The organism is Paenibacillus shunpengii (assembly GCF_042684905.1).
Lineage (GTDB): Bacteria > Bacillota > Bacilli > Paenibacillales > Paenibacillaceae > Paenibacillus > Paenibacillus shunpengii.
In genome coordinates this window covers 57,672-109,051 of the sequence record NZ_JBHUMJ010000009.1, presented here as the reverse complement: position 1 = coordinate 109,051, position 51,380 = coordinate 57,672, and the positions used below count along the sequence as shown (strand labels likewise).

Here is a 51,380-nt window from a genome sequence, read left to right as displayed (position 1 = left end):
AATATTCCCCAAACTTCCTCACAAATAACTTGGCATAATCATCACCTACAACCTAATGGAACAGAAGAGTTTGCCCACCTAGAGATGATTGCCACTATGGTTTACAAGCTAACGAAGGATGCGACACCAGAACAGATGAAGGCGGCTGGACTTGGAGATCACTTCGTGAATCACGATCATGCCTTGTTCTACCAGAATGCCTCCGGCGTGCCGTGGACGGCTACCTATATTCAGGCCAAGGGTGATCCGATTGCTGATCTGTATGAGGATATTGCTGCTGAGGAGAAGGCGCGGGCGACCTATCAGTGGCTCATTGACATGACCGATGATGTGGACCTGCAGGACGGTCTCAAGTACCTCAGAGAGCGGGAGGTCGTACATTCCCAGCGCTTCCGTGAAGCCGTTGAGATCATTAAGGATGATCGGAGTCATCAGAAGTACTTTTAGCATTAAGATATCGAGAGATTCCTAGTAGATGTACTTCACTCAGTCAAAAAGACAATCAATTATAAGCAAAATTAAAACAACCTGAGTCCGTATTTCATTTGGACTTAGGTTGTTTAGTTTCGAACTCGAACAGTAAAAAATTTGATCTAGTGATTTTCAGAATAGAAAATCATTTATGGTTTGTATACTACATCCCCATACTCCTCTTTCCAGTCTTCTCCATCGACAATAGCATTCAGAATATCTTCAAGAACGCCAGGAGTATACGTTGCATTTCTCGTTTATTTTTTCAGATCTTCTTCTGTAGCAATACGGACATAATCTTCTTCTGCAGTAACTAGTTCGGAATCATCAAGGCCCTCTCGTATATAATACTCAGGTAAAGCTAAATCAACAGGTAGTTCAGCATTTCCCAATATAGTCCAATACCCATCCTCAATAAATACCAAATTGGATTACAAATACATCCCCGATATTAACTTTCTTCTTTCGCATAATTCAATCACTCCACTAACTCGTTTAAATATCGCCTTGGTAAATAAACAACATAATAAAGACTATTAATTGAGAATAGTATATCGCAAGTTTTTTTAGCTTGCAGACGGCAAAAAGGACCCTGCGCATTCAAATGCGCAGAGTCCTCGAGCTTACTCTATATTTTATTCAACTTATCATTATTTTTCTTCGGAAGCCGCTACCTCTTCGTCAGCGCTAGATTCAGCTGCCTCGCCTGTATCCGTATCCGCTGCACGCAATACCCCTACAGAAGCAACGAGTGTATCTTCAGGTGTAACGAGCGACACGCCCTTCGGCAACCCAATTTCGGATGCAGCCAGCTTGTCCCCTACCTCCAGCTTGGAGATATCCACTTCAATGACAGCTGGAAGATCATTTGGCAATCCTTCGACTTCGAGCTCTGTCAACAGCGTCTGGAATACGCCGCCTGCCTTGGAGCCCACCGCTGTACCTTGGAAATCGATTGAGATCGAGACCTGAATTGGTTTATTTTTGGCAATTTTTATAAAGTCAACATGAAGCAGTCGATCGTTTTGTTTCTGCATATCCTTGATCAGCACCGGCACCGTTTTGCCGTCCAATTTCAGCTCGAACAGCTCGGAGCGTCCCGTATGGGATACGCGGGAGAATTCCTTCGCATCCACATGAATCGGAATGCTGTCAAATTGCTGTCCGTATACAACAGCCGGAACGCGCCCGCTCTGTCTTAGATTTCGTAAACCTGAACCTTTTTTCTGTGTCCTTTGCTCGGCAATTAGTTGGACCGTTTCTCCGTTGGATTTCATATCTAAACATCCTCCTTACAAGTCCATGGTTCGAATTTGCCCCCAATAACAAATAACAAATAGAATCAGGGCCATATGTATAACTACCCCCTATGAACGGGATTGAATCTCGATTTGCTCATAAAAAGAAATAAAAATAGCTGCCGAGTCTCTCTCGACAGCCTGAACTTCACGTGTCATTACATAAACGCCACTATTTTTCCCACAATAACGACTTATTAAATCCAGCATTTCTATTCCCATCATCATGCACTGCTAAGTCCATGCAAGCGTATCTTCTGACCACCGACGGCAACGACCACTTCTCTTGTCCCGCTGTGTACATGAACCTTGATTCGTTCGTTCGCAGGAGAAGGCGGGATATCTATGAAGTAATCGCGATCCCCTTCGCGCTTCTCCCACTCATTCAACCGAATGATATACCCGATCCGTTTAATGCCGGGTGCCACTCTGATCCTTGCCTTCACAGAATGACCACCCTCAGCATGTAAAGGGATTTTGCCGTCGTGGATACCCGTGCCCCATACCCAGACGTTCCAGCCTTCGTAATGTCCATCTGGCCGGGAATATTCTATTTCCACCGTGCGCACATAATACGGCTGAACTTGAAAATGATGCTCTGCCCTGACCTCACCTGCAGTTGCAGCCACCACTGCTGTGCCGGGTCGTATGGCTTTGACTTTGCCATTATCCAGCGCAATCACTCGGGGTGTCGTTGTCTCCAGCGTATAAGGAGCACCTGCCATCACTTCTTCATATTGGTTCCAGACCGTTACATGAGGACGATACGTCTGAGTGGCATAGATGGATTTGTCGACAGCGATTTCAATGCGGGCAGGATATAGATCATCGACCCACATCTGAACCGTACCGGATATTTCTCCATGAGCTGCAGTGATGAAGCATTGTCCATTCATGAGACTGCTCGCTTTGCCCGTCTGTCTTACCCGGATTACTCGTTCATCCGAGGAGCGCCAGAGCGCTGTAATTCCGTCCATTCGCTTGCCGTGCTGATCTCGATAAACCGCTTCGAATTGAAAATGTTCTCCTGCTGCCACCGCTCTTCTATTGGTCATAATTTCAATGGAAGACAGCACAGGCACTTCGATCCCGCTCATTCGATCATAGAGCACCATCATGGACAGCCTTGGGACGACAACCTGCGAAGTCACTTGCGCCAGCACCTTCTCACCGGCTGCACGATCACTGACAACGATGTTCCAGGAAGTATCCTGTGGTACGGCTATAATTTCGTCCTGCTCTTTCCCATTATAGATAACAATGATCCGGTTCCATGCATCGCCTGCTCGATAGCCTTCCAGCATATAGGCCAGAACCCCATTACCGCACTCAAGCACTTTCAAATACTGCTCGACCTGATCCCGATGCTCCAAACGAAAGGCAGCATGCTTTTTCCGAAGCGCAATGAGCCCCTTATAATAATCAAATACGGGACGGAACCTCGCCTTATTACTCCACCTCAGCGCATTCACTGCATCTCCGCTCCGATAACTGTTATGGTCTCCAAATTTGGAGCGGAGCAGTTCATCCCCTGCATGAATAAAAGGAATCCCTTGTGAAGTGAGAATTACACCATTCGCAAGCAGGGAACGTCTTACCGTATCGTTGTCTAACAAGTTCATTGGATCTACATGACGATAAGGATCCGCATGCTTGACGGCCTCTGCAGCACTGATTCCGCTCGTTGGACGGCCATCCCTCCATTCAGGAAAGGCTAGCAGATCTCTGATGCCTTGGGATGTGACAATTTTGTCCCAGAGATTCAGGTTATCGTGAGCTGTCACATAATTGATCGTCTCCGCCGGTGAATACGCAAAGTCATGTATCGCTCCCTGCACTCCAGCCAGCACCGCACCTTCCACTCCCCACCAGCCTGTCGCAAATCCGCTTCCAGCACCATCGCTGTCACCCTTGACCGCCGCACGATAATGGTCGTTAAATACCGCAAAGCCTTTGCCTCGCTGTACTCCCTTAAGCGTCTTGTCCGGAAGCGGTGAATCGCCGCCAGTCCAAGGCTCGCCGTATACCAGGATCGAAGAATCCAGCTCCTGTCTGAGCATTGCCGTAACTTCCGTCATCGTCTGTGTATCGATAAGCCCCATGAGATCAAAGCGGAAGCCGTCAATGTGATACTCCTCCGTCCAATATCGAACAGAGTCCTTAATATATTTTCGAACCATCGGTCTTTCTGTTGCCAGCTCATTTCCTACACCTGAACCATTGGACAGAAATCCGTGACCATTTCTACGGTAATAATACCCCGGTACAATGCCGTCAAAAGGTCCATCGTCCACGCCATAGGTGTGGTTGTATACGACGTCCATAATGACCCGAATGCCGCAGCGATGCAGGGCACGAATCATTTCCTTGAACTCTCGAATTCTTGTATATGGATTGGAAGGATCACTCGAATAGGAGCCCTCGGGTACATTGAAGTTCTGCGGATCATAGCCCCAGTTGTATTTGTTATCTGCTGCCTCTGCATCATGCACGGTTAATTCATTAACCGTCTTGAAGTCAAACACCGGAAGCAGGTGGACATGGGTTACCCCAAGCTCCTTCAAATGGTCTATTCCAATACGATGTCCCTCTCGATCGGTTAAGCCCTCTTCCGAAAAAGCACTGTAAAGCCCTTTCTTCTGAAAAGGTGATTCCTCGTCCATCGAGAAATCCCGGACATGAAGCTCATAAATGATGGAATCCGTTGACTTGATCAGCGGGGGACGCACATCATCCTCCCAATCGTCCGGATCGGTCTTGCTCATATCAATGATTGCTGTGCGCGCGCCTCCAGCAGCAACTGCTTTTGCATAAGGGTCTACTGCATAATGTACCTGTCCGTCTGAGAAACTGACCTTGTACATATAGAATTTCCCTTCCCAATCTCCCTGAAGTGTAAGCCCCCATGTACCTGCCTGCATCTGATTCATGACATAAGCCATTCCACCCTCATGATTCATAACCAAGCCGTTAGCATCATACTGACCCGCATCTTCATAGAGAACCACTTCAACCTTGCACGCTGTAGGAGCCCAAATCTTAAAAGCGCTGCTCTCACGTGTATAAATCAACCCGAGATCATGTTTGTCATAATAAACGTTATTCAAATCCTGCATCAAGCTCACCGCCCGTGATTGTAATAATGTACGGACCCTGCAGTCTTACCCGTTTGTGCGTTATGACTCTTAGACTCGCCTGCTTCTCCCTGCACACGGTGATCGATTCAAAGTTGTTGAGGATTTAATAAACCAAATCCTCAAATATATAAACTACAGAGTAATGACTCTATCGTCATTACTATCATTTATGCCACTTTCATAGAGAAACTATAACCGCCCAAACGAGAAAGAAATGAGCAGAGCTGATATTGTAAAATCAGAAAACGCTTACACAATAGTATATGACACCATCCTACAAAGGTTGTCGGCTAATGATACCTGCTCCACAAAAAAAGGCTTATACACATCACAAAAAAAGACGTCCCAGCCAATATGCAATAGGACGCCGCTTGCCATAGTATCGAAGTTCTAGTAGACCTGTAAATAGGAGGGAGCGAAGGAGAATTCGGTCTTCACGGGAGGGGTATGAGCAATAACTCTGCCTTGGCGAATAACATACAGCGGCTTCGGACGAAGCCGAATGGCATCCGCGGCCTGCTGGGCGGGAAGAACAACCAGATTAGCCGGATGTCCAGGAGCGATTCCGTAATGGTCCTCCAGACCGAGAACGCCGGCTCCATGCTTCGTGACCATATCTAGCAGCAAGCCAGCATCATCTCTTCCGGTCATATGCTCCAAATGGGCCGCCATATGAACCGCCTGCAGCAGATTGCCGTCTCCGTAGGGATAGAAAGGTGTCAGCATGTCATCGTGGGCAATGGCAACCGGAATGCCGGCTCTCGACATATCCCGGATCCGCGCGATCCCCCTGCCTCTTGGATACGCATCGAATCGTCCCTGCATCGAGCTGTTAATCAGCGGGCAGGCAATAATATGGATGCGCGAGGCTTTGACAAGTCCCAGCAGCTTCTGGAAATACGGCTCATTATAATAAGCGGTAGCACTGCAATGACTGGCAGTTACTTTCCCGTACAGCTCATGCTTAATGGCAAGCGCTGCTGTGCACTCCAGGAAGCGGGACTGCTCGTCATCTGTTTCATCACAGAAGACGTGAACGAATGCACTGTACTTCTTCGCAAGCTCGAAGCAAATCTCAAGTGACTCTACCCCATCCTCCCGGGTCCGTTCTCCATGCGGGATCGCCCCTACACCATCAGCACCGAGCCGCAGCGCCTCCTCCATGCGCTCTGCATTCCCAGGACAGGCAACGATGCCGTCCTGAGGAAAAGCGATCACCTGAAGCTGAACAACAGATGCCCACTCCTCCTTCAATGCAAGAAGTGTCTTTAGCGCTGTCATCCGGGGATCGGAAATATCTGCGTGCGTCCGAATATAGAGTACTCCATGTCCGACCAGAAGACGTATGACTTCGTTCGCCCGCTGCCGCACATCTTCCGGGGTGAGCCGCTTCTTGCGTTCACCCCACAGCTGAATCCCTTCCAGCAAGGTGCCGCTTCTGTTCCAGTCCGGATCGCCTGCCGTGAGCACGGTATCCAAATGAATATGAGATTCTACAAACGCTGGGAGCAGGAGTCCCCCTTGCCCATCAATGGTATGTTCTACTTCCTGATCGTCTTTCCAAGCCTTACTGCTGTCAGATGGCTCAATGGAATGAATGTGCCCTGATGCAAGGAATACATCCACATGACGGCCTTCCTGTGTCATTACATTTTTTAATGTCGTCACTTCCATACCGCTGTCCCCCCGATTCCTTCTGTTTCTAACACGGACGCCTCCCACAACCTTTGAATTCGTTCATCCCCATATTGGCTTGCTGCCCTTGTCACACTGACCCATGCTCCGGATTTGGCGACCCAGCGGCCGGCCGGCAGGCGTGTGAACACTTCCTCCGGATTCCTCGCATCCACAATAACGAAGTCGGCTGCTCCCCCCCTGCGAATACCGTAATTCTCCAAGCCGGCGATGATGGCAGGCTTCACCGTTACCATATCGAGAAGCTGCACCATGTCCTCGGGACTTCCATAATGGGCAGCATAGCCTGTAAGCTGCGCAATTTGCAGCAGATCTCCTCTCCCGAAGGGATGGAATGGATCGTGGATATTGTCTGATGCCGCGGCGAGAGCAACTCCCCCATCCATCAGCTCACGGACCCGGGTCACTCCGCGTCTTACAGGACCCAGGTCTGCTCTGCCTTGAAGATACAGATTGGCCGCCGGAAGAGTAACCGCATGAACTCCAGCGAGTGACATCATCGCGATCAGCTCTTCAGCCTCAGCTGGGGGCATGGAAGACAGAGAGCATAAATGTCCGGCAGTGACCTTTCCATGATAATCATATTTCAGTGATTCCTGAGCTACTTTAAGTACTGTCTTCATCTCGGGATTGTCCGTCTCATCGCAGTGCAGATCAATAGGCACTCCAAGACGTACCGCCAGCTCAAATATACCCTCAATATCTGCATCGGGGTGATGGGATAAATGCGGCGCACCACCAATGCCGTCAAGTCCCATTCTGAGCGACTCCTCAATCAGCTCCATGCCCCTTCTTCCAAGATCGCGATAAGGAACCATGGGATACAGCTCCAGATCCACCACACCGCTCAGTAACGCTCTAGCTTCCAGTGCAGCTTCCACTGTACGAATTGCAACATCTTCCCCTGCATTCACATTAAAATCAAGGTGGGATCTCAGCCTGGTCGATCCATAAGATACCGCCTGCAGAGCAGTCCTTACGATCCGTGCACGAATTGTTTCCTTCGAGAAGGATGACGCTGCACGGCTGTAATTTTGAATGGCTTCAAGCAGTGTCCCCGTTTGATTACCTACCTGGGGCAGGCTGAAGGCTTTATCCAGATGCATATGTATATCCACTAAGCCAGGAAGCATCATTCGTCCCTTGAGATCAAACACCTTCTGCTCATTGCTCATATCCCTCCTCATGGGAAGCGCAAATGACGCAATGTCCGCAGCCTGAACCCTTTCCTCGCCTGAGGTCTGCTCCTGAACAGATTCAAATTTCCCATCACGAATCCGAATATCATAGAGCTTGCCCCGGCTCTTAAGTTCGTGCAGTGAGGCATTGATAAAACGCAGTGTTCCTGTCATGCTTCGCTCCTCCTATCTAAGGACAGACCTAATCGTGCATATCACTCTCATTAAAAAAACCCCCTGCAGCTTATGCGTCAGCTGCCCAATAGGCCGGCGTCCGATAAGCCAGGAGGCTGCAGCTCTTAATAAGCTGTCAATCCATTATTCGCTGGGACCGGGAAGATATTCGGTCGTGAAGACATTTCCTATATCCTCTTTGGATTTCAGTAATCCAAGACTGTACATATCCTCCTGAAGCTTCGTCCAACGTTCTTCTGTCATGCTGAGCAGCCCGTTCGATTCCGTCTCGTCTGTAAAAATCAGCTCAAATTCCTGCTCCGCTCCATACTTCATCCCTTCCAGCGTGAGATCCGGATTTCTTTCCTTCAGAAACTCGTTCATCTCTTCGTAATTGTCCTTGTAATAATTCCAGCCTTTGATAGAGGCGGCAAGGAACGATTTTACAACCTCAGGATTCTTCTCAAGGAACTCTTCTGTAGTAAACAGCACATTGGAATAAGGCTGAAATCCTGCATCATAAGTCAGTAAATAACGGGTCTCAATCCCTTGCTGCTCGAGTGTATAGGGCTCTGATGTGACATAGGACTGTGTGACCGCATCCTTATCCTCAATGAAGTTAACGAATTGCCCTGTATAGGTTTGGTCCTTCACTTCTGTCAGATCATATTTCTTCTTAATAAAATCCCAATAGCCAGACCCTGGTGCAATATATACGTTACGTCCGTCTAAATCCTCAAAATCCTGAATATCCGCATCTGCATGGAACAGCATCGCCTGCGGGCTCTTTTGGAAGATGGCTGCAATGGCTACAACCGGAATTCCGTTGTCTCTGGCAGTGAGCACTTCATCCGCTTGCCCCATACCGAACTGGGCTTTGCCGGAAGCTACGATCTGCATAGAGGATACCTGAGGTCCACCAGGCTCGATGGTCATATCGATACCGGCTTCCTCGTAGTAGCCTTGCGCTAGAGCGGTATACTGCCCTCCATGCTCAGGCTGTGCAAACCAGTTCGTCACCTGGGTGATTTTTACCGGCTCCTTGTCGCCTTCTTCACTAGCGCTGGCGCTTCCTTCGGTTGTACTGCCGCCAGAGCCTGAGCTGCTGCATGCTGAAAATATAAGGGCGAGTGCCATCGTTACTGTGAGACCTGACATTTTCTTCTTCCATGAATTGTTCATTCTCTTGAATCCCCCTTATATTTTGATTTCAGAATATTTTGATTTCAGAAATCTTATCTTAGTTCTCGGATTTCATTTCAGACTCATGCCAAGAGCTGAGCGCCCACTTGGAGAAGGCACTTACGAGCAGATAGAAGGTAATCCCCAGAATGGAAGCGCACAGTCCGCAGGCGAACAAATAAGGTGTCTGGAGTCTTGAAGAAGCAACTGTAATGGCATAACCAAGACCACCTTCTCCGCCGCCAATGCCAGCAATGTATTCACCGACAATAGCCCCTACGACAGACAGGGTACAGGATATTTTCAGTCCTGCAATAATATAAGGCATTGCGGCAGGCAGACGCAGTCTCCACATGATCTGCCAGCGTGAAGCATTGTAGAGCTTGAACAGGTTCTGCATGTTGCCATCGGTAGAATTAAGACCAATCAAGGTGTTGGATATCATCGGGAAGAAGCCAATCAGGAAGGCAATGATGACAATCGAATTCACGCCGGCACCAAACCAGATGACGATAATCGGGGCGATCGCGACAACCGGAATCGTTTGCAGCACGATAGCATAGGGATAGACTGCTTTTTCGATGATTTTGGAACTGGCAAGCAGTATGGCGCCGGATACCCCGATAACGATGCTGAGCAAGAATCCAAACACCGATTCATATACCGTCGTCATGACCGATGTCATCAGGTTGCTCCAATTCTCTACGGCCGATAATACGATGTCCGATGGCTTAGGAAGCAAATAGGGAGCGTATCCGAGCAATCTCGTTACGATCTCCCATAGGCCGACTACAACGATGAAGGCGATGGCGGGAGGAAGAAATTTTTGCATGAAATTATTGTTCTTCGCAGCTTTCGGGGTTTGGACAGCTGAGGCAGAAGGCGTATTACTGTCCTCTTTCTGACCCTTTTTTTCATAAGCAAGCTTCGGCTGATTCATTGCCATTGTTTAAGCACGTCCTTTCTTTCAAGAGAGCTTCTTCTAATCGATCTTGCCAGGGTTAAGCAGCCTTAACGGATCATTCTCCTGTTTCTTCTGTTTCATAAGCGGCAATATTCCTCGTCCACCGGAGTCCAGTGAATACGTATGCGGGTTTGCCACATGAATTCCGTTAGTGTTAAAGAAGTCAATGATTTCGTTCAAGCGCTCCTCGGTCGTATAACGCACGACGGGCAGTGAAGACGGAGTGACTGTGCCACGGCTTCTCATCCATTCAAAATGAAGCAGCACTTCATCTCCAAATGTTTCTTTAACAAGCTTCACTTGTTCTCTGAAATGTGCTAAGGAGAATCCGGCCTGCAAATAGGTAATATTGTTCTCGCATTTAAGCGCCCATAATGTGGTGTGATTCCAGCCAAAGTCAGACAAGCCAATGCCTGATCGGTACTTCTCAGCCGGAATGTAATGGCCAACTGTTCCGCCATGCAGCTCCGCAAGACGTGCAAGGGCAGGCTGGCTTCCCTCCTCTGTCTCTAGCAGAACCGCCGCTTTCTCGGGGAGGACCACCTTTTTCAATGGTCTAAAATAGGAAGGTATGGGCCATTCGTGGGGAGAGATTAGTCTCTTGCGAATGGAATCATCATGAGACAGGTCATGGGAGAATTCCATAGCCTGCATAAAATCATCAAAGAATACGATAGACTGCTCCCATTCGGTCTTGGGTGCAAGTGGAATCACAAGCTCGGTCAGAATTCCGGTTGTGCCATAGTTATGAATATAGGCCGGAAGATCTTCGCCGGACACGACCAGTCTTCTCGGCTCCTCTTCCATGGTATAGACGACGACCTCCGATACATTGCCGTCCCACAGGTCCCCCCAGGTGATGGAACCAATCCCTCCTGAACCACCGCATACATAACCTCCGACGGTCGCCTTCATGAACGTGCTCGGATAAATTCGCAGTTCAAGCTCTCGTTCCCGGGCTGCCCGTTCCAGAGCTCCAAGTCTGACTCCACATTGCACGCGAACTGAATTCTCTCCCCATTCAAGGATTTGATCCAGCTTGCTTAGATCGAGTACAATGCCGCCTTCGAGCGGGATCGCCTGACCGTAGTTTCCAGTGCCTGCCCCTCTAACCGTAACAGGAACTTTATGGTGATACGCAATCTTAAGCAATGTCTCGACCTCAGCATCCGACTCGGGTCGAACAATGCTGTCCGCAATCTTATCCTTCAGCCGTTTTTCAAGGACAGGAGAATACCAGTAGTAATCTTTCGAGAGCTTCTCCCTCGAATCAAGATCAAGCAGCACCTTATCTATTCCAAGCCCGTCAATACACACCTTCTCGATCTCAACAGCCATCATCTTCATCCTCCTTGAACACGGATTTTTTTCACTTATGCTAGTGATGCAGCACCTCTGACACTTGACCGACCAGCTTGCTGAACTCCGGCGCGGTGCGGAACGTTTCATCTCTCGGGAACGGTACAGGTACCGGGATCGTACTCGCGATTTTACCAGGTCTTGCTGTCATGACAACGATGGAAGTCGAGAGGTATACCGCTTCAAAAACGTTATGTGTAACGAATAAGACCGTCATTTTCTTATCCTTCTGCCATATGCCGAGCAGCTCATCCTGAAGCGTCTGTCTGGTCATTTCATCGAGCGCTCCAAAAGGCTCATCCATGAGAAGCAGCTTCGGATCGGATGCCAGTGCTCTCGCGATCGATACCCGCATCTTCATCCCGCCTGAGAGCTGGCGCGGAAGGGCGTTCGCATAATCCTGCAGACCAACCATCTCAAGCACATGCATTGCCTTCTCCACTCTTTCCTTCTTCGGGATCTTTCGCAGCTCCATCGGCAGCGTTACGTTGTCAATCACTTTGCACCATGGAAGCAGTGTTGCATCCTGAAATACGAAGGAAATGTCACTCTGTTTTCTCGCTTCGGCAGGCTCCATACCCATCAGCCGCATTCTGCCGGCTGTCGGGTCTCCAAGTCCAGCGATCATACGGAATATCGTAGATTTACCGCAGCCGGATGGACCTACAAAGCTGACAAACTCTCCTTCCGGTATGCTGAGATTGACGTCCTGCAGCGCGATAGTGCCGGTCTGATAGATCTTGCTGATGCCTTCCATCTCCACTAGCGGTGTCATTCCTGGGTTAAGATTTGCCTTATTTCCCTGTGCTGTAATCAAGCTGCTCATCGTTTCATCTCTCCCTTTAAACGGATTCCATTTTTACTTTCTTGTCGAACTGGAACTCAAGCATCAGTCTAAACAGCTCCGCTGCATTCCTGCCTGCTGATGACAATAGTGTGCGGCCCTTCTCCGCTGTAGCCAGCTGTGCATTTCCACAAACACCGGATTCCGATAAATCCTTCATTACCCATGCAAACCGTTTGTTGCTGAATTGAAGCTTCATTTCTGGAGTAACAGGCGGGTATTCATTGGGAAGCAAATCGCGATGCACCCAATCGTTATGGAGATGCATGATCATCGATGTTTCCGAATCACCTGCGTGAATTCCGTACATGCGTTCTTCAGGTGTGAGGAGCTCCTTATCGTTATCGAGCCCGCCTCCATCAAGCCTGAATACCATCATCCCTGTCTTCTCTCTAATATCTCTGGCAGCCAGGTTAAGCAGATCCGCATTTCCGCCGTGTGTATTAAATAATACGAGCCTGTCAAAGCCGGATCTGGCAAGGCTCTCTGCAATATCCATCAGCACAGCTAGCAGAGTCGTCGCTGATAATGTCACCGTGCCGCTCCACCCCGCATGCTCATTACTTTTTCCATAAGGGAGATGCGGCAATAGCCATATATTATCCTCTGGAGTCAGATGCTTGAATGCCTCCGTTAACAACCCTTCTCCAATCAGCGTGTCGGTATAAACAGGAAGATGCGGCCCGTGCTGTTCCATTGCACCGATTGGCAGGATCAGCATAGCTCCCGTCTTGGCGAGTTCACCGATCTCCGGCCCGGACAGTCTGGGGAGGAACAACTCGTTGTAAGCCATTCCTTGATAACGTGCGGTCATTCATATCCACCCCTCAGTTATGTATTGTTGTTAGAATCAAATGTAATGGGAGGAGGAGATGATGTAAACAAAATTTACGTCGTTTTGGTTTTTTATATAAAATGGCAACTTTATTTTGTGCCTCAAGCACTTAATCATGTTATCTTAATGTTAGGTTCAAGGGTCTATATACGAAAAATCAGAAGAAAAAACTTAATATTGTTCGTTATTAAGGAGGGATTGGCAATAAAAGAGGTTTGAATTTGTTATGTAAAGTATGAATGTAATACAACCTTCGTTTTCATGCTTTATAAATAAAAAAGAGAAGGATGACTGTTTCATGTCAGCTATCCTTCTCTTTTTTTCACATTGTTAAGCTTTAAAGTTATGTTGAAGCTGTCTCACACGGCCTGCAATATCCTCTGCATAGCTGATCGCGGAAATGACGGCTATCCCATCTGCTCCTGCAGCAAACACGTCTTTGGCATTGTCTACTGTAATTCCTCCGATGCCAACGATGGGAAGTGTAACATTCGCGTTCCGCATAACCTTAATGATCTCTGGACCTTGCACAGCCTGTGCATCATCCTTTGATTTTGTTGGATAAATGGGGCCTACTCCGATATAATCGGCCCCTTGCGCATAAGCTCTCGCCGCTTCTTGAATAGTATGAGCCGATATGCCGAGGATTCGATCTCCAATTCTTTGTCTCACCAAGCCCGCTTCCTCATCCTCCTGACCGACATGGACACCGTCCGCATCCACTTCCAGTGCCAAGTCAACATCATCGTTCACAATAAAAGGTACTTTATGCTCTCTGCACAGCTTCTGCAAACGCCGGGCGAGTTCGATCCGCTCAGCGCCTTCAAGGCAGCCGGGACCTTTCTCTCTGAACTGGAATAATGTCACCCCGCCGGTGAGTGCAGCCTCCAGTGTATCCTCCGGTGCTTGAACACAATTTCTACTACCCATTACAAAATAGACCCGAAGCAGCTCCTTCATACGGACACTCGAAATCCGGCTCATACGCTCACTCCTTTTTGCCTGCGATAAGCCCAGTGATTCGTCGGACCCTGTCCTCCTCCGATGCCCAGTGCATCGGTAAGTGCAGCTTGGACAAAATCTCTGGCCGTCCTCGCCGCTGACAGGACGTCCTTTCCTTTTGCCAATTCTGCGGTAAGCGCCGCGGAGAAGGTACAGCCTGTTCCATGGGAATGAACCGTGTCTACTCTTGGCCCTGCAAGCTCCGTAAATCCTCTCCCATCGTATACCAGGTCCGTAACCGTATCGCTGCCTGCATCATGGCCACCTTTTACAATGACGTAGGCAGGACCATAATCATGTATTCGTTTAGCCGCCTCCTTGCGGTCTGCCAGCGAATGAATAGGGCAGCCTGTCATCACCTCCGCCTCGGGAATGTTCGGTGTAACGACAAGTGCAAGCGGAAGAAGCTGCTGAACTAGCGCCGTCACTGCTTCCGACTGAAGCAAGGACGCACCGCCTTTTGCAATCATCACTGGATCGATAACCAGCTTATCTATTCGATGCCGTGCAGCCTGCCTTGCAACCTCTGCAATAATTTCACTGCTGAATAACATCCCTGTCTTCACGGCATCTGGTCTCAGATCCGCAAAGACGGACTCGATCTGCTGAGCTACAAAGGGAACCGGCAAAGAATGCACGCCTTGTACGCCAAGGGTATTTTGGGCAGTAACTGAGGTGAGTGCCGACATACCGTAGACATCCAGCTCCTGAAAGGTTTTGATATCGGCTTGAATTCCAGCACCGCCTCCGCTGTCTGAGCCTGCAATGGTAAGCGCCTTAGGTATATTCATCGACTATGCCTCCTCCTGAATAAACAGCTCGTTCATGTCGGTAAGTTCAACATACTTCTCAAATACAGACGGCTCAAGCTTGGACAGCTCATCCAAGAATGCAATCTGGAAGCTGCCGGCCCCCTTCTGCTCGGTCTTCTGCCCCGCGAGGCTTGCCGCCGCTCCATAAAACCCAAGACCTGCGGCCCCTGCTTCCAATACCGAGTCATGAACGGCAAGAAAAGCACCGATGACCGAGGTTAAGAGACAGCCTGTCCCTGTGACACGTGTAAGTAAAGGATGGCCGGATTTAATAATAAATCCTGTATCTCCATTCGTAATGACGTCTTCTGGACCAGATACGACGACGGTTGTTCCGAGTGTTCGGGCTGCACGCACCGCCATTTGTGCTCGATCTATGACCTCAAATTGACCCGCGTCTACACCTTTTACGGTCATCCCTTCCCCGATTAAATGGCTGATTTCTCCTGCATTGCCTCTAATGAGCGCGATCTCTACTTCCCGAAGAAGCCGAAGTGCCGCATCTGTCCGATAAGGTGTAGCTCCCGCTCCGACCGGATCCAAGAGAACAGGTACACCGTATACATTTGCCGCCTTGCCTGCTGCAATCATCGTATGGACTAGGTCTGTGGTAAGTGTCCCGATATTGAGCACCAGTGCACGGGCATGCTGAACCATATCAGCCACTTCCTCCTCCGCATAGGCCATGACCGGGGAAGCGCCAAGAGCTAGCAAGCCGTTCGCCGTAAAATTCGTAACGACCGTATTCGTTATGTTATGGATCAAGGGTTGTTCTTCGTGGATACGAGTGATAAGAGATGATAGTTCAAGTTCAACATTAGACATTGGGATCGAGTCCTTTCTTTTTGGAAGGTACACAGGAGCCGATCTTGGAACTGAGAGGGGTGTCGCAAAACTAAAAAAACGCATGCGAAAGCATGCGTCATCATCATGTTCGCTCCCTACGCTGGCATTATCCATGGCAGGTTCAACCGGTCAACAACAGATTAGTTGTACTCTCAGCTTGCTTCCGCAGGCTCCCGTATCTATATAATTATTAAAATTACTCGTGCCTCTTCATTGTATAGTACATCTTCCCAACATTCAATTTGTTGACTTTCGCTGCCGTGTAGCATATGATACAAAGTAACTCATCCAAAAAGGAGAGATTTTTGATGTCGGTGATCGTTCTTAACTAATCAAATTTCATACAGAGGCTTGATCTATTGCTTCATCGCCTGAAATTGCGATGTTTATTTTTTAATGCGCATTTACATGTGTACGCTATAGATGCCTCATGAAATCAGTTAAGAACAGCGGATAACTAAACTCTCTATGAACATGAGTGATGTACAATTGACTTGTGAACTCATCCGCGCTGTTTTTGCAGCGCGGTTTTTTTGTACCCGTAAAACCATGATTTACAGAGATCTATGCTCTGTAGTCAACAAATTATGGATGGCGGGGCACCATTCACAGGTTGATATTTATGGCTTGGCAGCATCCTTTGCCGATCCATAAGCTAACTCATGCATACAGACGTAAGAACGAACCCTACTGTTCGCTTCTTGCGTCTTTTTTTGTTTTATCCGCTTCAACGTCATTCATTAATACAAAAAAAAAAGGAGCAATAACCCATGAATCATCAAAGCATGCAAAGACTCGAATACAGTACTGTCAAAGAACAACTGCGATCTTACGCGGTATCCTACCTTGGAGAACGGCAGATCGATTCACTGACTCCCATGACCCGTCTAACCCAGATTCGTCAGGCACTGGCTGAAACAGAGGAAGCACTGGGACTGATCCGGCACGGAGCAAGCGTCCCACTTCCTTCATTGTCAGGAATCGAAAATATTATGAATCTGCTGGGCACAGGCTATCTATTTACGGAACAGGATTTCATGCATCTCCTGCAATTTCTGCGAAGCTGCACCCAGCTTATGAAGTACATGCAGTCTAAGAGAGAGATTGCCCCGAATATAAGTGCCTATGCAGGCTCTATGTACACCCTGGATTCCCTCCGTGAAGAGGTGGAACGCTGTATTTACTTAGGCCGGATTACCGATCATGCCAGCAAAGAACTGCTCAAGACGAGAAAACAGGCTCAGGTCATCGAGGAACGGCTGAAAAAGAAGCTGGATACCCTTCTGTCCAAGCACCGTTCTATTCTGCAGGACCAGCTCATAACAAAACGCGGGGACCGCTACTGCCTGCCTGTCCAGAAGGAATTCCGCAAGCAGATCAGAGGAACGGTTCACGGCGAATCCGCCAGTGGCCAAACGGTATTTATCGAGCCGGACGAGATCGCCAGTCTTCAGATGGAGCTCAGCCTGCATCGTGCAGCGGAACAGCGGGAGGAGATGAAGATACTCAGTGAATTGACGCGTTTAGCAGACCAAGCTGAATATGAGCTGCGTGTGAATACGGATACAGTAGGCATATACGACTTTTTGTTCGCCAAAGCACGTTATGCCCTCTCCTATCAGGGACGGTCGGTTCACCTCGTTGATCATGGGGTCATTCGATTAAGGTCCGCACGGCATCCGCTCGTGAACAATATGGTTCCGCTCGATTTCCACATTGGTGATGCATTCAAGTCCTTGATTATTACAGGTCCCAATACCGGCGGCAAAACCTTATGTCTTAAGACCATTGGGCTGCTAACACTCATGGCCCAGTCCGGTCTACTCGTTCCTGTCGGAGAAGACAGTCAGCTGAGCGTATTTGAGCAAGTCGCCGTCGATATCGGGGATGGTCAGAGCATTGAGCATCAGCTGAGCACGTTCTCTGCCCACATCAAGAACATTATCGAAATTCTAAAGATCGCGGACCCTTCCACGCTTATTCTTATTGACGAAATGGCGTCGGGTACAGATCCTGGGGAAGGAACCGGATTGTCTATCGCTCTGCTCGAAGAGATGCATAGAAGGCAGGCGACGGTCGTGGCAACGACTCATTTTTCGGAGATCAAAAATTTCGCAGCGTCGGCTGACGGATTTGAGAATGCCCGCATGGAATTTGATACAGAATCTTTGAAGCCGTTATATCGGCTGACGATCGGGGAAGCAGGGAACAGCTATGCTTATGCCATTGCCCTGAAGCTCGGGATTCCGCCTTATATCATTGAGCGTTCCAAACAGATCTCTGCCACATCATTGACAGCAATTGCAGATTCTTCAGGAGAACCGAAAGCCGCTGATAGCGAAGAGAAGCGTAACATCGTGTATCGCAATACAAATTCTCATGAACCAATACCAGACCATACAAAACGGGTAGATGACGATCGCCGAGGGTCACGAGCTGCCCATGCCAAAAGAGCTGAGCCAACTGATATGGAAACACAGCCGGCCCGGCCGCTGCAGATTGGGGACAGGGTACACATCCCTTATATGCAGGAAGGAGGAATTATTGTCGAAGCAGAGGATCCAAAAGGCAAGCTTACCGTACTTGTTCGAGGAAAAAAGCTGAAAATTGCCAAGCAGCGAGTGAAGCTGCACATTGCAGGCGAAGAGCTGTATCCGGACGACTATGATTTTGACGTTGTATCCCAGACCAAGGAGAATCGAAAAAAACGAAAACAAATGTCCAAGAAGCATGTTCCGGGTCTCACCATTGAAATGCCAAGAGATGAGTCTTAAGTGTGCCATTGAATATGTGATATGATGCAAATGAATAAACAAAGATGGACGGGGAATGTCTCTTCCTCGTCCATCTTTAATATTTCCATAAAAAAATACTTTACTTCACAGTTAAGCACATATTATTATGGTCAAGCTGCTTTGTTCGGGTATTGCATATATTTACATATTACTGGGGGAAGAATATTCTGGAATTTCTAGCGTTCATGCTTTTTTCATCACTCGAGACATTTGCACTTTTCATCCTTATTATTATGTTATTCAAGATTAATCCTGCCCATTATGCCAAGCGAGCCCTATTTGTCCTTATGCTCGTTAATTTACAGAGCTACTTTCTGCAGAGTGAGCTGGATGTCGCTAATCTGGTGCCGGTTATTACCATTATCATTTTGACCCTATTCTTCACCGTTGTGGTAAAAATTCCTTTGCTGCCTTCGGCCTTCCGCACTATATTAGTGACAGTCCTGTACGGTGCTATCAAGAGTCTCTTATTGATCATCCTTTACGGAGATACAGATGTATTGGAGCAGAGTGTTCGCAGCGGTTATCTGTTACAAAGCTACAGCAGCGCTGTGCTGTTGATCATATCCTGGCTTATGTATAAATACAACTTCGGATTCAGCTATCCATATGATAAACTTAAGCTTAAATTTGAATATGCTATTGTTACTGCTCTAATGCTCATATTCTTGATTCTGATCTCTTACATCCTCTATATGAATCAGATCTGGCTTAATATTTTGTTTTTTGCCTTGAACCTAGCTTGCTTTTTGTTCTTTGAAATTCAAGAACGCAATTCAAGCAGATCACATTCATCATAGAATCTAACGCTTTGCATCCATAATCAACAATGACCCTATCATAAAGCAGGTGAAATATGTCTTCATCCTCTATTGAAATCAATCCGCTCCTCTGCCCTTTGTGCCACAAGTCTAATGAGTGTGCCTATGCAGCCGGGAAGCCTTACACGGAATGCTGGTGTATGAGTCGGTCTGTTCCACAGGAACTGCTGTCACGTATTCCGGACGAGCAGAGACGCAAGGCATGTGTGTGTGAAGCCTGTGTAATTGCGTTTCATGCCAGGGGAACGGATAAAGCCTGAACCCCTTGGCCTATCTGAAATTGCATTCAATGAATTATTTTGGTTACAACCTTTGCGGCAAGTAAACGTTATATTGAATATATACTTAAACTTTCGGGGAGGTTATCATGACGAAGACGCAAGTAATGAGAACACACTCACCATCTAAAGTCAAAAGTACTTATGTTACTGTCTCATCCATCCTTCTCGCCTCTGCGTTCATTCTGTGGCCCAATGTACCTTCTGCTATATCTCCATCTACAAGCATTTCGTCAGAGTCCGATCAATACAGCCCGCTTCAAATTACATTTCCGCTTGATAAATATGCTATGGTGATGAGCAGCGTTCCTGGATTCCCCATCGAAATAAGGGAAGAAAACAACTCATTTCCGCTAACCGTTACAGCTTCTTCAGGTAAATTACTGGTTATGGATGGTTCGACGGGCACACAGGTGAGGTCATCAGGAACATCCCTTGAGGTGAAGCAGGCCAGCATCATTTATTGGTCCCCTCTTGCATCTCCACCCGTAAAAGAAACTACCATTACGGTAACGAGCCGAGCTCTTCGCTCGAATTCAGCTGCGGGGTCTGCTTCTGTCCACATCGTGCAAGATCATGATGGCTTCTACAAAATTAATTAACCCCATGAGATTCGTTCCACGAGAAACATTTTTTTCACAACAGACACTACAGCGATGATGCGTTATGACTATTGATTATATGCAATATCATATAAAAAAGAGCTGACCTCCCTTTTAGACAGGAAGATCAGCTCAAACAATTTAAATCATTACGTCATATATTAAATAATATCTTGTTACTCTTCAGTATGTGCACGATAAGCATCGGCATCCAGCAGTTTAGCAAGAGCAGCCTTGTAATCTCCACTCAGCTTCACTTCAATCATCCAGCCATCGCTATAAGGTGCAGCATTCACAAGCTCCGGCTCGTCTTGAAGCTTATCATTTACACTGATAATCGTTCCGCTAACTGGCGCAAACAAATCAGATACGGTCTTAACCGATTCAATCGTACCAATACTATCATCACTATTAATGTCCGTTCCTACTTCAGGCAGCTCCACAAACACAATATCTCCCAGCTGATGCTGAGCAAATTCAGTAATTCCGATACGTACCGTATCTCCTTCTAACGTTTGAACCCATTCATGCTCTTCACTATACAACAAACCGTTAATTACTTCGCTCATGATCTCGTCAGCCTCGCTTTTTCAAAAGTTAGAATTGTGTTTCTTCTCTGGTTCCTGCCCTTTTTCCACCCATAGCGTAAAACAATCCTCATCACAATGTCAAGATTGCTAACAAAAAATATGTTTTATGGATATACTCCTTGACTTTTCGGATTTAATCACGTATTAATGTAGTATAAGCGTTAGATTGAGCGGAAGAGTTCGCTATTTCCGAACATTCTAGCTCGTTAAGCGGTTGAACGTAAAGGGAGAGATTACCGCAGGATTCTTGTTCTGAGCTTCTGAGCAAGGGACATTTTCCGCATGGTAACGCCGAAGGAGTAAGCCCATTGATAAGCAAAGGGTGAATCTCTCAGGCAAAAGGACTTTTACCGGACGCGACTCTGGAGAGCATCCATAACCGTTCGCCTGCTTACTAGAAGCGAACGTTGTTAATAAAAGGATCACCCAAGGGGAAACTCGTGAGCATTGCATACGGGGTAACTCTCAGGTACCAAGGACAGAGCCTAAGAAGAACACATGCTTTATTTGCGTGTATTTTTCTTTGGCCTGTCCTTTTTCTTTTTCCAATCGCCCTTTTTCCCTTTTCCTATTATTTATCCTGATGATTATTCTTCTTCATTCCTTCTATTTAACTACAGCCGGAAGCCGGCTTTTGACGAGGTGAAAATTATGTCCCAATTATTGAGAACACCGCTTTTCCCTCTTTATGAACAATATCCAAATGTACGCTGTATCGATTTTGGAGGCTGGGAGCTCCCGGTTTCCTTCAGCGGTATCCAGAAAGAGCATGAGGCTGTTAGACAGCAGGCCGGATTATTCGATGTATCCCATATGGGCGAATTTCGAGTAGAAGGCGAGAATGCAGCCAACTTCCTGCAAGGAATGCTGACAAATGACATATCCCTGCTCGAAATTGGTCAGGCACAGTACACACTTATGTGCTATCCCACAGGTGGTGTAGTGGACGACTTGCTCGTGTATAAGCGCAGCGAGCATTTGTTCATGCTTGTAGTGAATGCATCCAATATTGATAAGGATTGGACATGGCTGCAAGAACATCTGCCTGCGAACGTACAGATGGTGAATGAATCGCATGCAACCGCTCTGCTGGCACTGCAGGGTCCAAAGGCAGAGGCTATATTATCTAAAGTGACGGATGTGAACCTTGCTGAACTTGGTTCTTTCCGTTTTGTCGACGGAGCAGAAGTCAGCGGAAGCACCGTTATTCTCTCACGCACAGGATATACCGGTGAGGACGGCTTCGAAATTTATGTCAGTGCCGATGACGCTCAGAAAGTATGGCTTGCACTTATGGCCGCTGGCGAAGATGAAGGATTGCTTCCTATCGGGCTTGGTGCGAGAGATACACTTCGATTTGAAGCTAAGCTTCCGTTATATGGACAGGAGCTCTCATCAACGATTACACCGCTCGAAGCCGGTCTAGGGATGTTCGTGAAGCTGGCAGCTGGTGACTTTATCGGTCGGGATGCACTGGTGAAGCAAAAAGAAGAAGGCCTGACCCGAAAGCTCGTCGGAATAGAGATTACAGACCGCGGTATTCCACGAGCTCATTATCCGGTCTTTGCTGACGAAGAACAAATCGGCGAGGTAACAACAGGTACCCAGTCGCCTACCCTGAAACGCAATCTGGGTCTTGCACTGCTGGATATCCGGTTTACAGAACCAGGCACCACGGTTGATGTCGAAATCCGGGGCAAACGCCTCAAGGCAGAAGTGATCAAAACCCCATTCTATAGAAGACCAAAACCTACAGCCCAAGCGGCAAAAGGAGCGAATTCGTAATGACAAATCGTTATCTTCCGATGACGGAACAAGATCAGGCGGAAATGCTGGCAGCAATCGGAGCTGAAACGATAGAGGATCTCTTCTCCGACATTCCTGAAGAAATCCGCTTTAAAGGCGAACTCCCTGTTTCATCCAAGCTGGACGAATATGCACTCACACGCCATATGTCCCGTCTTGCCGGACGCAATGTGAACGCAGATACACATGCAAGCTTTCTCGGCGCAGGTATCTATGACCATCATGTACCTTCTGTCATTAACCATGTCATTTCCCGCTCCGAATTCTATACCGCTTATACGCCTTATCAGCCCGAGATCAGCCAAGGCGAGCTGCAGGCGATTTTTGAATTCCAATCCTATATTTGCGAGCTTACCGGAATGGCTGTCGCCAATGCGAGTATGTATGATGGAGCAACCGCTTTTGCAGAGGCGGGTAATCTGGCTGCAGCTGCAACGCGCCGGAAGAAGCTGGTCGTATCGAGCACCGTACATCCGGAATCCCGCCAGGTACTTGCGAGTTATGCACATGGTCTGAATCTTGAAATTGTAGAGATTGGTTATCAAAATGGTGTCACTGATATGGAAGCACTCGCTGCTGCAATCGGTGAGGATACGGCTGCGGTTATGATTCAAAGCCCGAACTTCTTCGGCAGTGTAGAAGATATCCAGGCTGCAGCTGACTTGATTCATCCCAATAAAGGACTTCTCATCGTCAGTGCGAATCCAATTTCACTCGGACTTCTGGAAGCACCGGGTAAGCTTGGTGCAGATATCGTTGTTGGTGATGCTCAGCCGCTAGGGATTGCAGGCTCCTATGGCGGTCCTACCTGTGGATATTTTGCTGTATCCCAGGCCCACATGCGCAGAATTCCTGGACGGATTGTCGGTCAAACGACGGATCGTTATGGCAGACGAGGCTTTGTGCTTACTCTGCAGGCTCGTGAACAGCATATCCGCCGCGAAAAAGCGACCTCCAATATTTGTTCCAACCAGGCTCTGCTTGCACTAAGTGCATCAGTCTATATGTCGCTGCTCGGTAAACAAGGCATGCTTGATGTGTCGGAGCTTAATTTGCAGAAGAGTCATTATGCCAAGCAGACATTAGCTTCTATTGAAGGGGTAAGCACTCCTTTCACTTCACCGACGTTTAACGAATTTGTGATTAAGCTGCCGGACCATACGAGCATGGAAGATGTACAGAGCAAGCTGCTCGCTGCAGGATTTATCGGAGGATATGATTTGGGACGTGAATACCCGGAGCTAAGCGGTCATATGCTGATTGCCGTTACAGAACGCCGGAGCAAAGAAGAAATCGATGAATTCAAAGCGGTATTGGAGGGATTGCTGTGAGTAAGATTGAAGCAGAGAAACCACAGGTTCAGAACGAGACAGCAGAACTGGATTTTGCTAGAACAGCCGGATCAGAAGCTCCTGAGCAGAAGCTGATTTTTGAACTGAGCAAACCAGGTCGCGTCGCATACTCCTTGCCCGAGCTCGATGTCCCTCAGGTCAGTCAGGCTGAGCTCATTCCTTCTGGATTTTTGCGTAAGGAAGCAGCTGCACTGCCAGAAGTATATGAAGTGGATGTCGTTCGCCACTATACAAGCTTGTCCCGCCGTAACTTTGGTGTAGATAACGGCTTCTATCCGCTGGGCTCTTGTACGATGAAATACAATCCGAAGATTAACGAGGATGTTGCCCGTTATACCGGATTTGCCAAGATTCATCCTTATCAGCCGGAAGAAAGTGTACAGGGTGCACTAGAGCTGCTGTATCAGCTGCAATCTGACCTTGCAGGTCTTACTGGAATGGACGAAGTAACGCTTCAGCCGGCAGCCGGTGCACATGGTGAGTGGACAGGACTAATGATGATTCGCGCTTATCATGAGAGCCGCGGTGAAGTTCGTACCAAGGTCATCGTACCTGACTCTTCCCATGGTACGAACCCGGCCAGTGCGACAGTGGCAGGCTTCGAGACGGTGACGATTCCTTCAACTGCTGAAGGATTGGTCGATCTGGATGAGCTGCGTGCAGCTGTAGGTAATGATACAGCCGCACTCATGCTGACGAACCCGAATACACTCGGTCTGTTCGAGAAACAAATTGTGGAAATTGCCAAGATCGTGCATGATGCCGGCGGTCTTCTGTATTACGATGGAGCTAACTCTAACGCGATTATGGGTATTGCTCGTCCGGGGGATATGGGCTTTGACGTAGTCCACTTAAATCTGCATAAAACGATGAGTACTCCCCATGGCGGCGGCGGTCCGGGTGCTGGTCCGGTCGGCGTGAAGAAGCTGCTCGTGCCGTTCCTTCCGAAACCACACGTGAAACGTACAGAAGAGGGAACATTCTACTTGGATCGTGAAGAAGGACAATCCATCGGCCGTGTTAAAGCTTACTATGGTAACTTTGGTATTCTTGTCCGTGCGTATGCCTATATCCGTACCTATGGTCCAGTTGGACTGCGCCAAGTCTCCGAATATGCGGTACTGAATGCCAACTACATGATGAAACGTCTTGAGCCATATTACGAAGTTCCATATCCAGGCGTGTGTAAGCATGAATTCGTCATGTCTGGCAAAGGCTTGAAGCAGTATGGTGTACGTACACTCGATGTGGCCAAACGCCTGCTCGATTTCGGCTATCATCCGCCAACAATCTACTTCCCACTGAACGTGGAAGAATGCATCATGATTGAACCGACAGAAACCGAAAGCAAAGAAACACTCGACGGCTTCATCGACACGATGATCCGCATTGCCAAGGAAGCCGAAGAGAATCCGGAGCTCGTGCTCAATGCTCCATACGGTACACCGGTCACTCGTTTGGATGAAACGACTGCTGCACGTAAGCCTGTCCTTAACTGCGCTTGCAGCTAATTCGATATGTAGTTTATTATCGGCTTGATCAAGTGAAACGTAAATCAAAATAAAAAAGAGGTGTCCCAAGCGTCATATTGACTAAGGGACACCTCTTTATTTTGCATAAAAAGAATTTAGCTTTAAGAAAGCTGCATCACAATTTTGGCAGCTTATGTACCGGCCACAATACCCTCCTTACAATCTTACGGATATAGTAAGCCATTATCGTCGTGGTGCTCCATGAGCTGCGCTTATTCTGACTGTATTGATCGTTCATAATATAAGTCCGAGTGGAAGTAGGACTCATTAGTCCGAACCTCTCCCATTCTGCTGGATCATTTGAACCTTCAAGTTTTATAAGCATATTCTCAGTCTCGCGATTTACTTTAGCCGGAATTTGTTCATATGCTTCGGAGATTTGGGCATGAAATTCGTCAATCGGATTACGGCTAGCAATACTCTCCAGGTGGATGCCTTCTCGAAGGTACGAAACGTATGACAGATGTTCAGCCCAAAACTGATCGATATAAAAAAGCCGAACTCGCTGTTCCGAAGAACTCATTGACTTCTCCCCTTTTAAAATTCGAAGCCTCTCCTCGAACAGAATTCGCCGCTGATCCTCCACCATATCCGAATATGAATTCAGTTCCTTTTGGATATCAAAGTTTTGCCCCATAATAACACGCTGGATATGTGTAATTTTGTTACGAAGCACAGGATCATCGAGAGCCTCATCCTGCCTTGGAACACGAATTGCTTTATCAATGCCGAACCGCAGCATCAACTCATCCTCCAAGCTTACGAAGAATACCGAACCTCCAGGGTCCCCTTGGCGGCCGGAACGTCCGCGCAGCTGGTCGTCGATCCGCACACTTTCGTGCACATGCGTACCAATCACGTACAATCCGCCTAGTTTAGCAACTTCTTCTGCTTGAGTAGGGTTACCCCCGCCGAGCCGAATATCGACGCCGCGTCCCGCCATATTCGTAGACACGGTCACCGCACCAATCTTTCCCGCTTTGGCGATAACATCAGCTTCCTCAGCGTCATTCTTCGCATTCAAAACATGACAAGGTACGTTTGCAGCAGCCAGCGCCTTCGCCAGCATGTCAGACTCCTCGACGCTTGACGTACCAATTAGAATTGGGCGTCCCTCCTTATGAACGGACGATATTTCATATACAAGTGCCTTAAGCTTGGCTTCTTTATGAGTATAAATTCGATGCGGCTGATCAATTCGAATGTTCGGACGGTTTGGCGGGATTTGTACAACCTGCAATGCATAAATATCTTCGAACTCCATGGCTGATGCATGCGCAGTAGCCGTCATTCCACAAATCTTAGGATATAGGCTAAGGAAGTGTTGGAGAGTGATCGTCCCGAGAATTTTCCCGCCGCCTAAGAGTTCGAGCTCTTCTTTGGCCCCAAGCGCAGCTTGCAGCCCGTCCGGCAGATGCCGGTTCTCCGCCACGCGGCCGGTATATTCGTCGATCTGCTCAATTACACCGTCCCGGACGATGTAATCGACGTCTTTTACTAATAAATATTCTGCATGCAGCGCACAATTTAACGAAGATAACATATGACTATTATGGCTATCGTATAAATTGCCGCATCCGAGCAGCTCTTCCGCTTTCGCAGCGCCTGCTTCATTCAAATATACATTCCGCTTGAACTCATCGAAGTCATAATGCTCATCTTGCTCGAGCTGCCTGGCTACTTCTGTGAAACGAGTAACGTCTCTACTTAAAAAATCCGACTCTCCGGCAATGACTAGCGGTACCCTTGCTTCATCGAGAAGAAGCGAATCCGCTTCGTCAACGATGACATAGTGGAAAGAACGGTGCACAGTATTCGCCTCATCCAGTGCGATTGTGTCCCGCAAATAGTCAAATCCTGCCTCTTTAGCCGTAACGTAGGTAATATCCTGTGCGTATGCTTCCCGTTTCTCGGAGAAGCTCATGCCCGCTTGAACTGAGCTTACCGTTAACCCTAGAAGACGATAGATCGGTCCCATCCACACTGCATCCCGATTTGCCAAATAATCATTGAATGTCAGCACATGAACGCCTTTACCGGTTAATGCATTTAGATAAGCAGGCATAACAGCTGAAAGCGTCTTTCCTTCGCCGGTATGCTGCTCTATCAAATAGCCCTCATGCAGAGCGATTGCACCTATTATCTGGACATCGTAGGGCTGTAATCCAAGCGTTCTCTTCGCCGTCTCGCAGACTAGCGCATAAGCATCCACAAGCAGCTCGTCCAAAGGTATACCCAATTTTGCTTTCGTTCTCAACCTGAGTGATTCTACTTGAAGCTGCTGATCGTCCCATGTTTCCAAATTCCATTTCCTTATGAGTTCCACTTTATCCTGATAGCTTTTCAGCTTATTTTGGGTATCGCGGTTTTTGAATTCTCGCATCATCTTAATGGCTAAATTCATTGGGATTGGATCCTCCTCATATGATTAGCTATTCTATCGATAAGTATAATCATGCCTGCTGAAAATAGCAATTTTTTGGAATTTATGAACTCATATCTCCCACTCTTCGCGCAGCATCCCCATCCGGATGGAATCATAGTGCTTTCCATTATAGAATCTAACCTTACGGATACGGCCTTCGATCTGCATCCCCAGCTTCTCTCCGACCCGAATCATTCGGGTGTTCCCTGACCAAGTCGTTAGTCCCACTCTAGCAAGAGGCAAATGATTAAACAGATGATCGATCCATAAGCTTAAGGCTCTGGTTCCCACCGACTTGTTCCAGCTGTTTGGCTGATGCAGCACAATCCCCATCTCCAGCCAATTCTTCTGCTCATCCTCATAATAGTAGGAAACCAAGCCGCTTATCTCTTCATGCGCCGTGATGACCCAGCGATGATCGCATGCAATCCAGCTATCCTGCATCTCAGCAAACTCTTCCCAGCTCTTCGTATGATGAGCAAAGTAAGGTGCATCCCACTGCTTCCACTCTGGATTATCGTCCTTATAGATCAACTCCCATAAACGTGGCAAATCTCCCTGTTCGATCGGTCGGATTGTAATTTCCTTATCTTTGTACATGGAATCTCCTTTATTATCGTGATATCTATGTATTTCACAAATTATGTAAACCTTTCATTTCATTCTATTTTAGAAGCAGAGCGATCACCAGGTATAGATCGATTTAAACCAAATTAGAGGATGGACACAGTAGATCTCATTGGGGGTATAAGAATGATATTAGATAAAAAAAACGGTATCCGCATGGAGCGAATACCGTGAAAGTGTTGGAAAAGATAAAGAATTAGAAATCAATTTCATAATACCTTTTAGCTTAATGGTCTATGAAATTGATTTGAGAAATAGAGATTTTAAAAATTTCGAAAAAAACAAAGATTACTGTTCGATGCTTTGAACAAGCTCTACCACTTGTTCAGCGGTCTGCATATCCAGTGCTTTTGCAGCAAGCTCTTTCATGTCTGCTTGAGACAGCTTCGTCAGCTGGCTGCGTGCAGGCAGAATTGAAGTTGCGCTCATGCTGAATTCATCCAGGCCAAGACCCAGAAGCAGCGGAATTGCGGTAGCATCCCCTGCCATCTCTCCGCACATGCCAACCCAGCGTCCTTCGCGATGCGCTGCATCAATGACCATCTTGATCAAACGAAGAATGGATGGATTATACGGCTGGTACAGATAAGATACGCGTTCATTCATCCGGTCAGCGGCCATTGTGTACTGGATCAGATCGTTTGTACCGATGCTGAAGAAGTCCACTTCCTTGGCAAATTGATCGGCAAGCACCGCAGTTGAAGGAATTTCAACCATGATTCCGAGCTGAATGCTGTCAGATACTTGAGTACCTTCAGCTGCAAGCTTTTCCTTCTCTTCGAGAAGAATCGCTTTTGCTTCACGGAATTCCCCTAGGGTTGCAATCATCGGGAACATAATACGCAGGTTGCCATGTACACTCGCACGAAGCAAGGCACGAAGCTGTGTACGGAAAATGTCTTGACGATCCAGGCATAGACGAACCGCACGGAAGCCCAGGAATGGATTCATTTCTTTTGGAAGATCTAGATAAGGAAGCTCCTTGTCTCCACCAATGTCGAGCGTACGCACGACAACAGGTTTTCCTTCCATTTTCTCAAGAACGGTTTTGTAGGCGTTGTACTGTACATCTTCAGATGGCAGCTTGTCGCGTCCCATGTACAGGAATTCTGTACGATAGAGACCTACGCCTTCTCCGCCGTTCTCAAGCACACCCGCGACATCATTAGGAGTACCGATGTTTGCAGCAAGCTCAACATGCACGCCGTCTACCGTAACTGTAGGCTCGTCGCGCAGTTTTCTCCATTCTGCAACTTGTGCCGCATAAGCAGCCTGCTTGGATTTATATTCTTCCACAACGGAATCCTCTGGATTAATCAGTACATGTCCGTCCAAGCCGTCAACGATGATCAGATCACCATTCTTCGCTTGAGTCAGTACTTCCTTCGTTCCTACGACTGCAGGAATTTCGAGGGATCTGGCCATGATGGCGGAGTGAGAAGTACGACCACCGATATTAGTAGCAAAGCCAAGCACGTATTTACGGTTCAACTGTGCTGTATCGGATGGAGTCAAATCCTCAGCAAGTACGATCACTTCTTCACTGATCTCCGCCGGATTGACCACTTGTAATCCAAGCAAGTGACCAAGCACACGTTTTGTAACGTCGCGCATGTCAGCTGCACGTTCTTGAAGATATGCGCTCTTCATGTTTTCAAACATTTGAATGAATGTAGCAGCTGTTTCTTCAAGAGCGAATTCAGCGTTTACTTTTTCATCCGAAATTTTCGATTTAACAGGATCAATAAGTTCTGGGTCATTCAATATCAACAAGTGAGATTCAAAAATTTCTGCTTTTTTCTCACCCAATTCTTGCAAAGTACGTGCTTTGATTGCCTGGAGCTCGGCTTCGGATTTCTCCAAAGCCGCTTCCAGTTTAGCAATCTCCGCATCAACGTCGGTGATCGAGCGTTTTTCTACAGAGTAATCAGGGTGCTCCAAGATAAACGCCCGGGCAATGGCAATACCCGCCGAGGCAGCAATCCCGGAAACATTAGGCATGAACTTCGCCCAGCCCTTCGTTAACCATCACGTCTGTCAGCGCTTGAATCGCTTCTGCTTCTCCTTCGCCTTCAACGATGATGCTGATTGTGTCGCCTTTTTCAAGACCAAGGGAGAGAACACCCAGAATGGATTTCAATGTTACTTTTTTGCCTTTCGCTTCTGCAAAAGACTCAGCACCTTTAAATTTGTTCGCTGTGTTTACAAGTGCTGTTGCAGGGCGTGCATGGATTCCATCTTCGTCAGTAATTCTGAATGTTTGTTGCATAGTTTTCATCCCACTTTCGTCATTTTTAGTTGGTTGTGATTACGTCATATACGTATATTACCTGTTTCACAGGAGTATCGAACCACAATAGACTGATTTTTCACAGAATCATGCTGCTGTTTAATGAGATGCAAGATCTAGCCAAACCTTAAATTTGAACTAGACCTTGCATGAGCTCTTTTACGGTGCTATACATTCAAACGTAAAAATCTCGTCTTATTTAATTGTTATGATTCCCTCTTCGCCTGCTTTCAGTACACCGGATTTGTTCAGCGTAACCGCGGAACCTTCCGGCAGGTTAGAGAAAATAATTGGTGAAATAATGGAAGGAGCATGCTCCTTAACATAATTCACGTCAACTTCCATGATCGGTTGACCTGCAGAGACGAGATCTCCTTCAGCAACCAGAACATTAAAGCCTTGGCCTTTCAGCTTCACCGTGTTAACACCAATGTGAACGAGTACTTCCTTGCCGCCGTCAGACATGATGCCGACCGCATGCTTGCTTGGGAATACATTGAACACTTTACCGTTCACTGGGGATACAATCGTTCCATCATGCGGCAGAATGGCGAATCCATCGCCTGTCATTTTCTCTGAAAATACAGGGTCTGGAACCTTCGTAATATCGAGAAGCTCACCGTTGACCGGCATAACGATCTGCTCATTGATGATCGCTTCACCTGCTTCACCTTGTGCCTGTTCTTCTTCAGGTTTGGGCTCTTCAGCTGCTGGGGCTGGTGTACGCCCCTCAATGATGTCCTTCATTTGGGACTTGATCGTATCGGAACGTGTCCCGAAGATTGCTTGTACGTTGTTACCAACTTCAAGTACTCCAGAAGCACCAAGGTCTTTCAAACGGCCTTTATCAACGTTGCCCTTATCTTTAACCTCGATACGAAGTCTTGTGATACATGCATCCAAATGCTTGATGTTCTCTGAGCCACCAAAGGCTTTCAGGATGTGATGCGGGAGCTCGTCCTTCGATCCTGTATTGTTAGATCCCGTTTCAATGACTTTGTCCTCACGGCCCGGTGTTTTCAGATTGAATTTCTGAATAACGAAACGGAAACCGAAGTAGTAGATCACCGCAAATACAAGACCTACGACAATAACCAGCCACCAAGGCGTACGGTTTGGCAATACTCCGAACAGCATAAAGTCTATGAATCCGCCGGAGAACGTCATACCGATCTTAACGCCGAGGATCTGCATTACCATAAAGGACAAACCTGCAAATACCGCATGCACTGCGAACAGAAGTGGAGCTACAAACAGGAAGGAGAACTCAAGCGGCTCTGTAATACCTGTCAGGAACGCCGTCAGTGCACCAGATACCATCAAGGATCCGACCACTTTCTTGTTCTCAGGCTTCGCTGTGTGGTAGATCGCAAGTGCTGCAGCCGGAAGACCGAACATCATGAACGGATATTTACCGGTCGTAAATGTACCTGCTGTAAATTCTACACCATCACGAAGCTGAGCCATGAATATCTTCTGGTCACCACGGATGACTTGACCTGCTTGGTTTACATATTCTCCGAACTCGAACCAGAACGGCGAGTAGAAGATGTGATGTAAACCAAATGGGATAAGCGAGCGTTCGATCAAACCGAAGATAAATGCAGCTAGTGTTTCATTCTCACCAATCATGCTTCGAGAGATGAAGTTCATCGCTTCTTGAATTGGCGGCCAGATCAATGTCAGCAGCAGACCAATCAAGAGCGCCATTACCGCGGTGATAATCGGAACAAAACGTTTACCTGCAAAGAAGCCTAGGTAAGACGGAAGCTCGATTTTGAAGAAACGATTGTACATCGAGGCAGCCAAGACCCCGATTATGATACCACCGAACACGCCTGTCTGCAAAGTTGGGATACCGAGCACATTAGAATAACCGGCTCCTAATTCAGAAATATTCCCTGCATTTACGCCCATCACGGTACCCATCGTTACGTTCATAACGAGGTAACCGATAATTGCGGCGAGACCCGCAACGCCGTCTCCACCGGCAAGACCAATTGCTACGCCGACCGCGAACAGCAAGGACAGGTTATCAAAGACAATTTGTCCCGAGTTCATCATGACATTAGCAATGACTTGGATCCAGTGCGCCTCTAGAAAAGGCACATATTGTAGGAAGTCAGGGTTAACCAGAAGGTTCCCGATCCCGAGCAGGAGACCTGCCGCCGGCAAGATTGCAACCGGAAGCATGACTGCTTTACCGACACGCTGCAACACGCCGAAAAGCTTTTTGAACATGTGTTTCACTCCTTCAAGGAATATATGTGTTAGTTGATCTCGAACAACGCAAAAAAGGCATGAGCTTATAGAGCATGTATGCAACAACCTGTGGGTTATATTGCCCAATAATGGTCATTGCCAATCATACTTTAATCAACTCATGCCTGATCGAATCAGTAACACGTCATAAATATTAAGTTGTTATTTACTACGGTGAACATCATAGCACCAGAAAAAAAAGAATGCAAGCCTTTACAATCAAAAAATTATTTTAATTTCAAAATAATCTAAAAAACGCAAGATGTAGATGAAAACCCCATTGAGACTCGATATATTGATTAGAAGTTTATTCGTTTTGCTCCTTTTTTTGGGAAAGCCGCTGTAAATGCATTGTTAAATAACTCACCTCGGCAGCATACACAGGAAGATTAATCCTTCTTTCCATAATCTTCGTCAGCTTCCAAGCAAGCGAATACATCTCCGGATATTCTTGATTAAGAAGCGAATCCAGTTTATGAATTTCGGCTACTTCTTCCCCCCGTCTAATCCGTTCAATCGCAAATCTAAGATGGGTCACGAGCCTGGAATAATCGAGAGAATCCCGAGGAATTCGATAATCTAGCTTCTCCTCAACCAGACCAACCAAATCTGCGATGAGCTTCGAATGCTCTTGAACCTGTGAAATATTCTGATTCGTCATCGCACTGTAGATGTGAAGGGCTACAAATCCAATCTCTTCTTTGCCAAGATCGACTCCCAGGCGCTTCTCGATCAGCTCAATGGCATATTCAGCAAATTCATATTCCATGGGATACATATCTTTTGTCTCGTACAAAAAAGGATTATGCAATACGATGCCTTGCTCTTTGCGCTTCATCGCAAAGGCAATATGATCAGTCAGGGCAATATGGATATGTTCGTTGAGAGATACGTTACTCTTACTCGTAATATTTAAAATAATATCGTTAATCGTTTCTATTAACTTCTCACTAACACGAGGAACCAGCTGCTTGTATTGCTCCTGCTCCTCCTGTCTCGTTAATATAAACATTTTTTCTACTGCCTGTAGAGGAATTTGATCACCTGATTTGCGATTGAATCCAATCCCTTTGCTGATGATGACTACTTCTTCGTGTTCAGGGTGGGTCGCGATAATCACATTGTTATTCAACACTTTAGCTACCTTCAGGTTCACTTTTGCACCTCTTTTAGCCCCATAATTCGTAATTTCGGCATGTCGTATCTCAATAAGATACACCACGCTTAAGTTAACAAATTATGAGGCTAAGGTCAATATTTAACCGTTGGAAGTACTTAGACTAGATCGTTTCTTTGGTAGCAACCACTTCAGCCGGAATCTTCAAATGGTCTATTGCTGCCGGCTCCGAAGGAGCGGTTGGGATTGCCTTTTTGGTAAAGCCTTGAATGAGCTGCTCAACATCGATACCCGACACACTCTTCAGCATTTCAGGAGCTGTTGACATAAGCTCGGTCACGTAATTGCTGACTCTTGCAGCCCCTTCTCCCTTGCCTGTATCTACAACAGTAAGCTTGTCGATGGAGGAAATTGGCTGTGCGATACGCTCGGCAAGCTCAGGCAGCATTTTTACAATGATGTCGAGGACAGCCGCTTCGCCGAACTTCTGGAATGCTTCTGCCAGTTTCTCCTTCGCTTCCGCTTCTGCAAGACCCCGCAGACGGATCACCTCTGCATCTGCTGTACCTTTTGCACGCTCAGCATCTGCCACGGCCTGACCTTCAAGACGCTTCTGTTCAGCTGTAGCCTTTGCTTGTGTTTCAATGGAATATTGCACGGCATCTGCTTCCCGCATTCTTTTGGCCTTGTCGGCTTCTGCCGCCTGCTCTACCGCATAACGATCTGCCTCGGCTTTTTTCTTCACTTCTGCATCATATTGCTTCTCACGTACTGTAATTTCTTTTTCCTGAAGATCAATTTCGCGCTCTTTGCGCACGAGCTCTACCTTCATCTGCTCCTCAACCATCGTCTGTCTCGCCCGGGCTTCCTGAATGTGATACGCTTGGTCAGCTTCGGCTTTGGCAGTATCTTGCTCTTTCTTAAAGGATGCGACCTTCAGCTCTTTTTCTTTAGCTGCTTCTGCGATATTCGTATCCCGCAGCAGCTCCGCCTTCTGCCCTTGTTCCTCTGCATTCGCTTTCTGGATTCTCGCATCTCGAACAGCTTCTGCCTCTGCAATCTCAGCATCCCGTTTCACCATGGCAATTCGGGGCTTACCGAGTGCATCAAGATATCCGTGCTTGTCGCGTACGTCTTTGATTGTAAAAGAAACGATGGTCAAGCCCATCTTCTTCAAATCTCTTGCCGCCACGCCTTGAACCTCTTGAGCAAATCGATCCCGGTTACGGTACACTTCCTCGACCGTCATTGAGCCGAGAATCGCACGCAGATGCCCTTCGAGCACTTCCTGTGCTTCGCTTTTTAGAGCTTCAATTGGTTTACCAATAAATTGTTCTGCCGCTGTAGCCACATCTTCGATGGAGCTGCCGACCTTGATGATGGCTACACCATCTGCAATAACCGGTACTCCTTGCTCCGTATACACTTCAGGGGTTGTTACATCGAGCTTATGAGATAGTAGCGATATGAACTCCGACTGCTGGAATACCGGCCATATAAAAGTACCCCCACCACGAACAATCTTTATTTCCCTTCCTGATTCATCACTGGATATATTTTTCCTTCCAAGAAAAGACCCGGTAACGATCATCGCTTCGTCTGGACCTACGGTCTTGTATCTCGCCCAGAAGGCAATCCCCAGGATTAAGATAACAACCACTACAATTGCGGGAATAAGTAAAGATTCTTGCATGAAATCTGGCATTCTCATCTCTCCTCTAAGTATAATGGGTTTTTACTACAGACTGTCTAGCTCCGCTACACGAAGCACGCCATCCGCAACCTCCACAACCACGACTCTGGTACCTGCCATAATCGGTTTGGCTTCGAAGCTGGAGGCTGTATGAAGGGTATTTCCACTTACGAGCTTAATCATCACTTCGCCATATCCCTTCTCTGGAACGGGAACGGTGATCTCGCCAATCTTTCCAGCAAGCTCTCGCATGGAAAAACCGGTCGACACCTCGCTGTTTCGTGCAGGCCTTATGTAAGCAAAAAACACAGTCAACGCTCCAAGTATGCCGAACAACAGGGATAGCAGCACATGTCCTGCTGTATTCAGCTCGGTATACTTCATCAGCAAAATACCTGCTCCCCCAAAGGTAGTGATGGCACTCGCAATGACTGTGGAATTCAAAAATTCTACCCCTGCCAGTTCAAATGATCCCTCAAGCAAACCATCAAACAGATCTCCGAACAAGACGCTAACAAGTGCAAATATGGCGCCCCCAATCAGGCAAGCCCAGTATAACGTCTCCATAGTTCACCTCCCTCAGATCTTAGATGCACATGTCAATATATACGTATGTATTAGGTAAATGTTTCAAAATTATGAAGAGGGAGCTAATTGAGGTGTGGATAAGGAAAGTGAGCATAGGATCAATAGCTGCGGGTGACGGATTGTTTCTCAGATCGCAAATTGCCTTTGGATTCTCTTGATCCTATCAAACATTCAAAGGTTAGAAATCCAAAGACAAAAAGCGAACGCTTCGCTTCTTCTGTAACAATTCCGTCCTCCTTCGCTTACCCATGCTCTCTTTAAATATCTGGACCCAGCTCAATTACCTCCCTGGAGGGGAGGGTAAAGCGAAAGGAGTGGACATGGGATTGTCGCTACGGTTGACGGATTGTTCCTCAGAACATTTTCTTATTGCATGCCAAACAGCCCTTTGCAATATTAAACAAGAGCAAAGGGCTGTTGGTTATGTTTTTTTACAAGGATGCTTTATAAATTTCTACTACATCCTCGCGCTGTAATTTGTTGAAATTACCAAACGGTCCAAAACGCATCGCTTTATCCGCCATCACATCAATTTGACTCGCGTCAATATCATAGTCTGCCAGACGGTTTGGTGCGCCGATGCTTGTCCAGAATGAGCTCAGTGCATCGATTCCTTCAAGTGCAATCTGCTCATCGCTCTTGCCTTCCGGATTCACATCAAACACATTAATTGCAAGACGCTTAAATCGGGATACATCCACATGCAGGTTATGCTTCATCCAATTCGGGAACAGGATCGCAAGCCCTCCGCCATGCGGAATGTCATAAACGGCAGACACGGCGTGCTCAATATTGTGCGTAGCCCAATCGCCTGCAAGTCCCATGCTCAGTATATTGTTCAGCGCCATCGTACCACAGTACAGAATGGTTTCACGCAGCTCATAATTCTCTAGCTCGTTAATTAACTTAGGAGCCGTCTCGATCACTGTACGAAGGATTGTTTCACAAAAGCCCAATTGTACTGGAGTATTCGTATCCAGATGGAAGTAATGCTCCAATGTATGGGACATCATATCTACCATGCCATACACCGTTTGATCTTGAGGTACGGAGAAGGTATGTACCGGATCAAGAATTGAAAAGGCAGGGAATACTAGCGGACTTCCCCAGCCCAGCTTCTCCTGCGTTTCTTGATTCGTAATAACCGAGCCGCTGTTCATCTCTGAACCTGTTGCGGCCATCGTCAGCACTGTAGCCAGCGGCAATGCGGCTTCCGGCTTCGCCTTACGCTCTGCAAAGTCCCACATGCTGCCATCATATTTGGCACCGACGGCAATGGCTTTGGCACAGTCAATTACACTGCCGCCGCCAACAGCCAGAATCAGATCAATGTCGTGTTCTTTGCAAAGGTCTGCTCCTGCATGTACGGTAGACAGACGCGGATTAGGCTCAACACCAGCCAGTTCATGAACCTCAGCTCCGATTTCAGACAACAGCTGAATAACTTGGTCATAGAGACCATTGCGTTTTATACTGCCACCGCCGTAAACAAGCAGCACTTTGTTCCCGTATTTAGGGACTTCGGTTTTTAGAGCTGCAAGCTGACCTTTACCAAAAATCAGGCGTGTAGGATTATGAAATTGAAAAGCTCTCATTGTAAGATTCGCCTCCAAGCATACATTTTGATAGTGATACACTTCTTATTATAGGATCATTTGTTTCCAAAAAACAAACTTCCGCATCGTTCCTAAAAAAACAAAGCCCACCCCTAATCAAGGGACAGGCTTACATAGCAATTAAAAATAATGTTCTATTCCGTTATTCCGTGTAACCCAGATGCTGTACAAAGCGACGGAATGCTTTTTTACCAGCTTCATCTCGTTTGTAAACACCGGCGTGCTCGAGAATTTGAGCGAATTTATTGCCCGCCTCTTCTTGCACCCGGGCCACAGCTGCTTCCTTAGACAGCGCAGCACCGTACTTCTCAATCAGTGCGTGGATCCATTCTGTATGCTTGTGAAGGTCTGAAGCTTCATCGCCGACAGCTGATTTTAGAAGCTCATCATCACCTGTCAAAATATTAGCGATAAGATCCAATTCTTCTTTTAGTCGTCCAGGCAGAATCGCGAGGCCCATGACTTCGATCAGACCGATATTTTCTTTCTTCAGATGGTGCATTTGGCGATGAGGATGGAAAATTCCCTCCGGATACTCTTCACTTGTACGGTTATTGCGGAGAACGAGGTCCATCTCATATCCCCCGTCTGCCGCACGCCGCACAATCGGTGTTACGGTATTGTGAGGTATTTTCTGTCCATCCTGCTCTGTATGTGACAGAATATCTACTTCTGGATCACTGTATACCTTCCATGCCTCATAAATATCATTTGCCGCTTCAAGTAAGACCGCTTGATCCTTGGATGAGAGTCTCAGCACAGACATCGGCCATTTTACAAGACTGAGTGAAACGCCTGGAGCCGCATCATTATGGAATACAGCCTCCTGTACCGCGTTTTGAATCGCAAATGTATGTCTTCCACCTTGGAAATGATCATGCGTTAATATGCTTCCGCCCACGATGGGAAGATCTGCATTAGAACCGATGAAATAGTGAGGATATTGATCCACAAATCCAAGCAGGCGGCGCAGCGTATCCTTTGTCAGCTTCATTGGCACATGGTCATGATGGAACACGATACAGTGCTCGTTATAGTAAACATAAGGAGAGTATTGGAATAACCACTTCTCATCATTCAGCGTAAGCGGAATGGTTCTCAGGTTCTGACGTGCCGGGTGATTAATCCGGCCTCTGTAACCTACATTCTCACGGCAGAGCTGACATTTAGGATAAACAGGCGGCGGAAGCAGCTTAGCCATCGCAATTTCTTTTGGACTTTTTTCCGGCTTGGACAGGTTAATCGTAATCTCGATATCCCCATATTCCGTAGGCTGCTTCCAATACACGTTCTTCGAGATGCGATCCATTCGAATATAGTTGGAATCGATGGACAGTTCATAGAACCGGCTCGTTGCGGCCTCTATTCCCTTCTCTGCTTGAATCTCACGGAACTCCCGAATCACTTCGGAAGGACGAGCCATCACCAGTCCCATGATCTTCGCATCCAGCAAATCCCGATAAGTATCCGTGTTCTCCGGAATAAGCCCGATCTCATAACCGTAATCAATCAGCACATCAATCAGCGGCTGTGGTCCAGACAGCTCAGATTCATCCAACGTACCTGCATAGGGCTCGTCAAGATCAAACAGACTGAGCAGCTGGTTACGGCTATAGTCATAATCCGCATCCTCGATCAGACGACGTCTTGCTGCAAACAATACCAATCGTTCAATGGCATGAAGCGCTTCCTGTGCAGCGGATGACTGCTTATTCTGTTTCTCTCCTGCATTCGTATTCACGTTCATCTCTGCCATTTACTTACTCCCCTTTTTGGTTAGTGCTGTACCCATCCGGATGGGACTGATGCCAGCTCCAAGCACTCGCAATGACCTTGTCCAGATCTGTATATTTCGGTTCCCAGCCAAGCACTGCCCGGGCTTTATCTGAAGAAGCAACCAATATCGCAGGGTCACCTGCACGGCGCGCTTCCATGACGACCGGAATGTCGAGGCCCGTTACTTTCTTCGCTGTTTCGATCACCTCTTTGACGCTGAAACCTTGACCGTTGCCGAGATTGAACACGTTACTCTCTTCACCCTTGCGCAGATAGTCCACAGCACGAAGGTGCGCATCGGCAAGATCACTTACGTGGATATAGTCACGAATACAGGTTCCGTCTTCCGTAGCATAGTCATCTCCAAAAATCGCAATATGCTTGCGCTGCTTCAAGGCAGTCTGAAGCACTAGAGGAATCAGATGGCTCTCCGGCTGGTGATCTTCACCGATCTTGCCGCTGTCATGGGCGCCGGCTGCATTAAAGTATCGAAGGGATACATACTTGATGCCAAGCACTTTATCAAACCAGGACATCATGCGCTCCATCATGAGCTTGGTCTCACCATATACATTGGTAGGCTCTGTGCGGTCGCTTTCCTCAATAGGTACTTTTTCAGGCTCACCGTACGTTGCCGCAGTGGATGAGAAGACAATTCGCTTAACGTCTGCATCCTTCATCGCCTCGAGCAGAGACAATGTGCCGAACACATTGTTGTCATAGTATTTTCCCGGATTCTGCATACTCTCGCCGACAAGGGAATTCGCTGCAAAATGGATGACTGCATCAATCTCGTTCTCGGAGAAGAGTCTTGCGAGAAGCTCCTTATCCCGAAGATCTCCCTCGTACAGCTTGCCGCCAAGAAGAGCCTCCCGGTGACCTGTCTGCAAATTATCAAGCACAACCACTTCCTCACCGCGCTCAAGCAGCGCGGCAACGGTATGAGAACCGATATAACCTGCTCCACCTGTTACTAGAATCGCCATTTTCTTACGCCTCCCCTTTCAATTCTTTAACGCCGTCGCCCACGCCGCATACATAGAAATCTCCAGTGAGTCCAGTCCGTTCCTTGTACGCTGCACCAACCTCCTGCACAAACCGATCCACATCGTTCTCATGCACAAGGGAGACGGTACATCCACCGAAGCCTGCACCTGTCATGCGGCTGCCGAGTGTACCTGGAATTTTGCGAGCCTCTTCAACCATCACGTCGAGCTCCTCACAGCTCACTTCGTAGAGATCGCGCAACGAATCATGAGAAGCATTCATCAGCTCCCCGAAAGCTTTGAGGTCCCCGCTGCTAAGTGCATCTACTGAGGCCAGCACACGAGCATTCTCTTCCACAACGTGCTTGGTCCGTTTCTTCAGAATTTCATCTCCCAAGGCTGACTCCAATTCGCTGTATTGTGCCGGAGTAAGCTCCGCCAGATAAGACAGTGAAGGCAGCTGCTCCTTTAGAATAGCAAGGGATTGATCACATTGCTGACGTCTCTCGTTGTAAGCTGAATCTACAAGACCGCGGCGTTTGTTCGTGTTGCCGATAATCAGCTTGTAATCTCCAGTACGGAATGGCACATGCTTGTATTCAAGTGTATCGCACATCAGCAGAATCGCATGGTCCTCTGCACCGTTCGCTACCGCAAACTGGTCCATAATGCCGCTGTTCACGCCTACATACTGGTTCTCAGCGCGCTGAGAGAGCAGTGATATTTCAACTGTGTCCACCTTGCCTCCTTCAAGCGTAAGCAGCGCGTATGCAGTTACTACTTCGATCGAAGCAGAGGAAGATAACCCTGCGCCGTTCGGAATCTCCCCATGGAACATCAGGTCGTAGCCCTTAGTGATGCTCGTGCCTGCCTTAATGATTTCTACCATTACACCGACAGGATAATCGATCCACTCGCCTGATTTTTCCTTGCCGATATCCTCCACCTTGATTACCGCTTCATGCGAAAGGTTGGTGGAATAAAAGTGGATCTCGTCATCCTGACGTTCGCGAATGATCAGCGTTGTTCCGAATTCAAGTGCGGCGGGGAGAACATAGCCTCCGTTATAATCGATATGCTCACCGATCAGGTTCACACGTCCTGGCGCGTTAAACACGCGGATTTCAGCAGAATTTTCACCATATTTTTCAATAAACTGTTGTTTGAGTTGTTGTACGTTCATTAACCTTCACCTCTTTGTAAAAGTTGTTTTAATCTTAATTAAAGTATACATGGAAGCGTTATTAACGGTAATGTATGCATGTGTTCAATCTATGGACAAATGTGACTACGGATAACTTGAATACATGGAAAACACTGGTTCCATTCATATGTACTCCCTGCTTTTTATGGTATACTAGTGACGTGATACCTATACTTTTACGTACAAATTATTGCTCTGCAGGTCCGCTTGCAGAAGAAAGGAATCCACGAATAATGCAGGATTCATATTCAGTAGCTTCCAATCCCGTCGATTACGAGAAAAGTCCGCTGCACGTCCTCTTCGTTGGCGAGAGCCAAACCAAACCGGGACATGCCCTCGGACCGAAAATATATGATTATTACCTTCTTCATTATGTGGAGTCAGGCAAAGGTGTTTTTCGTACAGAGAGCCGCACATACCACTTATCCGCAGGGCATATTTTTTTGATTCATCCTTCGGAGCTGGTCAGTTATGTATCCGACGAGGAGGAGCCCTGGCGCTATCGCTGGATGGCCTTTACGGGCAAGGAGGCCGATAAGCAGGTGAAGGACGCCGGGTTCAGTCTTGATCAGCCAGTGATTACAACCATGCAGGACAGTAAAATGTCGACACTCCTATCCACGATGCAAAATGCTTTCTTCGAGAAAAAAGAAAGTGCTCATCTCACCTCCATCGGCTGTTTATATCTGATCTTTGCTGAGGCCAAAGAAAGACTCGTACTGGAATCCGCAGTAGCCATGACGGATTCTCAGGTAGGCCGGACGGTGAAGCAGATGATTCAATACATGTCGACTCAGTATGCCCATCCGATCTCCATCGAACAAATGAGTGCCAGCTTGGGTTATAATCGCGCTTATTTGTCCCGTATTTTCAAAAAAGAAATCGGACTCTCGCCAGTCACGTATTTGCTGAAGCTGAGGATTGATAAGTCCAGACAGCTGCTCAGAGAACGGCCTGAGCTGTCCATAGAACAGATATCTGCCTCTGTCGGGCTGCCGGATGCCCTGTATTTCTCGAGACAATTCAAACGGTTCTATAGACACTCCCCCAGCGCATATCGCAAACAGATGCAGGAGCAGTCCAATGGAACCTCTCCAGACTGAAGTCATGCGCATCCTTGAGCATATTCTACTTACTAAATAGTAAAAAGCCTGCCTATGAATTTGATCATAAGGCAGGCTTGTTCTTTTGTCACGATGGAAACAATAGAATCAGGCTCGAGTCCTATCCCTTTAGCTGTCTTTACGCAGGATCGATTCAATGTCTGCTAATTCTTCCGGAGAGAAGTCAAGGTTGTTAAGAACCGCCACATTCTCTTCGATCTGGCTCGGACGGCTCGCTCCGATTAATGCAGAAGTCACTCTGCCTTCTCTAAGCACCCAAGCGAGTGCAAGCTGAGCAAGACTTTGACCGCGGGAGGCAGCCACCTGGTTTAAGGCACGCACTTTACGCAGTGTTTCTGGTGTGATCTGATTCTCATTCAAGAAGACAGAGCTGCTCTTCGCTCTGGAATCTTCAGGAACTCCATTCAGATACTTGCTCGTCAGAACCCCTTGCTCAAGCGGGCAAAAAGCAATGCTTCCCACCCCATTTTCCGTCAGTACGTCTTGAAGTCCGTCTTCGATCCAGCGGTCCAGCATGGAATAACGAGGCTGGTGAATAAGCAGAGGAGTGCCCAGCTTATTCAGAATATGTACAGCTTCCTTCGTTTTTTCAGCTGAATAATTCGAGATTCCTACATACAATGCTTTGCCGGAACGAACGATATGATCAAGCGCCTGCATGGTCTCTTCAAGAGGAGTGTCTGGATCAAACCGGTGGGAGTAGAAAATATCGACATAATCCAGCCCCATACGTTTTAAGCTCTGATCCAGGCTCGAGATTAAATATTTGCGTGACCCCCATTCACCATAAGGTCCCTGCCACATATGATAACCGGCCTTCGTTGAGATAATCAGCTCATCCCTGTAAGGCTTCAGATCTTGAGCGAGCACCTGTCCAAACATTTGTTCAGCAGACCCCGGTGGAGGTCCGTAATTGTTAGCCAGATCAAAATGAGTGATCCCCAGATCAAATGCTCGTCTAATCATATCTCTCCCATTCTCGAGAGAGTTGATTCCGCCAAAATTATGCCATAGTCCAAGTGAAATGGCTGGCAGTTTAAGTCCCGAGCGGCCAACCCGGTTATATTTCATTTCATCATAACGTCTATGATCAGGTACATATGCCATATCTCATCTTCCTCCTGTAATCAATCGAGTAAAGTCTATTCATTCATTTATTTATGATAGACCCAAAACTACAGCTTGACAAGAAAACGTTTACAGATAGTGTATATCATCTTGAGCCTCCGACAGCAAAAGAACCCTCTTTCGTTAAAAAAGAAAGAAAGGTTCATAACAAATGGTTATAATTTTGCGTTGACTTGGTCCAGTACAAGGCCAATGGGTTCGGTGATCAGCAGATCAGCCCTGCTGTCATAAGGTGTGGGTGTTGCATTCAGCAAGACGGTATGCTTGCCTTGAAAATAGGTCACGAGCTGTGCAGCAGGCTGAACGGTCAACGAGGTTCCTCCGATGATCATCAGATCGGCTTCGGACAGCGCATCCACAGCATGGTAGAGTGTCGCCTGATCAAGCGACTCACCGTACAGCACGACATCAGGCTTAATAATACCATTACATTTGCTACACTTAGGAACTAATGATTCAGATGCAAATATAGCATCAAGATCATAGAAATGGGAACAATCCATACAGTAGTTGCGATGAACCGACCCGTGAAGCTCATGTACCTTCCCGCAGCCTGCCGCCTGATGCAGTCCATCAATATTTTGAGTGATGACAGCCGACAGCTTCCCTTCCTTCTCCAGACGGGCAAGCAAACGGTGTGCACCGTTGGGCTTGGCATGGGGGTGAAGCATTTTGGAACGATAAAAATCATAGAAAATATCTGGATGCAGCATAAAGAAATCAATGCTTAGCAGCTCCTCAGGTGAGTAGGGAGAATGCTGCTCTGTCTGATAAATCCCGGCAGCAGAACGAAAATCTGGAATTCCACTCTCCGTCGATGTACCAGCTCCGCCAAAAAACACGATTTTCGTGCTCTCACGAATCCACGTTATTAATGGTTCAAACGCATCAGCCATTTTCTTGCCCTCCCTTCAGCAAAATTTGATCATAATGGGTAATCACGATATCGGCATGCTTCAAATAGGATGTATTTCCTGATGGGACAATGCCGATATTCAATTGAGTACCTGCGCTTCTTCCCATTTGCATATCTCCGTTACTGTCGCCAATGACCGCCAGCTGCTCAGGAGAAAGTCCAAGTGCTATACAAGCCGCATGCACACTTTCAGGATCGGGCTTGCTGCTCGTCACCCGGTCATATCCAATTATAACATCAAAATAGTCGAGAATATTCAGCCATTCAAGATGCAATGCAGCATTTGAAGTTGAATCTGCAGTCACTACACCCAGCAAGAGCCCCTGAGCCTTACAGCGGTCCAGAAACGGAATCAGTCCGTCCAGTGGAATTGCATGATCCTTACTTATCGAATCGCTGGCTCTGGCGCTAATTTCACGAATACAAGTTACTGCATCATTCCAAGGCATACCGGCTGCATACAGCTGCCAGGCAAGCACTGCGGTAGACTCGCTTACCGTCGCGATTGCAAACGGTCCTTCGGCATCATAACCTGCCACCTTTCCTTGGGCATCATATCTGGTCCCCAGCACCTGCTCTCGTTGTCCAGTAAAGCTCTTCCCCATTCCAGCCAGCTGAGCTTCCAGTGCATCCAGCACATAATCTCCCCAAGGAGTCCACAATGCCTCTATGTCCAGAAGCGTGCCATCCTTATCAAATAAAATACCCGAAATATGCGCTTCCTTCTGTCCGACCTTCAATAGAGCGATTTGAATCACTTCCTCTTTCATGACTTAAAAAATCTGACCGAAAGCTCGGTCAGAATTCATAAGGTTTTTTCAACTATTTCTCTTGAACGGCCTTCCGGAATGCATCCATATACTGCTCGGCTTTGCGACGAACATGGGTCATATCGCCGGTCTTGACGGCCTCTGCTGTCAGATCTGAACCGATTCCGACGGCGACCGCTCCTCCCTTGATCCAGTCTCCCAGATTGCTTAATGACACTCCTCCGGTTGGCATAAAGTTCGCTTGCGGAAGCGGACCCTTCATCGTCTTAATAATGGAGGGATCATATACATTCCCTGGGAATAGCTTAACCACATCTACACCAAGCTCCAAGGCCGACTGAACCTCGGCTATCGTCATCACTCCCGGCAGAATAGGGACACGGTACAGATTACACAATTTGACGGTCTCCGGATTCAAGGCTGGGCCTACGATAAACTCCGACCCTGCCATAATCGCAGCACGTGCAGATTGCGGCTCCAGCACCGTCCCAGCCCCGATGATGGCAAACTCCTCTTCATTCGCTGCATTCCAGGAATACTTCTGGCTCAAACGTTCGATGGCCTGCAGCGCTCCAGGTACGGTCAGTGTGATCTCAATGACTTTGATGCCGCCAGCAATCGCCTGCTCTGCCATCTGAACAACCTGTTCGGCCGAATCCGCACGAAGTACAGCAACGACGCCTTGTTCAAACATTTTATGTAACAGCTTTAGTTTTTTCATTGTTTTTATCCCCTTCGTATGATTAATGAATGGATTACAATAACATGGAGATGAACGTCCTAATATAATTACTTACCGTTCTATGTGTTGAGCATTGCTGAGCTTGGCCTTAACCTCAGCCGCTGTCGGGAGCGCTTCCCAATCACCTACCGCTTGAACCATCAGACTTCCCGTGAGACTGCCGATGCCCGCTGCCTGGACAGGATTCAAGCCTTGCAAAATACCGGATAAAAAGCCTGCACCAAAGCCATCGCCTGCACCAACGGTATCTATAACTTGATCCGCCTTTACGAAGGGAACTTCTTCTACAGAGCCCCGCTGCAGTACATAGGTCACCTCCGGACCACCCTTAACAATGGAGACAGCATCCAGCTGTTTTAGTCGATCGAATATTTTATCCGTATTCTCTTCCTCATAGAGCATTTTTAGTTCATCCAGCCCCGGAAGAAAATAATCAGCCTCTTGTGCAAGGGACAGCAGGACAGGTCTAGCCTCTTGAAGTGTCCATAGCTTCAGCCGCAGGTTCGGGTCAAAGCTAACAAGCACACCTGCCTGCTTAGCGATCCGAACGGCTTCAAGAAGCGTCTCTCTGCTGGATTCACTGATTGCTGCAGTAATACCTGTAACATGCAGAATTTTTGCTCGCGAAATGTAGTCAATATCAAGGTCTGAAGGCGTCATCTGGCTTGCAGCCGAAAATTTGCGATAATAATGTACAGAAGATTTGCCTGGCACATTTTCTCTGATCATAAGTCCTGTAGGTTCGCCCTCACTCAGCTGAGCACGGGAGACATCTACACCTTCGCCGCGAATAGCTTTATATATCATCTGACCCAGCGCATCGTTACCCAGTCTTCCAAACCAGCCTGCACGGTGACCTAGTCTCGCCAGACCAATTGCAACATTGCTCTCAGCGCCGCCAAAGGATTTGGACAATGTGCTCGCATATTCCAGTCCGCGTGTATCCTGTGCCGTAAACAAACCCATACTTTCACCGAACGTTATGACTTCAGGCGAAGAATATTCTGTTTGATTTCCCATACCAATCCCTCCCTCTCTCTTGTACCCTTCCCATTTCCATTTAGGTGCGCATACTTTCAAATTCGTTTACTTATTCCATTGTTATCATCCATGGAACCGTTGTCAATCTACAATTCATATGTTTTTTCCTCAAAATAAAACAGGCAATTACTCGACTTGGCTAAATTTGGTGACATATATCCAAAATTTTGAAATTTTATCCGTTTCATCTATTTTTGCTCGTGGTAAGTACAAGCATATCCTTAACACCATTTTAAGAAAGAGGAGTGATTCATCCATGGCACAATCGCTGAAAGGAAATCGCCCCAAGATGACCCGTGCAGAAGCTGGGCGCCTCGGAGGAGAGGCAACATCCAAAAAGTATGATCGATCCTTCTATCAAAAAATCGGACGTAAAGGCGGCGAGACCACATCAGAAAATCACAGCTCTGACTTTTATCAAGAAATTGGCAGCAAAGGCGGAAAGGCCACTGCTCGCTCTCATGATCGGAGCTTCTATCGAGAAATCGGACGTAAAGGAGGCCTTCGTTAGGTTTATAGCCCCCCAGAAATCACCTTAAATTTGTAGAAATATGACGTGATCTGTGATAGACTCATTTAAATTAGATTCTTATTATTAGCTCTTTAAAGCAGCACAGGAACAGGGACTGTTCATCGTGCTAGTCCATATTTGATTCTTGGGGGGAAACAGACATCATGGCACCAAAAAAAATGCGTTCAGACATGATTAAAAAAGGTTTTGACAGAGCGCCGCATCGAAGCTTGCTTCGTGCAGCCGGGGTAAAAGAAGAGGATTTCGGCAAGCCATTTATCGCCGTATGTAACTCCTACATCGATATTGTACCAGGTCATGTTCATCTTCAGGAATTCGGAAAGATTGTAAAAGAAGCTATTATTGAAGCTGGCGGGGTTCCATTTGAATTCAACACGATCGGTGTTGATGACGGGATCGCAATGGGACATATCGGTATGCGTTATTCGCTGCCAAGTCGTGATATCATTGCCGACTCCGTTGAAACGGTCGTATCCGCTCACTGGTTTGACGGTATGGTCTGCATTCCGAACTGTGACAAAATTACGCCAGGAATGCTGATGGGTGCTCTTCGTGTAAACATTCCGACCATCTTCGTCAGCGGCGGACCGATGAAAGCGGGCCGTGATAAGAACGGACGGGCTTTGTCGCTTACTTCTGTATTCGAAGGTGTCGGCGCATATCAAGCCGGTAAGATCGATGATCAGAGCCTGCTCGAGCTTGAACAATTCGGCTGTCCGACTTGCGGGTCCTGCTCCGGTATGTTCACAGCGAACTCCATGAACTGTCTTGCTGAAGCACTAGGACTTGCACTTCCAGGCAATGGTACGATTCTGGCTGTTGCGCCTGAGCGCCGTGATTTTGTTCGCAAATCAGCCACTCAGCTGATGGAACTGATCAAGCTGGATCTGAAGCCGCGTGATATCGTAACACCAGAAGCAATTGACAATGCATTTGCCCTGGACATGGCGATGGGCGGTTCCACCAATACTGTGCTTCACACACTGGCTCTTGCTCATGAAGCCGGCATTGAATACCCAATTGAGCGTATCAATGAAGTCGCTAACCGCGTACCGCATTTATCCAAGCTCGCTCCTGCTTCCGACTATCATATCGAGGATGTGCAGAATGCAGGCGGCGTAAGTGCCGTACTAAACGAGCTGCTCAAGAAGCCAGGCGCACTTCATGCAGAGAACATTACGGTTACCGGGAAAACTTTACGTGAGAACGTAGAGAATTCTCCAATCTTGGACGAGAATGTTATCCACAGACTGGATAATCCGCATTCCGAACGCGGAGGACTTGCCGTTCTCTTCGGTAATTTGGCTCCAGAAGGGTCCATTATCAAGGTTGGTGCCGTAGATCCATCTGTCGGCGGTTATCACAAAGGCCCTGCCATTTGCTTCAACTCTCAAGAAGAAGCTCTTGAAGGCATTGCCAACGGCAAAGTAAAAGAAGGCCATGTTGTCGTTATCCGATACGAAGGACCCAAGGGCGGACCAGGTATGCCAGAAATGCTTGCTCCAACTTCCCAAATCGTCGGTATGGGTCTTGGTGCCAAAGTCGGCTTGATCACGGACGGACGTTTCTCCGGTGCATCCAGAGGAATCAGTATCGGACATATTTCTCCGGAGGCTGCTGAAGGCGGACCGATTGCGTTTGTACACGATGGAGACATCATTGAGCTTGATCTGAATAATCGTAAGATCGAACTGCTTGTCAGTGAGGAAGAGATGGAACGTCGTCGTGCCGAAGAATGGACCGAGTTTGAACCCAAAGTAAAAACAGGCTATTTGGCTCGTTATTCCAAACTCGTTACCAACGCCAGCAACGGCGGTGTCCTGAAAATATAATTGCACATATAAATAAAAGGGATCCAATGCGTAAATGGCATTGGATCCCTTATTCTTTTTCCCGATAAATAACCTGTTATGCCACAGGCGGAGTACGCGTTAAATCCGCATTGCCGGCTATAGAAATATCTTCTTCTTCTGAATAGGCAGTTTTAGCCGTGCTTCGTTGGTCAAATACGGATTCTTTTTTATGCTTCAGTCCGTCACCGAAACGGTCAAATAAAATATCCATCGGCATCACGATCATTTTCGGAGTCATCTGCTGACTGCCTTCTCTTAATCTGCCTTGACCTTCCGGATGTATTACACTCAGCAGTATTTTTAAATATACTGACGTTGATGCTGCAAACAAACCACGGGGGAGATCCAGCACCGAGAATCCAAACTGTTCGGGTCCACGATTGATCATGCTGACCCCGTATAATGCCTTCGCATTAGCCACTTCCGGGTCGAGGGCTGCGATCTTCACGAGATCAGGCAGCTGCTTCTCCATGGTCCGAATCATACGGATTGCGAGATGAACAGAAGTTTTTGAAGAAGTTCCTAACTGATACAGCTTTTTATTATCAAAATGAAGCTCTATGATGTCGTCCCCTTTTTGCAGGGAGTGACCATCCGGCAGCTCAATGGCTTTACCTTGATAAGGACGCACTCGATAATGCAAGAATGGATCTTGAGGCGTTATCGTCTTCAGCTTGGTAATCATATGGAATATCTGCTCCCAACCGAGCCATGCCCGAACCACTAAACGTTTAAAGCTAGACTGAATCTTCATAACTGCCTCCCTTCCCGCTATTTGCTGCTTAGCCGCGTAATGTTGAGATATCATATCATCAATTCGTATACTTTGAATATTTCGGTGACTAGCCTCTGACAGAACCCGATCCAGTGCAATGAGCATTTGAGCCGGTGCATGCCGATCTGCTCCTGGTGTCGTTCCACAATCATGAAGTACCATGACCTCGCCGCCTCGCAGCTTCTTCAGCATCCGCTCTGTCAGCCGATCTGCTCCAAGTCGTTCTCTCCAATCACCGAACATGCCAGACCATAATACAATGCGATGGTGATGCTTCTTGGAGAAATCAAATAAATTGGTAATTCCCCACGGTGGACGGTAATATAGTGCATGGGATCCAGT

General features: G+C 47.4%; 43 protein-coding genes and 2 riboswitches (1 of these 45 only partly in view). Of the genes, 11 read left to right on the top strand and 32 right to left on the bottom strand.

The window, feature by feature from the left end; genetic code table 11:
* The coding region (locus tag ACFSVM_RS21720) for a manganese catalase family protein (protein WP_379264523.1) at positions 1–447 on the top strand (447 nt) is incomplete at its 5' end.
* A gap of 281 nt (positions 448–728) precedes the next feature.
* Here the strand turns inward: ACFSVM_RS21720 and ACFSVM_RS21715 are convergent.
* The 13 genes from ACFSVM_RS21715 to thiM form a co-directional block, all read right to left on the bottom strand.
* A complete protein-coding gene (locus ACFSVM_RS21715) occupies positions 729–863 on the bottom strand; it encodes a hypothetical protein (RefSeq protein ID WP_379264521.1) in 135 nt (44 codons plus the stop codon).
* A 258-nt stretch (positions 864–1,121) separates the two neighbouring features.
* Positions 1,122–1,748 (bottom strand): 50S ribosomal protein L25, encoded by a 627-nt coding sequence (locus tag ACFSVM_RS21710; RefSeq protein WP_076313424.1) that lies wholly within the window; start codon positions 1,746–1,748, stop codon positions 1,122–1,124.
* 245 nt (positions 1,749–1,993) lie between these two features.
* Positions 1,994–4,885 (bottom strand): type I pullulanase, encoded by a 2,892-nt coding sequence (pulA, locus tag ACFSVM_RS21705; RefSeq protein WP_379264519.1) that lies wholly within the window; start codon positions 4,883–4,885, stop codon positions 1,994–1,996.
* Positions 4,886–5,296: 411 nt separating this feature from the next.
* Entirely contained in the window at positions 5,297–6,580 is a 1,284-nt protein-coding gene (locus tag ACFSVM_RS21700) for an amidohydrolase family protein (RefSeq protein ID WP_379264517.1), read from the bottom strand.
* A complete protein-coding gene (locus ACFSVM_RS21695) occupies positions 6,571–7,953 on the bottom strand; it encodes an amidohydrolase family protein (protein WP_076313428.1) in 1,383 nt (460 codons plus the stop codon). The genes ACFSVM_RS21700 and ACFSVM_RS21695 overlap by 10 nt, the downstream gene beginning before the upstream one ends.
* Positions 7,954–8,097: 144 nt before the next feature.
* On the bottom strand, positions 8,098–9,135 hold the full coding sequence (locus ACFSVM_RS21690) for an ABC transporter substrate-binding protein (protein ID WP_090725158.1): 1,038 nt from the start codon (positions 9,133–9,135) through the stop codon (positions 8,098–8,100).
* Between the two features lie 58 nt (positions 9,136–9,193).
* Positions 9,194–10,081: an ABC transporter permease gene (locus ACFSVM_RS21685; protein WP_083655902.1), complete on the bottom strand. Its 888-nt coding sequence runs from the start codon at positions 10,079–10,081 to the stop codon at positions 9,194–9,196.
* A gap of 36 nt (positions 10,082–10,117) precedes the next feature.
* Positions 10,118–11,440 carry an FAD-binding oxidoreductase gene (locus tag ACFSVM_RS21680; RefSeq protein ID WP_305954043.1) on the bottom strand — a complete coding sequence of 441 codons (1,323 nt, stop codon included), beginning with the start codon at positions 11,438–11,440 and terminating at the stop codon, positions 10,118–10,120.
* 37 nt (positions 11,441–11,477) lie between these two features.
* Complete coding sequence (locus tag ACFSVM_RS21675) at positions 11,478–12,284, bottom strand: ABC transporter ATP-binding protein (RefSeq protein ID WP_083655903.1); 807 nt, start codon at positions 12,282–12,284, stop codon at positions 11,478–11,480.
* A 16-nt stretch (positions 12,285–12,300) separates the two neighbouring features.
* Positions 12,301–13,116, bottom strand: coding sequence for a creatininase family protein (locus tag ACFSVM_RS21670; RefSeq protein WP_076313431.1), 816 nt, complete (start codon positions 13,114–13,116; stop codon positions 12,301–12,303).
* 351 nt (positions 13,117–13,467) lie between these two features.
* Positions 13,468–14,121 carry a thiamine phosphate synthase gene (gene thiE / locus ACFSVM_RS21665; protein WP_379264512.1) on the bottom strand — a complete coding sequence of 218 codons (654 nt, stop codon included), beginning with the start codon at positions 14,119–14,121 and terminating at the stop codon, positions 13,468–13,470.
* Complete coding sequence (gene thiD / locus ACFSVM_RS21660) at positions 14,118–14,930, bottom strand: bifunctional hydroxymethylpyrimidine kinase/phosphomethylpyrimidine kinase (protein ID WP_379264510.1); 813 nt, start codon at positions 14,928–14,930, stop codon at positions 14,118–14,120. The genes thiE and thiD overlap by 4 nt, the downstream gene beginning before the upstream one ends.
* Positions 14,931–14,933: 3 nt before the next feature.
* Positions 14,934–15,776 (bottom strand): hydroxyethylthiazole kinase, encoded by an 843-nt coding sequence (gene thiM / locus ACFSVM_RS21655; protein WP_379264508.1) that lies wholly within the window; start codon positions 15,774–15,776, stop codon positions 14,934–14,936.
* A 791-nt stretch (positions 15,777–16,567) separates the two neighbouring features.
* Between thiM and ACFSVM_RS21650 the strand changes: the two genes are divergently transcribed.
* The 4 genes from ACFSVM_RS21650 to ACFSVM_RS21635 all read left to right on the top strand — a co-directional run bounded on the left by ACFSVM_RS21650 (position 16,568) and on the right by ACFSVM_RS21635 (position 20,293).
* Positions 16,568–18,571, top strand: coding sequence for an endonuclease MutS2 (locus ACFSVM_RS21650; RefSeq protein WP_379264506.1), 2,004 nt, complete (start codon positions 16,568–16,570; stop codon positions 18,569–18,571).
* Between the two features lie 206 nt (positions 18,572–18,777).
* Positions 18,778–19,392: a hypothetical protein gene (locus ACFSVM_RS21645; protein WP_083655904.1), complete on the top strand. Its 615-nt coding sequence runs from the start codon at positions 18,778–18,780 to the stop codon at positions 19,390–19,392.
* A 56-nt stretch (positions 19,393–19,448) separates the two neighbouring features.
* Entirely contained in the window at positions 19,449–19,673 is a 225-nt protein-coding gene (locus ACFSVM_RS21640; RefSeq protein ID WP_076313435.1) for a cysteine-rich CWC family protein, read from the top strand.
* Between the two features lie 107 nt (positions 19,674–19,780).
* Positions 19,781–20,293, top strand: coding sequence for a hypothetical protein (locus tag ACFSVM_RS21635; protein ID WP_379264504.1), 513 nt, complete (start codon positions 19,781–19,783; stop codon positions 20,291–20,293).
* A 176-nt stretch (positions 20,294–20,469) separates the two neighbouring features.
* On the opposite strand, the gene gcvH is transcribed toward ACFSVM_RS21635, so the two are convergent.
* On the bottom strand, positions 20,470–20,862 hold the full coding sequence (gene gcvH / locus ACFSVM_RS21630; protein WP_076313437.1) for a glycine cleavage system protein GcvH: 393 nt from the start codon (positions 20,860–20,862) through the stop codon (positions 20,470–20,472).
* A gap of 235 nt (positions 20,863–21,097) precedes the next feature.
* Positions 21,098–21,240: riboswitch (glycine riboswitch) on the top strand.
* Between the two features lies 1 nt (position 21,241).
* Positions 21,242–21,369, top strand: a riboswitch (glycine riboswitch).
* 165 nt (positions 21,370–21,534) lie between these two features.
* Between gcvH and gcvT the strand changes: the two genes are divergently transcribed.
* The 3 genes from gcvT to gcvPB are packed head-to-tail and all read left to right on the top strand — an operon-like array spanning position 21,535 to position 25,552.
* A complete protein-coding gene (gene gcvT, locus ACFSVM_RS21625) occupies positions 21,535–22,668 on the top strand; it encodes a glycine cleavage system aminomethyltransferase GcvT (RefSeq protein WP_379264502.1) in 1,134 nt (377 codons plus the stop codon).
* On the top strand, positions 22,668–24,020 hold the full coding sequence (gene gcvPA, locus ACFSVM_RS21620) for an aminomethyl-transferring glycine dehydrogenase subunit GcvPA (protein ID WP_379264500.1): 1,353 nt from the start codon (positions 22,668–22,670) through the stop codon (positions 24,018–24,020). The genes gcvT and gcvPA overlap by 1 nt, the downstream gene beginning before the upstream one ends.
* A gap of 47 nt (positions 24,021–24,067) precedes the next feature.
* Entirely contained in the window at positions 24,068–25,552 is a 1,485-nt protein-coding gene (gcvPB, locus tag ACFSVM_RS21615) for an aminomethyl-transferring glycine dehydrogenase subunit GcvPB (RefSeq protein ID WP_076313564.1), read from the top strand.
* Positions 25,553–25,688: 136 nt separating this feature from the next.
* Here the strand turns inward: gcvPB and secA2 are convergent, their stop codons facing one another.
* The 12 genes from secA2 to ACFSVM_RS21555 form a co-directional block, all read right to left on the bottom strand.
* Positions 25,689–27,977 carry an accessory Sec system translocase SecA2 gene (gene secA2, locus ACFSVM_RS21610; protein WP_076313439.1) on the bottom strand — a complete coding sequence of 763 codons (2,289 nt, stop codon included), beginning with the start codon at positions 27,975–27,977 and terminating at the stop codon, positions 25,689–25,691.
* Positions 27,978–28,067: 90 nt separating this feature from the next.
* The gene (locus ACFSVM_RS21605) at positions 28,068–28,598 is read right to left on the bottom strand and encodes a GNAT family N-acetyltransferase (protein WP_379264498.1); all 531 of its coding nucleotides are present in this window, start codon (positions 28,596–28,598) and stop codon (positions 28,068–28,070) included.
* Between the two features lie 315 nt (positions 28,599–28,913).
* Positions 28,914–30,626 carry a phosphoenolpyruvate--protein phosphotransferase gene (gene ptsP, locus ACFSVM_RS21600; protein WP_379264496.1) on the bottom strand — a complete coding sequence of 571 codons (1,713 nt, stop codon included), beginning with the start codon at positions 30,624–30,626 and terminating at the stop codon, positions 28,914–28,916.
* Entirely contained in the window at positions 30,619–30,894 is a 276-nt protein-coding gene (locus ACFSVM_RS21595; protein WP_076313442.1) for an HPr family phosphocarrier protein, read from the bottom strand. The genes ptsP and ACFSVM_RS21595 overlap by 8 nt, the downstream gene beginning before the upstream one ends.
* Before the next feature lie 216 nt (positions 30,895–31,110).
* Complete coding sequence (gene ptsG, locus ACFSVM_RS21590) at positions 31,111–33,156, bottom strand: glucose-specific PTS transporter subunit IIBC (RefSeq protein WP_076313443.1); 2,046 nt, start codon at positions 33,154–33,156, stop codon at positions 31,111–31,113.
* A gap of 328 nt (positions 33,157–33,484) precedes the next feature.
* The gene (glcT, locus tag ACFSVM_RS21585) at positions 33,485–34,333 is read right to left on the bottom strand and encodes a glucose PTS transporter transcription antiterminator GlcT (protein WP_076313444.1); all 849 of its coding nucleotides are present in this window, start codon (positions 34,331–34,333) and stop codon (positions 33,485–33,487) included.
* Between the two features lie 124 nt (positions 34,334–34,457).
* Entirely contained in the window at positions 34,458–35,987 is a 1,530-nt protein-coding gene (locus ACFSVM_RS21580; RefSeq protein ID WP_076313565.1) for a flotillin family protein, read from the bottom strand.
* 45 nt (positions 35,988–36,032) lie between these two features.
* Positions 36,033–36,554: an NfeD family protein gene (locus ACFSVM_RS21575; protein WP_076313445.1), complete on the bottom strand. Its 522-nt coding sequence runs from the start codon at positions 36,552–36,554 to the stop codon at positions 36,033–36,035.
* A gap of 452 nt (positions 36,555–37,006) precedes the next feature.
* Positions 37,007–38,170: an iron-containing alcohol dehydrogenase gene (locus ACFSVM_RS21570; protein ID WP_076313446.1), complete on the bottom strand. Its 1,164-nt coding sequence runs from the start codon at positions 38,168–38,170 to the stop codon at positions 37,007–37,009.
* A gap of 163 nt (positions 38,171–38,333) precedes the next feature.
* Positions 38,334–39,938, bottom strand: a complete 1,605-nt coding sequence (locus ACFSVM_RS21565; RefSeq protein WP_256209775.1) for a UDP-glucose--hexose-1-phosphate uridylyltransferase — start codon at positions 39,936–39,938, stop codon at positions 38,334–38,336.
* Between the two features lie 13 nt (positions 39,939–39,951).
* On the bottom strand, positions 39,952–40,953 hold the full coding sequence (gene galE, locus ACFSVM_RS21560; RefSeq protein WP_076313448.1) for a UDP-glucose 4-epimerase GalE: 1,002 nt from the start codon (positions 40,951–40,953) through the stop codon (positions 39,952–39,954).
* Between the two features lie 4 nt (positions 40,954–40,957).
* The gene (locus ACFSVM_RS21555; RefSeq protein ID WP_076313449.1) at positions 40,958–42,136 is read right to left on the bottom strand and encodes a galactokinase; all 1,179 of its coding nucleotides are present in this window, start codon (positions 42,134–42,136) and stop codon (positions 40,958–40,960) included.
* A 254-nt stretch (positions 42,137–42,390) separates the two neighbouring features.
* On the opposite strand from ACFSVM_RS21555, the gene ACFSVM_RS21550 reads away from it, so the two are divergent.
* A complete protein-coding gene (locus ACFSVM_RS21550) occupies positions 42,391–43,260 on the top strand; it encodes an AraC family transcriptional regulator (RefSeq protein ID WP_090725143.1) in 870 nt (289 codons plus the stop codon).
* Between the two features lie 129 nt (positions 43,261–43,389).
* On the opposite strand, the gene mgrA is transcribed toward ACFSVM_RS21550, so the two are convergent.
* From mgrA to ACFSVM_RS21525, 5 genes are all read right to left on the bottom strand, one after another.
* The gene (gene mgrA / locus ACFSVM_RS21545) at positions 43,390–44,388 is read right to left on the bottom strand and encodes an L-glyceraldehyde 3-phosphate reductase (RefSeq protein WP_076313451.1); all 999 of its coding nucleotides are present in this window, start codon (positions 44,386–44,388) and stop codon (positions 43,390–43,392) included.
* A 176-nt stretch (positions 44,389–44,564) separates the two neighbouring features.
* Positions 44,565–45,305: an NAD-dependent protein deacylase gene (locus ACFSVM_RS21540; RefSeq protein WP_076313452.1), complete on the bottom strand. Its 741-nt coding sequence runs from the start codon at positions 45,303–45,305 to the stop codon at positions 44,565–44,567.
* Complete coding sequence (locus ACFSVM_RS21535) at positions 45,298–46,083, bottom strand: HAD family hydrolase (protein WP_256702864.1); 786 nt, start codon at positions 46,081–46,083, stop codon at positions 45,298–45,300. Before ACFSVM_RS21535 ends, ACFSVM_RS21540 begins: the two co-directional genes overlap by 8 nt.
* Before the next feature lie 64 nt (positions 46,084–46,147).
* Positions 46,148–46,816 carry a bifunctional 2-keto-4-hydroxyglutarate aldolase/2-keto-3-deoxy-6-phosphogluconate aldolase gene (locus tag ACFSVM_RS21530; RefSeq protein WP_076313453.1) on the bottom strand — a complete coding sequence of 223 codons (669 nt, stop codon included), beginning with the start codon at positions 46,814–46,816 and terminating at the stop codon, positions 46,148–46,150.
* Positions 46,817–46,888: 72 nt separating this feature from the next.
* Entirely contained in the window at positions 46,889–47,857 is a 969-nt protein-coding gene (locus tag ACFSVM_RS21525) for a sugar kinase (RefSeq protein ID WP_379264490.1), read from the bottom strand.
* Positions 47,858–48,134: 277 nt separating this feature from the next.
* On the opposite strand from ACFSVM_RS21525, the gene ACFSVM_RS21520 reads away from it, so the two are divergent.
* Together ACFSVM_RS21520 and ilvD are read left to right on the top strand one after the other, a co-directional pair.
* On the top strand, positions 48,135–48,389 hold the full coding sequence (locus tag ACFSVM_RS21520) for a KGG domain-containing protein (RefSeq protein ID WP_076313455.1): 255 nt from the start codon (positions 48,135–48,137) through the stop codon (positions 48,387–48,389).
* 164 nt (positions 48,390–48,553) lie between these two features.
* On the top strand, positions 48,554–50,242 hold the full coding sequence (gene ilvD / locus ACFSVM_RS21515; protein WP_076313456.1) for a dihydroxy-acid dehydratase: 1,689 nt from the start codon (positions 48,554–48,556) through the stop codon (positions 50,240–50,242).
* Positions 50,243–50,318: 76 nt separating this feature from the next.
* Here ilvD and ACFSVM_RS21510 read toward each other — a convergent pair whose 3' ends face one another.
* Positions 50,319–51,380: the 3' portion of a polysaccharide deacetylase family protein gene (locus ACFSVM_RS21510; protein WP_379264488.1), read on the bottom strand. 375 nt of this gene lie beyond the right edge of the window; only the last 1,062 of its 1,437 coding nucleotides appear in the window; its start codon lies off the right edge, out of view; its stop codon occupies positions 50,319–50,321.

Bases quoted from the DNA above. Each gene is read 5' to 3' on its own strand.
- thiE (WP_379264512.1), bottom strand. From the start codon at position 14,121: ATGAGCCGGATTTCGAGTGTCCGTATGAAGGAGCTGCTTCGGGTCTAT.
- ptsP (WP_379264496.1), bottom strand. From the start codon at position 30,626: ATGCCTAATGTTTCCGGGATTGCTGCCTCGGCGGGTATTGCCATTGCC.
- ilvD (WP_076313456.1), top strand. From the start codon at position 48,554: ATGGCACCAAAAAAAATGCGTTCAGACATGATTAAAAAAGGTTTTGAC.
- ACFSVM_RS21605 (WP_379264498.1), bottom strand. From the start codon at position 28,598: ATGTACAAAGATAAGGAAATTACAATCCGACCGATCGAACAGGGAGAT.
- secA2 (WP_076313439.1), bottom strand. From the start codon at position 27,977: ATGAATTTAGCCATTAAGATGATGCGAGAATTCAAAAACCGCGATACC.
- ACFSVM_RS21645 (WP_083655904.1), top strand. From the start codon at position 18,778: ATGCTTTTTTCATCACTCGAGACATTTGCACTTTTCATCCTTATTATT.
- ACFSVM_RS21680 (WP_305954043.1), bottom strand. From the start codon at position 11,440: ATGATGGCTGTTGAGATCGAGAAGGTGTGTATTGACGGGCTTGGAATA.
- ACFSVM_RS21710 (WP_076313424.1), bottom strand. From the start codon at position 1,748: ATGAAATCCAACGGAGAAACGGTCCAACTAATTGCCGAGCAAAGGACA.
- ACFSVM_RS21700 (WP_379264517.1), bottom strand. From the start codon at position 6,580: ATGGAAGTGACGACATTAAAAAATGTAATGACACAGGAAGGCCGTCAT.
- gcvPA (WP_379264500.1), top strand. From the start codon at position 22,668: ATGACAAATCGTTATCTTCCGATGACGGAACAAGATCAGGCGGAAATG.
- thiD (WP_379264510.1), bottom strand. From the start codon at position 14,930: ATGAATATACCTAAGGCGCTTACCATTGCAGGCTCAGACAGCGGAGGC.
- ACFSVM_RS21580 (WP_076313565.1), bottom strand. From the start codon at position 35,987: ATGCAAGAATCTTTACTTATTCCCGCAATTGTAGTGGTTGTTATCTTA.
- ACFSVM_RS21640 (WP_076313435.1), top strand. From the start codon at position 19,449: ATGTCTTCATCCTCTATTGAAATCAATCCGCTCCTCTGCCCTTTGTGC.
- gcvT (WP_379264502.1), top strand. From the start codon at position 21,535: ATGTCCCAATTATTGAGAACACCGCTTTTCCCTCTTTATGAACAATAT.
- ACFSVM_RS21520 (WP_076313455.1), top strand. From the start codon at position 48,135: ATGGCACAATCGCTGAAAGGAAATCGCCCCAAGATGACCCGTGCAGAA.
- ptsG (WP_076313443.1), bottom strand. From the start codon at position 33,156: ATGTTCAAAAAGCTTTTCGGCGTGTTGCAGCGTGTCGGTAAAGCAGTC.
- ACFSVM_RS21595 (WP_076313442.1), bottom strand. From the start codon at position 30,894: ATGCAACAAACATTCAGAATTACTGACGAAGATGGAATCCATGCACGC.
- ACFSVM_RS21530 (WP_076313453.1), bottom strand. From the start codon at position 46,816: ATGAAAAAACTAAAGCTGTTACATAAAATGTTTGAACAAGGCGTCGTT.
- ACFSVM_RS21675 (WP_083655903.1), bottom strand. From the start codon at position 12,284: ATGAGCAGCTTGATTACAGCACAGGGAAATAAGGCAAATCTTAACCCA.
- ACFSVM_RS21565 (WP_256209775.1), bottom strand. From the start codon at position 39,938: ATGAACGTGAATACGAATGCAGGAGAGAAACAGAATAAGCAGTCATCC.
- ACFSVM_RS21670 (WP_076313431.1), bottom strand. From the start codon at position 13,116: ATGACCGCACGTTATCAAGGAATGGCTTACAACGAGTTGTTCCTCCCC.
- ACFSVM_RS21690 (WP_090725158.1), bottom strand. From the start codon at position 9,135: ATGAACAATTCATGGAAGAAGAAAATGTCAGGTCTCACAGTAACGATG.
- ACFSVM_RS21695 (WP_076313428.1), bottom strand. From the start codon at position 7,953: ATGACAGGAACACTGCGTTTTATCAATGCCTCACTGCACGAACTTAAG.
- ACFSVM_RS21550 (WP_090725143.1), top strand. From the start codon at position 42,391: ATGCAGGATTCATATTCAGTAGCTTCCAATCCCGTCGATTACGAGAAA.
- thiM (WP_379264508.1), bottom strand. From the start codon at position 15,776: ATGTCTAATGTTGAACTTGAACTATCATCTCTTATCACTCGTATCCAC.
- gcvH (WP_076313437.1), bottom strand. From the start codon at position 20,862: ATGAGCGAAGTAATTAACGGTTTGTTGTATAGTGAAGAGCATGAATGG.
- mgrA (WP_076313451.1), bottom strand. From the start codon at position 44,388: ATGGCATATGTACCTGATCATAGACGTTATGATGAAATGAAATATAAC.
- galE (WP_076313448.1), bottom strand. From the start codon at position 40,953: ATGGCGATTCTAGTAACAGGTGGAGCAGGTTATATCGGTTCTCATACC.
- ACFSVM_RS21555 (WP_076313449.1), bottom strand. From the start codon at position 42,136: ATGAACGTACAACAACTCAAACAACAGTTTATTGAAAAATATGGTGAA.
- ACFSVM_RS21540 (WP_076313452.1), bottom strand. From the start codon at position 45,305: ATGGCTGATGCGTTTGAACCATTAATAACGTGGATTCGTGAGAGCACG.
- ACFSVM_RS21525 (WP_379264490.1), bottom strand. From the start codon at position 47,857: ATGGGAAATCAAACAGAATATTCTTCGCCTGAAGTCATAACGTTCGGT.
- ACFSVM_RS21575 (WP_076313445.1), bottom strand. From the start codon at position 36,554: ATGGAGACGTTATACTGGGCTTGCCTGATTGGGGGCGCCATATTTGCA.
- ACFSVM_RS21570 (WP_076313446.1), bottom strand. From the start codon at position 38,170: ATGAGAGCTTTTCAATTTCATAATCCTACACGCCTGATTTTTGGTAAA.
- ACFSVM_RS21635 (WP_379264504.1), top strand. From the start codon at position 19,781: ATGACGAAGACGCAAGTAATGAGAACACACTCACCATCTAAAGTCAAA.
- pulA (WP_379264519.1), bottom strand. From the start codon at position 4,885: ATGCAGGATTTGAATAACGTTTATTATGACAAACATGATCTCGGGTTG.
- ACFSVM_RS21685 (WP_083655902.1), bottom strand. From the start codon at position 10,081: ATGGCAATGAATCAGCCGAAGCTTGCTTATGAAAAAAAGGGTCAGAAA.
- ACFSVM_RS21650 (WP_379264506.1), top strand. From the start codon at position 16,568: ATGAATCATCAAAGCATGCAAAGACTCGAATACAGTACTGTCAAAGAA.